The sequence below is a fragment of the Paraburkholderia sp. C35 genome, from assembly GCF_003121405.1.
Classification (GTDB): Bacteria; Pseudomonadota; Gammaproteobacteria; order Burkholderiales; family Burkholderiaceae; genus Paraburkholderia.
The window spans coordinates 1-43190 of record NZ_QBUY01000075.1 but is presented as its reverse complement, the minus strand read 5'-3'; the positions used below and the strand labels follow the sequence as shown (position 1 = coordinate 43190).

Here is a 43190-nt window from a genome sequence, read left to right as displayed (position 1 = left end):
GTTCAGCGGCTTTCTTTTGCCTACTTTTCTTTGCCGCGGCAAAGAAAAGTAGGTGCTGCCCCGCACAGGGGCGACGCATGAAGCACCAGCAAGAAATCGCGGATGCCAACGCCAACCTCAAGCCAAACCACAAACCAAACCACAAACCAAACCTCAACCAACCAACCGCAAAACAATAGGATAAAGCGTCGCAACCAGCAAAACCGCCATAGCGATATTGAAAGTCCGCAACCACACCGGCTTCGACAGAGCCCGCCGCATGGCGGTACCAAAAGCGGCCCACAGGCAAATGCACGGCAATCCGATCACATAAAACACGAACGCCATCAGCACCGCATTAACACCGAAATCGGCACTCAGATGAATCGTCGTCGCAGCGGTGAGCACCATCATCCACGCCTTCGGATTGACCCACTGAAACGCGATCGCTTCGTGAAACCGCATCGGGCGGCGCTCGCCCTTTTTGAGCTGCATCTCGCCCGACGTCCCGATCTTCCACGCGAGATACAGCAGATACACGACGCTCAGCACTTCGAGCACGGTGTACAGCACTTCAAAGCGCCGAAACGCCTCGCCAAGCCCGAACCCTACCGACAACATCAACAGCGCGACACCCGCGCTGATCCCAAGAATATGCGGCAGCGTGCGACGAAAACCGAAGTTGACGCCCGATGCCAGCAACATCGTATTGTTTGGCCCGGGTGTGATGGTCGTGACGAGCGCGAACAGGATGCCGGCAGGCAGGGCGCTGGCGCTCAGGGTGTCGAAGGTCATGGCGGCTCCGCAAGGTGACTCGAGGTTTACAAAGAGTTTAACGAGCGAAGCCGGTACAGTACCGGTACAGATTGCGAGATGATTTCCGGTACGGAGCGAAGATCGCGTTGTTCCTTGCCATAGCGCAAACATTCAGGGCAGGATGCATGGATGTCACATCATCGTCACTGAGTAACGCAACTGAGCAACGTCACTAAGCATGCACAACCCAAAGGACACATCCCCCGCACGTCTGAGCCTTCTCAAAGGCATTCTTCCGATCGACCGCGCGAAGGCCTGGCGCGACGTGTTCGCCGGCATCTCGCTCGCATCGATGGATATTCCGCAGGTGCTCGGCTACGCGCGCATCGCGGGCATGCCGGCCGTGACGGGGCTTTACACCGTGTTTCTGCCGCTGGTCGCGTTCGCGTTCTTCGGCGCGTCGCGCCATCTCGTCGTCGCCGCCGATTCGGCCACCGCAACGATCTTCGCCAGCCGCGCCTCGACCATCGCGCCGATGGGCAGTCCCGAGTACGTCGCGCTCGCAGGCATGGTCGCGTTGCTGACGGCCGCGCTGCTGCTGCTGGCCCGCGTCTTCAAGCTCGGCTTTCTCGCCGATTTCCTCTCGCGCACTGTGCTGGTCGGCTTTCTGACGGGCGTCGGCATACAGGTGTCGATTGCCATGCTCGGCGACATGTTCGGCATGACGGTGCCGTATCCGTCGTCACGCAGCCTTGCGCAACTGATCTACGTGATCGGCCATGCCGTGCATGCGCATCTGCCGACACTCGCGCTCACGCTGGCCGTGGTCGGCGCCATTCTGATCGGCAAGCGTTTCGTGCCGCGCGTGCCGATTCCGCTTGTCGCCGTGGTAGGCAGCATCGCGGCGAGCAAGACATTCGATTTCGCCGGCCATGGCATCACGGTGCTCGGTCCGATTCAGGGCGGTCTGCCGCCCATCGCGTTTCCATTCGTCACCTGGCAACAGTTTCTCGATCTCGTGCCCGTGGCGGCGTCGTGCTTCGTGATGATCATTGCGCAGAGCGCGGCGGCCGCCCGCGTGTTCGCGCAGCAGTACCACGAGGAAGTCGATACCAACGCGGACATTCTCGGGCTGGCGGCGGCCAATGCCGCAGCCGCATTCAGCGGCACCTTCGTCGTGAACGGCAGTCCGACGCAAACCGCCATGGCCGAACGGGCGGGTACGCGCAGCCAGATCGGACAGCTTGCGTTTGCCGTGGTCGTTGTCGTGGTGCTGCTGTTCCTCAGCGGCTATCTGCAATACCTGCCGCATTGCGTGCTCGCTGCGATCGTCTTCACGATCGCAGTGGGTCTCGTCAACGTGCCGAGCCTCTCGGCGATCCGCGCCGAAAGCCCCGGCGAATTCACGCTGGCGCTCATCACGGCGGCAGCGGTCGTGATGGTCGGCGTCGAGCATGGCATCCTGCTGGCGGTTGCCCTGTCGCTGTTGCGCCACGTACGGCACAGCTACCGGCCGCATACGATGGTGATGGAACCGTCGCCTGCCAACGGACGCTGGCAACCGGTGCCAGCGAAGCCCGGCATCATGACGGCGCCGGGACTCATCGTGTATCGCTTCGGTTCCGATCTGTTCTTCGCCAACGATCACGTCTTCACGTCAGAAGTGATCAAACTCGTCGATGCCGCCCCCGACGATCTGCATACGCTCGTCATCGATGCCGGCGCGATCACTGCGCTCGACTATTCAGCCGCCCGCACGTTGAGCGATCTGATTACGGATCTTCAGGAACGCAAGCTTGCCGTCATCTTCGGGCGCGTGAATCCTTATCTTCGCGCCGATATGGACCGGCATCGGATCACTGAAGTGGTCGGCAAGTCGAATGTATTCGACACGCTTCACGAAGCACTCGCCGCCGCCGGCATCAGCCCGCCGCGCGAAGTCAACGCAATGTAAAGGCTCCCGCGCAGCGACGCGCGTGGGCTTATCGCTTTCCCTGGATCGTTCGCCTGAACGCAGCATGACGCCATAGCGCATGCTGCGCCGCACTCCATCGTGCGGCGGCGCATCGCATCGTGTTCGCGTGCGAAGCGCTGTTTCGATTCCATTGCATACGCACGCATCTGCAGCATAGGGCAAGTCCCTAAGCGCATTTAGCCCTGCATTACCACCGCGCACATCGCCCTCCTACACTCAGCATCAAATAGAGGAGGGACGATATGGCCAAGCTGATTCACACGATGATCCGCGTGAAGGATCTCGACCGTTCGCTGAAGTTCTATCAAAGCGCATTCGGATTCGAACCGTCGCACCGGCTCGACTTCCCCGACTTCTCACTCGTCTATCTGCGCAACGCGGAAGCGGACAACGAGATCGAACTCACCTGGAACAAGGGACGCGAAGACGACTACTCGCATGGCGATGGCTATGGTCATGTCGCGTTCGTCGTCGATGACGTGAAGGGCGAGCGCGAACGTCTGATCCAGCTCGGCATGACACCCAACGACGTGCGCGAATTCAAGAACGACGACGGCGCATTGCTCGCGCGTTACTTCTTCATTCAGGACCCGGACGGCTACAAGGTCGAAGTGCTCGAACGGCACGGACATTATCAATAGACAAACATGACAACAAGCCGCGCGTGACGCGGTACCCCACAACACCACCCCAAGGAGACAGGCATGAGTCACAGAGTGATTCCCATCGAAGCGGAGCCTGCCGCGACGTCTGCGCATGCTCACGCCCACACGCACGCGCAACATGATGAAACCCACGCGTCCCACGCGCCGCGCTCGCTCAGCCGGCGCGAGTGGCTCAAGGGCACAGGCGTGCTGGTCGGCACGCTGGCGTTGTCGTCGGTGCTCGCGACACTCGCGCCCAGCCGCGTCTGGGCGCTCGAAATGCAGGCGCTCGATTCGCATCAGGGCGCCGTGCTGCTCGCGTTCGTCAAACAACAGTATCCGCACAAGACGCTCGACGATGCCGTCTACGCGCTGGTCGTGAAGGATCTCGATGGCAAGGCGCAAAAAGATCCCGCTACACGCCAGCAACTCGCCGACGGCATCAAGCAGCTCGACGCGCTCAACGGCTCCGACTGGACCAAACGTTCGCCCGCCGATCAGGCGCGCGACGTCGCCGCGATGGAGGGCACGCCGTTCTTCAAGACCGTGCGCACCACGGCCATCGTCTCGCTGTACAGCAACGACATGGCGTATGCGCACTTCGGCTATGGCGCGTCGCAGGGCGACGGCGGCTATCTGAACAAGGGCTTCAACGATCTCGCGTGGCTGCCGAACCCGCCCGCCGGCGCGAGCGGCCCGATTCCCACCGATAGCTGAGCAAAGGGAGACCTGACATGGACGACAACAACAAGGTGCATTTCTCGCACAACGATTCGCGCGCCGTAGTCATCATCGGCTCCGGCGCGGGTGGCGGCACGCTCGCGAACGAACTGGCGCAAAAGGGCATCGACGTGATCGTGCTCGAAGCGGGCAAGCTGCATACGCAAGGCGATTTCACGACTGACGAATGGGGCGCGTTCTCGATGCTGTCGTGGCTCGACAAGCGCACCACATCGGGCACGTGGCGCGTCGCGACGGACTTTCCGAACCTGCCCGCGTGGATCTGCAAGACGGTCGGCGGCACGACGACGCACTGGGCCGGCGCGAGCCTGCGCTTTCAGCCGCATGAATTCAAGGCCAAAACGCATTACGGCCAGATCAAGGATGCAAACCTGCTCGACTGGCCCGTGACAAGCGAGGAAATGGCGCCGTGGTACGACCGCGCCGAAAAGAAAATGGGCGTGACGCGCACCAACGGCTTGCCTGGTTTGCCCGGCAACAACAACTTCAAGGTGATGTACAACGGCGCGACCAAAGTCGGCTACAAGGAATGCAACACGGGCCACATGGCGACCAACAGCATCGTGCGCGACGACCGCGCGCATTGCTTCCAGCGCGGCTTCTGCTTCCAGGGTTGCCGCACAGGCGCGAAATGGTCGACGCTTTACACGGAAATTCCGCGCGCACAGGCGACAGGTCACATGGAGCTGCGCACCCAGGCGCAAGTCGTGAAGATTGAAACCGATGCGAAGGGCAAAGCGAGCGCAGTCGTCTATTACGATGCCGACGGCAAGCTGCAACGCCAGAAGGCACGCATCGTCGCGGTGGCGGGCAATTCGATCGAAACGCCGCGGCTGCTGCTGAACTCGCATTCGAGCCACTTCCCGGACGGGCTCGCCAATTCGTCAGGTCAGGTAGGGCGCAACTACATGCGTCACACCACGGGTTCCGTCTATGCCGTGTTCAACGACAAGGTGGACATGTACAAGGGCACGACGATGGCGGGCATCATCGAAGACGAAGCACGTTTCGATACGTCGCGCGGCTTCGCGGGCGGCTATCACATGGAAACGGTGTCGCTCGGCTTGCCGTTCTATGCGGCGTTTCTGAACCCGGGCGCATGGGGCCCGGATTTCACGGCGGCGATGGACGCGTATCCGTACACGGCGGGCATGTGGATCGTCGGCGAAGATATGCCGCGCGAAACCAACCGCATCACGCTGAACAACGACGTGAAGGATCAGTACGGCCTGCCCGTGCCGAACGTGCACTTCGACGATCATCCAAACGACGAGGCGATGCGCAATCACGGCTTCAAGCAGGGCGCAGCCGTGTATCAGGCGGCGGGCGCGAAGACGGTGTACAACGTGCCGCCGTATCCGTCGACGCATAACCTTGGCACCGCGCGCATGAGCGCGAGGCCGCAGGACGGTGTGTGCAACCGCTTCGGCCAGACCCATGACGTGCCGAATCTGTTCATCTCCGACGGCAGCCAGTTCACGACGGGCGCAGCGGAAAACCCGACGCTGACTATCGTGACGCTCGCAATCCGTCAGGCCGACCACATCGCAAACCAGATGAACAGGCGCACAATCTGATCGACACGCGAGAAAGAAACGGATGCGGCAGGCGGGCACGATGCGCGCCGCCGCATTCGACCAACCATGGAGGCACACCATGTGCAACGTGTACGTCAACGCGGACCCGATCCTGTACGAATCGCGCACGCGGTCGCTGCGCATTCACGGCGTGATCACGACCGTGCGCCTGGAGAATCTCTTCTGGGACGTGCTGCACGAAATCGCCTCGCGCGAAAACATGACGACCACGCAGTTCGCCGTGAAGCTTTACGACGAACTCATCACGCTGCGCGGCGAGGTGCCCAGCAATTTCGCTTCGTTCCTGCGCGTGTGCTGCCTGAGGTATCTGTCGATCGTCGCGGGCAAAAGCGACTTGAGCAGCTTTCCCGTACCCGTTCCTGTGCCTGAGCCGAAACCGCGAGTACTGAAGACGGTGTGATTGCAGGCGCGCGACCTCGAACTCAGCGCGAGTGCGTGCGAAACGCCTCGCCGCCATGTCCCGCGCGATCGACGGCGACGATGCGGTTGCGGCCGTTATCCTTGGCCTGATACAGCTGCGCGTCGATCAGATTGATGAAGGCGGTTGTGTCCATCGCACCGTTCGGAACGATCGTGCCGACGCCATAGCTCGCCGTCACGCGCTGCTGATGCGGCGAGCGCAGATGCGCAATGGCCGCGTCGTCGAGCAGTTCGCGGCAGCGTTCGGCGACGTTCACGGCGGTATCGGCATCCGTGTCCGGCAGCACCATCACGAATTCCTCGCCGCCGAAGCGGCCCAGAAAATCGCCGTCGCGCGTGGCTTGCGCGAGCACGCCTGCGACGCGCTTCAGGCATTCGTCGCCCTGAATGTGGCCGTAGTAATCGTTGTAGGCCTTGAAGAAATCGATGTCGATCATGATCAGCGACAGTGCCTTGCCGCTGGCCAGGCCGTCAGCCCCCGCCTTCTGCATCACATTGTCGAACATGCGGCGATTGCCCGCGCCCGTGAGGCCGTCCTTGAACGCCAGGTCTTCGAGTTCCTTCTGCAGACGCGCGAGCTTTTCTTCCGTGCGCTTGCGTTCGCTGATGTCGAACATGAAGCCGATCAGCGAATCGACGCCGCCTTCCGGCGTGCGCACCACGTGCACCACGTCGCGCAGCCACACGTAGCCGCCATCTTTGGTGAGCGCCCGATAGTCCGCTTCGTGATCGGTGCCGGCCTGCGATTGCGCGACGCAAAATTCGACCACTTTCTGGCGGTCTTCGGGATGCATGCGCTCGGCCCAGTCGTTGACTGTCTGCCACGACGACGGCGCCCAGCCGAGCAGGGCTTCGATCTGCGGGCCGATATAGGTGAACGCCATGGTCGCCCAGTCGATCTTCCAGGGAATCGCTTTGGTCGATTCGAGCAGCGTCCGATAAACGGCCGTGTCGTGTTCGAGCCGCTCGCCTTCGGCGCGCATGCTGTCGTTCGAATCGTCATGGCGCAGGAAAGCCGCGCCGAGCATGTCTTGCGTGTCGTCGATTTTCTTCATGTTCGCTTCGTATGAGTCGATTGCGCGCAACGGCGCGCTTCGCCATGTCAACGGCACGGCGGCGCGGCTTCTTGATCGGCTGAAACCCGGACGGACAATTCTACCGGCGCGGCCACCGCATGCGACGCACGCCAAAAATCCCGTGCTCATGCATCGCGTGCGAGACAGCTGCGGAACATCTCGATCAGTGCGCGAACCTTGGGCGGCGTGTGCTGCGTGGGCGGAAACACGGCCTGGATGCCCGCCGGTTCGGTCGACCATTCCGGCAGCAGGCGCACGAGGCGGCCCGCCGCGACGTCGCCGCCCACGGAGAAATCAGTCAGCAGACCACTGCCGCCGCCTGCCAGCGGCGCCGCGCGCGCGGCTTCCGCCGTGTTGACGAGAAACGCGATCTCGCAGCGCACGCTTTCCGCGGCGCCGTTTGCGTGGCGCAGGTCGAGCGTCTGCGGGCGCTGCAACACCGTCAGCGCGACGAAAGGCATGGCGGCGAGTTCGGCGGGCGTATCCGGCTCGCCCCAGCTGTCGACGACCTCCGGGCTGGCGACCACCCAGTTCTCGAAGCGCCCAAGCGTGACCGCGCGATAGTTCGAATCGGGCAGCCGCCCGAGCCGGATCGCGACATCGATGCCGTCTGCAATCAGATCGACGAGATGGTCGCTGCACAGCAGTTCGATATCGAGCCGGGGATGCGCGCGGCGCAGCGCGACCAGCGCGGGCGCGACGGCGAGCGTGCCGTAATCGATCGGGCAACTCACGCGCAGCGTGCCGCGCACGGGCGCCTCCTCGCCGCCGATTTCAGCCAGCGCTTCTTCCGCCGCGCGCAGGATCTTCACGCTGGCGTCGTAAAACGCGCGCCCCGCTTCCGTGATGCCGAGCCGGCGCGTGGTGCGCACCAGCAGGCTCGCGCCCACTTCGGCCTCGAGACGCTGCATGTGCGTGCTGACCATCGTCTTGGCCAGCCCGAGCCGCGCGGCGGCCGCCGTCAGCGAGCCGGCATCGACCACCGCGACGAAGACGGCCAGCCGGTTCAGGTTCACGTCGCGCACATCAGGCATGGCGATTGTCCACTTTAAGAGGATTGTGTTTATAAGGTTAGCAGGCTTCTGCGGGCAGGCGGCGCGCATTACTCTGGCATTGTCCAACATGATCGAACCCGGAGTCCCGAATGCCCGCAGCCAAGCCCGCCCAGCCTATCCGCCTGTACACGACCCTGCTCTCGGGCCACGGACATCGCGTGAAGCTGTTTCTGACTTTGCTCGATCTGCCGTTCGAGGTGATCGAACTGAACATGCGCGAAGGCGACAACCGCAAGCCCGAGTATCTGGCGCTGAACCCGTTCGGCCAGGTGCCGACCATTCAGGACGGCGACCTCACACTGTTCGATTCGAACGCGATTCTGGTCTATCTGGCCAAGCGCTACGGCGACGCTTCGTGGCTGCCGGACGATCCGCTCGGCGCGGCGGCTGTGCAGCGCTGGCTGTCGCTGGCGGCGGGGCAGATCGCCTTCGGTCCGTGTTCGGCGCGGCTCGTCACGGTGTTCGGCGCGCCGCTGAACCACGAGACGGCTAAGGGCATCGCGGTGAAGCTGTTCGACGTGATCGAGCGCGAACTCGGCACGAAGCCGTTCGCCGCCGGCGATCACGTGACGATCGCCGACATCGCCGCGCACACGTATATCGCGCACGCGCCGGAAGGCGGCGTGTCGCTGGAGCCGTATCCGAACATTCGCGCGTGGCTGCGCCGTGTCGAAGCGCTGCCGCGTTTCGTCGCGATGCCGGCCACGAAAGCGGGGCTGCTCGCGGAGTAACTGGCGAGCGGTTCCACGTAGCGCATCACGCTGACGTATTGCTGCCTGCAGGAGCCTGACATGTCCGATTTCATTCCTTTGAACGGCTGGGGTCTCGACACCTCGCCGTTTCACGCCGACGAAGTGGCCGCGCAGCGGCTGGCCGGCGTGGACAGTCAGGCGGATTCGGCGGGCCGCCGCGGCATTCGCCGCTACATGCCGGATCAGCACCGCGAGTTCTACGCGCAGCAGCCGTTCATGATCTTCGGCGGCGTCGATGCGGGCGGGCAGCCGTGGGCGACGATCCGCACGGGTGCGCCAGGCTTCGTGTCGTCGCCGGATGCGAACACGTTGCGCATCGACAGCCGCGCGCTGCCAGGCGATCCGCTCGGCACGAACTGGCAGGCGGGCGCGATGATCGGTGGACTCGGCATCCAGCCGCATACGCGGCGGCGCAACCGCATCAACGGCGTGGTGAAAGCGGTGGACGGCGATACCGTCACGCTCCAGGTGACGCAAAGCTTCGGCAATTGCGCGAAGTACATTCAGGGCCGCGTGCCGACGTTTATTGACCGTGCCTCGGGCGAAGCGCCCGCATCACAGGAAACGTCGGCGTATCTGAGCGACGCCGACCGCGCACTGCTGGCGCGTGCCGACACGTTCTTCATCGCGAGCGCCAACACGGCCGACGAAGCGGGCCTGGCGCGCGGCGTGGACGTGTCGCATCGCGGCGGTACGCCCGGTTTCGTACGTATCGACGATGCCGCCACGCTGACCACGCCCGATTTCACCGGCAACAAGTTCTTCAACACGATCGGCAATCTGCTGCACGATCCGCGCGCGGGTTTGCTGTTCGTCGATTTTGCAAACGGCGACTTGCTCTATATCGCCGTGCGTGCCGAGATCATCTGGCAAGGGCCGGAACTGGCCGCGTTTGAAGGCGCCGAGCGGCTGATGCGCTTTCACGTGCAGGAAGTGCGGCGCAGCAAGGGCGTGCTGCCGTTTCGCTGGTCCGAGGTCGAATACGCGCCGCAGTTCGCCGCAGCGATGCGCAAAGCGGCGGCTGCATCGCCGTGGCGCAAGCTGAAGGTGGCGGCGGTTGTCGACGAAACGCCTTTTGTGCGCTCGTTCTACTTCGAGGCGACGGATGGTGCGCCATTGGCTGCGTATCAGCCAGGTCAGTATCTGCCGATTCGCGTGCCAGTCGAAGGACGCGACGCGCCGTTGACGCGCACGTACACGCTGTCTGACGCGCACGATCCGCGCCACTACCGGATCAGCGTGAAGCGCGAAGGCATCGCGTCGAACTGGCTGCACGACCATCTCGCGGCGGGCGTGGAAATCGAAGCGATGGCGCCGCGCGGCGCATTCGTCTACGACGCGCAAAGCACGCGGCCGGTGGTGCTCATCTCGGCGGGCATCGGCATTACGCCGATGATCGCGATGCTGCATCACGAGTTGAACGCGCGGGCCGAATCGAATCTGCACGCAAAGCGTGTGTTCTTTTTCCACGGCGCGCGCAGCGATCGGGAGCGTCCGTTTAGCGCGCATTTGAAGGATGTGGCGGCGCGCTATGCGTCGGTGTCGATGCATCTGTTCGATAGCGTTTCGAGCGAACCCGCTGACGGCATCCATTCAGGCCGCGTCGATATCGCGGCGCTCAAGCGCACGCTGCCGTTCGACGACTACGATTTCTACCTGTGCGGCCCCGAGCAGTTCATGCGCGATCTGTACGAAGGACTGCGCGCGCTGAACGTCGCCGACGAGCGCATCCGTTTCGAAGCGTTTGGCCCTGCCAGCGTGAAGCGCACGCCGACGCATGCTGCCGTGGCGGAAGAGAAGCTTGAAGCCGGCGGAGTACAGGTGACGTTCGCTCGCTCGCAGCAAACGGTGCAATGGCTGCCGAAGCACGGCAATCTGCTCGATTTCGCCGAGAAGCACGGCATCGAAACGCAATCGAGTTGCCGTTCCGGCATGTGCGGCACGTGCTCGACGAAAGTGCTGTCCGGGAAAACCGCTTACGACGGCGACATCGAAGCGGAAGTCGCCGACGGATGCGCGTTGATCTGCATGGCGCATCCTGTCGTCGAAGAAGGGCAGAGCGCGAGCCTGACGCTGGATCTCTGAGCTTACTTGCCGGCGCCTGTCGAAGGCACGCAGGTCAGGACGAGCGCGCTGCCGTTGCCTGCTTCGCCGCTGAGCATCGCGCGATGAAACTCACGATGGTCGCATGACCATTCCGCGGTGAAATCGCGTGCACACGATGCATGCTGCGTCGCATCGAAGCGCGCTGGCACGACGTAGCTGCATGTCGTGCGGTCGTTGCAGTGCGTGGCCAGATCCTGAGTGGAATTTCCGGCTGTTGCGCCACAATTCGCGCCGTAGGTTGCCGATTGAATGCGGATACGTTGCGCCTGATCGGCCATGCTGGAGATGGAAACAATCGAGCCCGCAATCGCCATGCAGATAAACAGGCCAGGTCTGCGTTTCATGATGTTTCTCCCGCTGTCGGGCGCGTCGTCGCGCTGACGGATTCGCGTCGCTACAGTGTCGCTCCAAAATGACCACAATGCAAAAAGGCCCGCATTTTGCGGGCCTTTTTGTGTCGGGAGAGCGTTTCAGCCGTGCGTGTTGCGCACGGGCGGAAAATGCTTTTTACTCGCAGCGAAACTCAGGCGCCGGAAGCGCTCGCGTGTGTGTTCCTCTTCGAAATGCGCGATGGAAGGCTTCACCAGATCGCTGCGTGACACGATGCCAAGCAGTTGCATCGAGTGATGGTCGGCAACCACGGGCAAGCGTTCGAGGCCATGTACGGCAAGACGCGTTGCGACGAGGCGGCAGGTTTCGTCGGGCAGCGCGACTGTCAGCTTATGGTCTTTCAATACATCGGCGAGCGGCGTGTCGAGCGTATGCGGCGTCGCGCCGTCGCGCACGGCGTCGCGCACGGCGTCGAGCATTGCGCGATCGATGATGCCGATCACGCCGGGCATGCCGGGCACGCCACCGTCCGCGCGCACGACGGGATACGCACGCCGTTTCTGCGTTGCGCCGAAATATCCGGCAAGCGCATCACGCACGCAGAGCGCGCCATCGATCGTATCGACGTGTTGCGTCATCACTTCATCCACGTAATGCCGTTCGAGCGGATCGACGCCGTACTCGCGATAGATGTGATAGCCGCGCCGCGCGATCTTTTCCGTCATGATCGAACGCTTCATGACGACGGTCGCGAAGCCATGCGCGACCAGCGTCGCGGCGAGCAGCGGCAGCAGCGCGTTGCTGTCGTGCGTGAGGCCGAAGGCGAACACGATGGCCGTCAGCGGCGCACCGAGCGTGGCGCCGAGCGTCGCCGCCATGCACACGAGCGGCCACAGCGCGGGATCGTTGCCGGGCAGCACATGGCCGAGCACGGTGCCGAGTCCCGCGCCGAGCATCAGCAGCGGCGCGAGCACGCCGCCCGACGTGCCGGAGCCGAGCGCGATCACCCAGATCACGGCCTTGACGGCGAGAATCGCCACGGCCACCTGCAGCGCGATATGTTGATGCAGCAGATCGCCGATCACGTCGTAGCCCACGCCGAGCGCGCGCGGCTCGATGAATCCGCCGATGCCGACTGCAAGCCCGCCGATAGCCGGCCACCACATCCAGTGCAGCGGCAGCTTGTGAAACAGGTCTTCCGTCTTGTACAGACCGGCCGATAAACCCGATGCCAACGCACCCGACAACAGCCCGGCAATCACGCACGAAAACAGCGAAATAGCCGTAGGCGGCGCAGTTTGCAACGCGAAGAGCGGCTCGGTGCCGAAGAACATCGCCCGTGCAACGCCGGCGACGGCGCATGCCAAGGCGACGGGCAGAAAGCTGCGCGGCCGCCATTCGAACAGCAGCAATTCGACGGCGAGCAGCACGGCGGCGACGGGCGTGCCGAACACGGCCGTCATGCCGGCCGTCGCACCCGCGACGAGCAGGGTCTTGCGTTCCGCCGACGTCACCTTCACGCACTGCGCGATCAGCGAGCCGAGCGCGCCGCCCGTCATGATGATCGGGCCTTCCGCGCCGAACGGCCCGCCGCTGCCGATCACGACACCCGACGACAGCGGCTTGAGCACGGCGACTTTCGGCGACATGCGACTCTTGCCGAACAGAATCGCTTCGATCGCTTCAGGAATGCCGTGGCCGCGAATTTTCTCCGAACCAAACCGCGCCATCATGCCGACGATCAGTCCGCCCACGACGGGAATGGCGATCACCCCCGCACCGAGCGTGTTGGTCGCGGGCGAGCGGTCCGCAAACGAGAAGGCGCCGAAGAAGAACAGGTTGGTGAACAGATGGATCAGACTCAGCAGCACGAATGCGGCGAGCGTGCTGAGCAGGCCAATGCCCGCCGCCAGCGCGGAAATGCCGGGCAGGCGCGCGTTGCTGGCGAAGTCGCGCTTGTGGGAGTTGTTGCTCATGAAGGCTGTACCACGGTGATGTTCCAGTTCCGTGCTGCCACGCTGGAATCAAAGATCGATTTGCGGAATCGTGAATGCGCCCTTGAGCGAGCGCAGTTCCGCGCGATGCAGTTCCGCGAGTCGCGCCAGTACTTTCTCGCCCGCCTTTAGCAGATGCACTTCCACCTGGCGGCGATCGGTCTCGCTGATCTTGCGCTTGACGAGTTCGAGCGCTTCGCAGCGCGATACCAGCGCGACCACGCCGTGATGCTGCGCCTGCAGCCGGTCGGCGAGTTCGCCGATGGTGGCCCATTCGCGATCCGGGTAGCCCTTGATATGCAGCAGCAACAGGTATTGCAGCGGCGTGATGCCTTCGCCTTGCGCAGCCTGTTCGGAGAACCGCTCGAAGCGCCGCATCTGATAGCGAAACTCCGAAAGTTGTTCGTAGTCCGCCTTGTTCAATGTGCGTGTGAGAACTTTCATAGCGATGGCCGTGCGAGGGAAAGTAAAAAATGTATCACAAAATGATATAAGTGGCGATGCCTGGGGCATCGCCATGTGAAACATCCAATGTGGATTCGAAGTTCTTGAGCCGCGTTCAGGCGGCGGGACGCTGCTGTTGTGCTTGAGCTTGAGCCTGCATCTGCGTCTGACGGTACAGGCCCGCAATCAGATCGGACTGCGTGATGATGCCGACCAGCCTGTCGTGCGAATCGATCACGGGGATGTGATGATGGCCGTCGTCGGCGAAGAGCGGCACCAGTTCGACGATCGGCGTGCTGGTGGCGACAGTGCGCACGTGCGTCGTCATGACCGTGCTGACGAGGCGCCCACGCGTGGCATCGCGTTTGAAGAGACGCGCGGCGATGGCTTCCATCAGGCGCAGATCGGCGCTCTTCGGTTTGTTCGCGAGATCGGCGCGCGTGACGATGCCCACTACATGCTGACGCCTGTCGATTACAGGCAGCGCCTTGATCGCGTGGCGCTGCAGCAGATCGGCGGCGGCGCGCAGCGTGGTGTCGGGCGCGATGCTCACGACAGGCGCCGACATCACGTCGCGGCACGCCAGTTCGCTGAAGGTGCGTGCGTAGGCTTGCAACTGGGTTTCGCGGAACAGCGTTTCGAGGTCTTCCGGGTCGATGTCGAGCAGTTCGCCGCGCCGGTTCAGCACGGCTTCCAGATCGGCGCGCGTGATGTTGTGGCCGGACGCCGCCGCCGCGGCGGCTTGCGGCGCGGCGGGCGCGATGCGCAGTGCATGCGGATAGCGGTGGCCCGTCACCGCGTGATAGACGAGCGCCGCGCCGAGCAGCGCCGCCGACTGGATCAGCACCGGCTCCAGCACGAAACCGTAGCCGAGCGCATGAATAGCCGGCCCGCCGACCACGGCTGTCAGCGCCACCGCGCCTGATGGCGGGTGCACACAGCGCAGCGCGAACATCAGGGCAATCGACACGCCCACGGCCAGCGCCGCTGCCGCGACAGGATCGCTGATCAGCATCGCGCAGGTCACGCCGACCGTCGCCGATACCAGATTCCCGCCAATGATCGACCACGGCTGCGCGAGCGGACTGGCGGGGACGGCGAACAGCAGCACGGCGGACGCGCCCATGGGCGCGATCAGCATGGGGATGCTCGCGTCCGGGCCGAGCAGCAGATGCATGCTGCCGCCCGTGAAGGCAATGCCGATCAGCGCGCCGAGCGCCGAGCGCATGCGCTCGGGCCATTTGACGTTCATCGCGGCGGGATAGAAGCGCGCCAGCCACTGGAAAAAGAGGGAGCGGGTCAAAATGTTGTTCGAGGAAGTCGACGGGGAAGCAGGCAGGCGTACGGTAAGGGAAAAGGCATCTGAAAGCCAACAACTTGTCGTCATAGATATATGCCAACGTGATATAAATCCGCCGCAATGCCCGTCTGGTGGACCTCCGCAGGGTCTGGAAATGCAGGGAAAACCCGCACGAAAGGTCAGGTTGCAGTGCATCATGATGTGATATGAATCGGGATGCGACCGCCGCTCGCGGCAGCGCAGCCAGAATGCCGCTGGCTGGCGCATTGCCGCATTAACGGGCATGATCGTGCCGTGTGCCTGCCTCAACCTTCCCGGCACATACCTAACCCACCGACGCGCCTTGAGGAGATCGAGCATGGAACCCTTTGACGCCGCCAATCCGTTTGCGGAGTTCAACAAGTTGTTCGAACAGTTCAAGCTCCCCGGATTCGACGTACCCGCTGTGATGGAAGCGCGCCGTAAGGATGTCGAGGCCCTGATCGCCGCCAATCAGACGGCCGTGCAGGGCATGCAGGCGCTCGCGCAGAAACAGGCCGAGATGCTGCGCACGACGCTGACCGAACTGCAGGATGTCGCGCAGAAGCAGGCCGCTGCAGGCGGCGTGCCGTCGGCGCAGACGGCCGAACTGGTCCAGCAGACGCTGCACAAGGCGCTTGCCGACATACAGCAGCTCACGCAGGCGGCCTATCGCACGCAAGCCGATTCGTATGCGGTGATCGCAAAACGCGTCGAAGAAAACGTCGAAGAGCTGAAGACGCTGCTGCAGAAGAAATAAGGCGCTTCAAAGCACCCTGCGCAGCCGGAGCCACGCAGAGCACCCAGGCCGCGCGCAAGTAGCACGCCAACGCGTGCTACTTGCGCGCGGACGCCTGTGCAATCACGCGATGCACGAAGCGCAGCTTGTCGACCACGGGCGGCGCCAGCGTGAACGGATACCCGTCCGGCATGCCGAGACTGCGGTTCAGGCTGTTCAGCGCGTCCGTCAGCGGATACCAGCGCTTGATCAGGCTATCGAAGCTGGCTTCCTCGACGGGCGTCTGATCGGTGAGGCGCGGCTCGCTCGGCTCGCTCGGCAGCAGCGCGAGGCCGTAAGCCGTCGACGTATCCAGCACATCGACGATCAGCAGGTAATGCGCCCACGTTTCCGCCCAGTCTTCCCACGGATGCATCGTCGCGTAGGCGCTGATGTAGCTGTTTTCCCAGTCGGCGGGCGCGCCGTCGCGATAGTAGTTCTCCAGCGCCACGCCATAGTCGGCCTGTTCGTCGCCGAAAAGGGCGCGGTACGGTTCGAGCCATTGCGTGCCCGTAATCAGCTTTTCGAAGTAGTAGTGGCCCGACTCGTGCCGGAAATGCCCGAGCAGCGTCCGGTACGGCTCGCGCATGTCGGTGCGGACTTTCTCGCGATGCGCGTCGTCGGCTTCGGCGATGTTCAGCGTGATGCGGCCGTTGTCGTGGCCTGTCATCACCGGCTCGCCGTCGCCGGTGTTTTCGAGGAACTCGAATTCCAGCCCGTTCTCGGGATCGGCCTGACGCGATTCGATGGGCAGACCGAGCCCGTCCAGCGTGTAGAGCAGGCGGCGCTTCGCGATCTCCAGCCGATACCAGTAGAGTCGATTGTTGTTCGCTTCCGTCAGGTTCGGGATGGTGTGCGTGAGGCGGCAGGAGCGGCACAAGGTTTCGGAATCGTCGGCGGGCAGCATCCAGTTGCACACGTTCTCGACCGCGTAGTTGTGGCACTGGCGGTACAGCTTGCCTTGCGCGTCGGGATGCAGGCTGCGCCACTGGCCGTCGCCCGCGTCTTCGAACGCGCTGATTTCGTGCAGTTCCGGCACGTAGCCGAGCAGCGCTTCGCAGCGCTCGCACAGCACGTTCTCGAAGAACACGCGCTGGTCGCATCGGTTGCAATGGAAGGCTTTCATCGCTTCAATCCGTTTCTGTCGTCTTGCAGTGGATGAGGTGTGAACTTCAGGTGTGGCGTGCGCCAGAAACCGGGCCGTTTGAAACGCGGCGGCGCGCGTGGCTTCCCGCAATCTTCATGCCGCGCGGGTATAACGTCGCTGGTCTTGCGCACATTGCGTGCGCGGACGGCTCGCAGCATGCGCCGCTTTGGTGCGTGCGCCGCATGAACGAACAGGATGCGGCGTGCGCGCTTCGGCATTCGCAGCATGAAGCCAAGACGTGACAATGCGGTAGATGCCCACGCAGCGCCCGCAGCACGTTCACCCTCAACGGCATAAAGCTTGCTTTTCGCGTCTGCCCCTTTATCGGCCTTTTCCGCCCCAGGAGTCCGTAGTGTCCATCCGTGTCGCGCTGAACCATGTCACGCATTACCGCTATGACCGTCTCGTCGGATTGTCGCCGCAGGTCGTGCGGCTGCGCCCGGCGCCGCATTGCCGTACGCCGATCCTGTCGTATTCGATGCGCGTCGAACCGGAGCAGCACTTCATCAACTGGCAGCAGGACGCCTTCGCGAACTATCAGGCGCGGCTCGTGTTTCCCGAGCGCACGCCCGAGTTCAAGATCACGATCGATCTGGTCGCGGAGATGGCCGTCTACAACCCGTTCGATTTCTTTCTCGAACCGGCCGCCGAGCAGTTTCCGTTCGACTACGCGCCCGAACTGGCCGCCGAACTGGCGCCCTATATGGTGAAGCGCGAGATGACGCCGCGTTTCGCGGAGTTCGTCGCGAGCATCGACCGCACGCCGGAAAAGACGATCGATTTCCTCGTCGCGTTGAACCAGCGCTTGCAGCGCGACATCCGCTACCTGATCCGCATGGAGCCGGGCGTGCAGACGCCGGAAGAGACGCTGGTCAATGCGTCGGGTTCGTGCCGCGATTCCGGCTGGCTGCTGGTCGAGACGCTGCGTCAGCTCGGGCTGGCGGCGCGTTTCGTGTCCGGCTATCTGCTGCAGCTGGCGCCCGATACCAAGTCGCTCGATGGCCCCAGCGGCACCGAATACGATTTCACCGACCTGCATGCGTGGTGCGAAGTGTTCCTGCCGGGTGCGGGCTGGATTGGCTTCGATCCGACCTCGGGCCTGCTGGCGGGCGAAGGGCACATTCCCGTCGCCTGCACGCCGGAGCCGGGCAGCGCTGCGCCGATCTCAGGCGCGGTCGACGCATCCGAAGTCGAGTTCGACCATGCGATGTCGATCACACGCGTGCTCGAAACGCCGCGCGTGACCAAGCCCTACACGGAAGAGGCATGGCAACGCGTGCTGACGATGGGCGCGCAGGTGGACAGCCAGCTCGACGCGATGGACGTGCGCCTGACGATGGGCGGCGAGCCGACCTTCGTGTCGGTACGCGACCGCGACGCCGCCGAGTGGAACACCGACGCGCTCGGCCCGACCAAGCGCGGCTACGCCGTCGGCCTGATGGACAAGCTCCGTGCCGAATATGGCGCGAACGGCTTCCTGCATGTTGGCCAGGGCAAGTGGTATCCGGGCGAGCAGTTGCCGCGCTGGGCACTGTCGCTGTACTGGCGCGCCGACGGCGAGCCGTGCTGGAACAATCCCGCGCTATTCGCCGACGAGCGCTTCCCGGGCAACTACACCTCCGACGATGCGCAGCGCTTCATCACGCGGCTGGCCGAGAAGCTTGCTGTCGACAGCAACCATGCGCTGCCGGGCTACGAAGACACGTGGTATTACCTGTGGCGCGAGCGCCGTTTGCCCGTCAACGTCGATCCGTTCGATTCGCGTCTCGACGATGAAATGGAGCGCGTGCGGTTGCGCCGCGTGTTCGACGCGGGGCTGTCGGGCGTGACAGGCTATGTCCTGCCGCTGGCACGCGCCACGAGCGGGCCGGGCTGGACAAGCGGCACATGGTTTTTCCGCGACGAACGCATGTACCTGATTCCCGGCGATTCGCCGATGGGCCTGCGTCTGCCGCTCGATTCGCTGCCGTGGGTCGCACGCGGCGATTATCCGTATCAGCATGCGCACGATCCGTTTGCCGAGCCGGTGCCGCTGCGCACGGCGGCGGAATTGAGGATGCAGTACGAAGGCGTGTCGTATGATGCGCGCGGCGGCGCAGATGTCGGCAATGGACGCATCGGCTTTGGCGCGGGCGGCATCGGTGGCACAGGCAAGGGCGAAGGGGCAGCCACGCTGCCGCAAAACCGCTTCCCTGAACGCGGCGAATCGGCGTCGTCGGTGATCCGCACGGCGGTGTGCGTCGAGGCGCGCAATCCGGCACGCGCCGCCGGTCCCAAAGTGGAAGCCGACGCGCTCGGCAACGGACGCGCGCAGCTGCATGTGTTCATGCCGCCGCTGACCGCGCTCGACGACTATCTCGATCTGCTGGCCGCCGTCGAAGCCACAGCCGCCGATCTGAAGGTGCAGGTCGTGATCGAAGGCTATCCGCCGCCGCGCGATCCGCGTCTGCACGTGCTGCAGGTGACGCCCGATCCGGGCGTGATCGAAGTCAACATACATCCGGCGAAGAACTGGAACCAGCTGGTCGATCACACCGAGTTCCTCTACAACGCCGCGCACGAAACGTATCTGAGCACCGAGAAGTTCATGCTCGATGGCCGCCACGCAGGCACGGGCGGCGGCAACCACTTCGTGCTCGGCGGCGCGACGCCCGCCGACAGCCCGTTCCTGCGCCGCCCCGATCTGCTGGCGAGCCTGATTGCGTACTGGATCAACCATCCGTCGCTGTCGTACCTGTTTTCCGGGTTGTTTATCGGGCCGACCAGTCAGGCGCCACGCGTCGACGAAGCCCGCAACGACCAGGTCTACGAACTCGAACTGGCGTTCGCCGAACTGCAACGGCAGGTCGATCTGCTCGGCGGTCGCGATAGCGCGGCCGTCCCGCCGTGGCTGGTCGACCGCGTGCTGCGCAACATCCTGATCGACGTGACGGGCAACACGCACCGCGCCGAGTTCTGCATCGACAAGCTCTATTCGCCCGATGGTCCGACGGGCCGCCTCGGCCTGCTCGAACTGCGCGGCTTCGAAATGCCGCCGCACGCGCGCATGAGTCTCGTGCAGCAACTGCTGTTGCGCGCGCTGGTCGCGAAGTTCTGGCACACGCCGTATACGACGCGCCTCACGCGCTGGGGCACCGAACTGCACGACCGTTTCCTGCTCGGCACCTTCGTGCAGATGGATTTCGACGACGTGCTCGCCGATCTGCGCAACGCGGGCTACGCATTCGAGAGCGAGTGGTTCGCGCCGCATTTCGCGTTCCGCTTCCCGGCGATCGGCGAGACGCACGCGAATGGCCTGTCGCTGACCATCAGCGGCGCGCTGGAACCGTGGCACGTGATGGGCGAAGAAGGCTCGGCGGGCGGCACGGTGCGCTATGTCGATTCCTCCGTCGAACGGCTCGAAGTGAAGGTGCTGGGACTGAACGACAACCGTCATGTGGTGAGCGTCAACGGCGTGCCGCTGCCGCTGCAGTCGACGGGCCGCATCAGCGAGTTCGTCGCGGGCGTGAGCTTCCGCGCATGGGAGCAATCGTCGGCGCTGCATCCTACGATAGGCGTGCACGCGCCGCTGACTTTCGATGTGGTCGATACGTGGACGGGACGCTCGATCGGCGGATGCCAGTATCATGTCGCTCATCCGGGCGGGCGCAACTATCAGACCTTCCCGGTGAACGCGTACGAAGCGGAAAGCCGGCGGCGCGCGCGTTTCTTCACGACGGGCCATACGCCTGGGCCGCTCGTGGTGGAAACGGCGCCGCGCAGCCTGGAGTTTCCGTTCACGCTGGATTTGCGGCACTGGTGATACTGGTTAGCCGCCGCTGAAACCGTAAAGCCCACAACAACAGACTCGCGACGACATCTTGGCCTTTCAATCCACCTTCCCGTTCGAAGCGGCAGCAGGCCATCCCGATGCGATGGCCCTGCTGCGCACGTTGCCGCTGCTGGACGTGCGCGAAGGCCACTGGGATGAACTGCGCGATGCGTCGGGTCTGTTGCGCGCGCCGTGGCGGCGCTTTTTCGAGCTGCTCGGCGAAGAAGGCATTGCGGGGCTGGAGCCGGGGCGGGCGTCGATCGCGCAGCAGGTGCGCGACAACGACATCACGTACAACGTGTATGCCGACAAGGGCGAGCCGCGTCCGTGGGCGCTCGATCTGCTGCCGTTCATCATCGATGAAGACGAATGGGCGGTGATCGAGCGTGGCGTGCAGCAGCGCGCGAAGCTGCTCAACGCGATTCTCGCCGACGTGTATGGCCCGCAGAAGCTGTTGATGCAAAGCAAGCTGCCGCCCGCGCTGGTGTTCGGGCATCCCGGCTATCTGCGCTCGGTGAAGGGCTTCGTGCCGCCGGGCGGACAGTTTCTGCAGGTGGTCGGCGTCGATCTGGCGCGTGCGCCGAACGGCGAGTGGACGGTGGTGTCGCATCGCACCGAGGTGCCGTCCGGCTCCGGTTACGCGCTCGAAAACCGCATGATCGTGTCGAGCGTATTCGCCGATGCGTTCCGCGAGTTGCGCGTCAGCCGCCTCGCGCCCACCTTCTCGACGATGATCGCGACGCTCGCCGAATGGGCGCGCGAAACCATGCGCGACGGCAAGACGGACAGTGCACCGCATATCGCGCTGCTCACGCCGGGGCCGTTCGCGGAAACCTATTTCGAGCATGCGTTTCTGGCCCGTTATCTTGGCGTGACGCTCGCTGAGGGCAAGGATCTGACGGTCCGCAACGACATGCTGTATCTGAAGACGCTGACGGGTCTGGAGCGCGTGCACGTGGTGCTGCGGCGTCTCGACGACGCGTTCTGCGATCCCGTCGAATTGCGCGCCGATTCCACCATCGGCGTGCCGGGGCTGTTGCAGGTGATGCGCGCGGGCAATGTGATCGTGTCGAATGTGCCGGGTTCGGGCTTTCTCGAATCGCCGGCGATGCACGGCTTTTTGCCCGGCATCTCGCAGACCCTGCTCAACGAACCCTTGCTGCTGAACGGCGTACCGACCTGGTGGTGCGGCGAAGAAGCCGCGCGCGAGCACGCCTTCGCGAACATGGAAGACGCGTTCCTGCAGCCGACATGGCCCACGCGCACGCCGGCCGGCCCGCCCGGCATTGCAGGCGGCATGCAGCGGCTCGACGCGTGGAAAAGCCGCATCGCGCGCTCGCCCGATGCGTTCACGATCCAGCAGCCGCTGCCGTATTCATGCACGCCGCGCTACGACGACGGCACGATCGGCAACCGGCCCAGCGTGCTGCGCGCGATTGCCGTCGCCGATGCGAACGGTGACTGGCATGTGCTGCCCGGCGGCTTCACGCGACTCGCGGCGGAGCGGCAGTCGTCGGTGTCGATGCAGTTCGGCGGCAGCAGTGTCGACACGTGGGTGTTGTCGAGCCAGCCGAATTCGACCTTCACGTCGCTGTTGCCTTCGCCGCTGAAACCCGCCGACCTCGCGCGCAAACATCGCACGGTATCGAGCCGCGCGGCGGAAAACCTGTTCTGGAGCGGCCGCTACGGCGAGCGCGCGGAAAACAACGTGCGGCTGTTGCGGCTGATTCTCGGCTCGCTGGAAAGCAACGGCGCCGACACGATGTTCGCGACTCTCGCCGAACTCGCGCTGCAATTTGGCCTCGTGCAAGCGGGCGATATCGTCGCGGGGCAATCGCTGCAGGCGTTCGAGCGCACGCTGGTGGCGAATCTGCACGAAAACAACGGCGCTTACAGCATCGGTCAGAATCTCGCGAGCCAGGCGCGCGCGAGCGGTGAAATACGCGGGCGGCTATCGAACGATCACTGGCGCGTGATTCTCGCCGCGCGTAACGATTTCCGCGACGCGCTGCATGAACTGACGCCGGCGGCCGCTGTGTCGTCGAAGGCGTCATCGCGTGGCAAGGCGCGCTACAACCGCGTGTCGCTGATGAACGCGCTCGAACATCTCGCCACGCAGCTCGCGGCGATCAGCGGCGCGCAAGGCGACCGCATGACGCGCGACGAAGCGTGGCGGCTGATGTTTGCCGGCCGTCATATCGAACGCGTATGGGCGATGACGTCGATCCTGCGCGTGGTCGCGACGCAGCGCCAGCTGGCGACGCCCGCTGCGTTCGATCTGCTGCTGCAACTGTTCGACAGCACGCTGACGTATCGCTCGCTGTATCCGGGCCGGCTCGAAGTGCCCGCGCTGATCGATCTGCTCGTGATCGAGCCGACCAATCCGCGCGGTCTGTACGGCGTGTATGCGCGGCTGCGGTCGAAGCTCGACGATATTTCGATGGCGGCGGGTGGCACGCGTCATCGCCGCTTCGCCGATATGCTGCCGGCCGCGAGCGCGCTGCCGTCGCTCGAACAGCTGTGCACGACGGACGACGACGGCCTGTACACGGAACTGATCGCGTTGTGCGACCGCCTCGCGATGTGCGTGACGGCTGCCGCGAATGAAATCAGTGCGCGCTATTTCAGCCACGCGAACACGCTTGCCGCGCAGGTGCAGTCATGAAGGATGCCCAGACGCTGCTGTCCGTGTCGCATCGCACCACGTATCACTACTCGACGCTGGTCGAGACGGCGCAACATCTCGCGACGATCCGCCCACTCGCGTGCTCGTGGCAGCGCGTGGTTGCGCATACCGAGCGTATCGAGCCATCGCCTTCGTATCTGCATAGCCGTATCGATGCGTTCGGCAACGACGTGCTGTATTTCGCACTCGATGCGCCGCATGAGCGTTTGCAAATGGTCAGTGAAACGACGGTGCAACTGACGCCGCGCTGGCGCGATCTCGACCCCGAGGCCACGCCGGTATGGGAGGAAGTCGCCGATTCGCTGCACTTTCGCGCAGGCGGCGTGTGTCATCCACAGGTCGAGTTCTGCTTTGCGTCGCCCAATATCGCTTTGAAGCCGTCGTTACGCGACTACGCGCTGCGCAGCTTCAAACCCGGCACGCCCATCGTCGCGGGCGCGATCGATCTGATGCACCGCATTCACGCGGATTTCGATTACAAGCCGTCGGCGACGATGTTCGATACACCTGCCGAACGTGCGTTCGATATGAAAAGCGGCGTCTGCCAGGATTTCGCGCAGGTGATGATTGGGTGCCTGCGAGCGCTTGGCCTGCCCGCGCGCTATGTCAGCGGCTACCTGCGCAATGATCCGCCGCCGGGTCAGCCGCGCCTGATCGGCGCCGATGCGTCGCATGCGTGGGTGTCGGTGCATTGCCCGCAAAGCGGCTGGATCGATCTGGACCCCACCAACGACGTGCTCGCCGACATGGACCACGTGACGCTCGCCATCGGCCGCGATTACAGCGACGTCTCGCTGCTGCGCGGCATGATTCTTGGCGGCGGTGCGCATCGGGTCGAGGTCGCCGTCAGCGTGCTGGCGCTATAAGCAACAGTGAATTTCAATCGGCGCATCGCTGCCAGATTTGACAGCGTGCATACGCACATATAGACTTCCTTCCATGAGCAAGCTTCCTTCCCATGACGATTGCAACTGTTTCGCGCTGCGCCAGGCGGCGCGGTACGTCACGCAGATCTACGAACGCCATCTCGGCGAGGTCGGCCTGACGGCGGCGCAGTTTACGATCGTCGCGAAGCTGGCGCGCAGGCCTGGTCTGACCATGATGGAACTGGCCGAGACCATGGTGATGGAACGCACCACGCTCGTGCGAGCGTTGAAGCCTTTGCAGCGCGACGGGCTTGTCGTCAGCGAGTCGTCGGAGCACGATGGCCGCACCTATCAGTTCAGCCTGTCGAAAGCCGGCAAGGAAACCTTCGAACAGGCCGCTATCGCATGGCGCGCCGCGCAGGACGAGTTTGAAACCAAGTTCGGACGCAGCCGCGCGAAGGCCTTGCGCGCCGAGTTGTTCAATCTGACGGCCGAATAATCCCGTTGTGTTTTTCGCGCGCCGCAAGGCGCATCCGACACAAACGATTTCATGGTGTGCATATGCACGTAGAGTTAAACGCTGAAGAGATGCAGGTTTCGCCCGAAGACGATTGCTTTGCGATCCGTCAGGCGGCGCGTTTCGTGACCCAGCTTTACGACCGTCATCTCGGCCAGGTTGGCCTGAAGACGACGCAGTTCTCGATCATGGGCCGGCTGATGCGCCGCAAGTGGATGACGATGAAGGAACTCGCCGACTCGATGGTGATGGAGCGCACCACGCTGGTCCGTGCGATCCAGCCGTTGCAGCGTGACGGACTGGTGTTCACGGAAGCGTCGCGCAGCAACCGCCGTGTGTTGACGGTGATGCTGACGACGGCGGGCGAAGAACGCCTGAAAGCGGCGCGCGAGCATTGGCACGCGGCGCAGAAAGAATTCGAAGAACGCTTCGGGACGCAACGCGCGGCGGATCTGCGCGACGAACTGTTCGATATGACGCGGCGCTAACGCCACAGGTATCACGCAATCAGGCAGGCGCAGTAACGCGCTTTTTTTCAACGACTTCCAGTGCATACGCACATAGAGCCATGTCTACCACTCCTTCCATTGCTCCGCCCGCCGTCGCCGGTGTAGCGAAACAGACGCGCAGTATTCCGTGGATGCTGCTGGCGGTGATCACCGTGATCGTCGTGGTTGCGGCCGCCGGTTCGTACTGGTTCTTTGTGGGCCGCTACATCGAAACCACCGACGACGCCTATGTGGGCGGCGATGTCACCGTGCTTGCGCCGAAGGTGAGCGGCTTCGTCGAAGACGTGCTGGTGCAGGACAACCAGTTCGTCAAAGCCGGGCAAGTGCTGATCCGCCTCGATTCGCGCGATTACGATGCGCGTCTCGCGCAGGCCAATGCGGAAGTCGCGAGTGCGGAAGCCTCCGTGACGGAACTGGAAGCGAAGAAATCGCTGCAGCTTGCGACCATCAACGAGCAGTCCGCCGAAGTGCGCGCATCAGGCGCTGAGTTGACGCGTAGCGCGTCGGATTCGGTGCGCTATCGCCAGCTCGTGAAGGACGACGCCGTGTCGAATCAGGTCGTCGAACGCGCCGATGCCGACCTCGCGAAAGCACATGCCGCAGTGGATCGCAGCAGTGCCGCGCTGACGGCGGCGCAGCGCCAGTTGACCGTGCTCGATGCGCAGATCAACGATGCTCACGCCCGCGTCGCGACGGCAGTGGCATCGCAGCGCGTGGCCGCATTGAACGTGGAGTACACCACGATTCGCGCACCGATCGATGGATATGTCGGCAATCGCACGGCGCGCGTCGGCGTGCTGGCGAATGTGGGCGTGTCGCTGCTGACGGTGGTGCCCGCGAACGGTCTGTGGATCGACGCGAACTTCAAGGAAGACCAATTGAAGAAGATGCAGGTCGGCGATGTCGTCGATGTCGATCTGGACGCGTCGAGCCATCGCATCGAAGGCGTGGTCGAGAGTCTCGCGCCTGCCACGGGTGCTACCTTCAGCGTGCTGCCCGCAGAGAACGCGACGGGCAACTTCACGAAGATCGTGCAGCGCGTGCCGGTGCGCGTGCGCCTGTCGGTGCCGAAGCAGATGCAAGGCGTGCTGCGCCCCGGTCTGTCGGCGACGGTGAAGGTGCATCTGCGCGACGAAGCGGACACGAGCCGTGCCGCAGGCCGTTCGGCTTCGTAACGCACGGACGCCGCGACCATCATGAGCAAGACGACATCCGCTCCCGCGAATCCGGCCGATCTGCCGACCGCTACCAAAGTCTTCGCATTCTCGCTGCTGTGCCTCGGTTTCTTCATGGCGACGCTCGATATCCAGATCGTCGCGTCGTCGCTGAAGGATATCGGCGGCGGGCTGTCGGCGAGCCAGGATGAACTGTCGTGGGTGCAGACCGCGTATCTGATCGCCGAAATCATGGTGATTCCGATGTCGGGCTGGCTCACGCGCGTGTTCTCTACACGCTGGGTGTTTGCGGCGTCGGCGCTGGGCTTCACCATCACGAGCATGCTGTGCGGCCTCGCCTGGGACATCAACTCGATGATCCTGTTTCGCGGCCTGCAAGGCGCTGCGGGCGCGGCGATGATTCCGACCGTGTTCACGACAGCGTTCATGCTGTTTCCCGGCAAGCAGCGGATCATCGCCGCGACGACGATCGGCGCGCTCGCCTCGCTGGCACCGACCATCGGCCCGGTGATCGGCGGCTGGATCACGGATCAATGGTCGTGGCACTGGCTGTTCTATCTGAACCTCGTGCCCGGCATCCTCGTGACCGTACTCGTGCCGCGCTATGTCAACGTCGATCACGCGGATATATCGCTGCTCAAGACAGGCGACTATCTGGGCATTCTGCTGATGTCGGGCTTTCTCGGCTGCCTCGAATATGTGCTCGAAGAAGGGCCGCGCAAGAACTGGTTCGGCGATAACGTGATCCTGTTCTGCGCGTGGATCTGCGCGATCTGCGGTTTCCTGTTTCTCGTGCATGCGTTCACTGCGAAAGAACCGATTGTCGATCTGCGAGCGCTGGCGATCCGCAACTTCGGCATCGGCAGTCTGCTGTCGTTTATTACGGGCATTGGTCTGTTCTGCACGGTGTTTCTGACGCCGGTGTTTCTGTCGCGTGTGCGGGGTTTCGATTCGCTGCAGATCGGCGTTGCGTTGTTGTCGGTGGGTTGCGCGCAACTCGTCGCGCTGACCGCCTATTCGTTTCTCGCGCGACGCGTCGATATGCGTCTGCTGATGGTGTTCGGCCTGATCTGCTTCGGCGTGGGCTGTTACCTGTATGTGCCGCTGACAAACCAGTGGGGCTGGCAGGAGTTGCTGATTCCGCAGGTGTTGCGCGGCGTTGGCCAGCAGTTCTGCGTGCCGCCCATCGTGACGATGGCGCTGGGTTCGCTGCCGCCGTCGCGGCTCAAGTCGGCCAGTGGACTGTTCAACCTGATGCGGAACCTGGGCGGCGCAATCGGCATTGCCGTGTGCAGCACGATGCTCAACGATCGCCTGAACCTGCATTACGAACGTCTCGACGAGCATGTAACGGCGGGCCGTCCGGTGATCGAAGCGATGCTGCAGAACCAGAGCGCACATTTCGCGGCGGTGGGTGGCGACATGCTCAACGGCGCGTCGGCGGGACTCGCTTCGCTGCATGCATTGCTGATGCGCGAAGCGCTCGTGCTGACCTTCTCCGACACCTTCCTCGCCGTCTCGCTGTGCTTTGCGGTGGGCCTGATCAGCGTGCTGTTCTCGCGGCCTTTTGGTTTGACCGCGCCGCCGCCCGACGCGCACTAAAACGCCCGCATGCCATCACTCTTTCCGCTGACTGGAAAACCCGATATGAAACAGATCGTAGCCAAAGCGCTTGCCGTTGCCGCCGTCATGACGCTTGCGGCCTGCGCGGTGCAGCCCGAGACGCACGCGGACTTGCCGCAGACAGTGAAAACGGTCGCGCCCGACGCGTGGAGCGTCGATGCACCGAAGGACACGGTGGACGCGGATGAATGGTGGTCGCAGTTCGGCGATCCGACCATGCACCAGCTGGTCGATATCGTGCTCAACGATAACCTCGACGTGAAAGCCGCCGTCGAGCGCGTGAAGCAGGCGCAGGAAGTGACGAAGCAGCAGCGCGCCGCGCTGGCGCCGCAACTCGATGCGGGCGCGACGGCATCGTATGAACGGATCAACACGCCGCCGCCGCTCGGCTATGTGAAGCAGGCTGGCGCCGGTTTGACGGCCTCGTGGCAGCCCGACGTGTTCGGCGGCGAACGTCTGGCTGTGCTCGCCGCACAGGCGCAGACAACGGGGCGGCAATCGGCGCTGAACGAACTGCGGCTCGCAATCGCGGCGAACACGGCTGCCGCGTATATCGACTTGCGCTGGGCGCAATCGCAATTGCAGATCGTCAACGACAACGAGGAGATTCGCGCCCGCGCGCTGAACCTCACGCAAAAGCGCCTGAAATACGGGCTGTCGACGCAACTCGACGTCGCCCGCGCGCAGAACCAGTTACAGGATTTGCAGGCACAACTGCCGAAGATCAAATCGGACATCCAGCACGACATGAGCCTGATCGCAGTGCTGTCGGGACGCACGCCGGAAAGCATCGACAGTTTGCTGCTGAGCGAGGCGCGTCCGATTCCCGCACCTGCGCAAAGCGTGCCGCAGACGTTGCCGTCGGAAGCGCTGCTGCGCCGTCCTGATGTGCGCACCGCCTACGCAACCGTCGAACAGCGTGCCGCCGAGGTTGGCGTGGCGCGCGCGGACCGTTATCCGAAGTTCAACCTGAGCCTGAGCGACGGCATTCTCGCATCGTCGTATCTCGGCATGCCGACACTGACGGACAACCTCTTCAGCGCGGCCTTGAATGCCACCAGCCCGATCTTCAACGCGGGCCGCATCACCGCGCATATCGAGCAGAACGAGAGCCGCATGCGCGAATCGCAATTGAACCTGCAACAGACGATGCTCAACGCGCTGAAGGAAATCGAGGATACGCGCAGCGATCTCGTCAACGACGACGCGCAGGTCGCGAAGCTCGGCGGCGCACTCGATGCGTCGGGTCAGGCGCTGCATCTGTCGACGGAACTGTACAAGGGCGGCGCGTCGAGCTTCCTCGATGTGCTCGATGCACAAGAGGCGTATCTGCGCGACTCGGAAGCGCTGAACCAGGCGAAGCGCGAGCATGCGCAGGCTGTCGTTGCGTTGTATCGCTCGCTCGGTGGTGGCTGGGATGTGCCTGCGGCTGGCAACAGCGATGTCGCAAAGGCGAAAGCTGCGGCAGATGTCGCGGCGAACTGAACGCGAATGTGGCGCCTCGCTCGCGCGAGGCCGTAATGGTGTCCTTCAACTTGAGGAATTGCGATGAATGCACGCGAGATTGTGATTGCGCATCCCGTCCGTACGCCTATCGGCGCATTCGGTGGGTCGTTGAAAGATGTGCCTGCCGTGCAGCTTGGCGCGGCGGCGGTGCGCGAAACGTTGCGGCGCAGCGGCGTCGATGCAGCGACGTTGTCGTCGGTGGTGATGGGCAATGTCGTGCAGGCCGGCAACAAGATGAATCCCGCGCGCCAGGCGGCGATTGGCGGCGGCGCGCCCGTGTCGGTGCCGGCGTTGACCGTGAACCGCGTGGGCGGCTCCGGCGCGCAGGCGATCGTGACGGCGGCGCAGGAGATCGCGCTCGGATACGGCGATGTGGCGATCGCGGGCGGCATGGAGAACATGGACCGTGCGCCGTATCTGCTCGACAGCGGCCGCTGGGGCAGCCGCATGGGCAATGCGCAGGTGCATGACAGCATGTTGCGCGACGGTCTTGTCGATGCGTTTTCCGACGAGCACTCCGGCTGGCATACGGAAGATCTGGTGAGCAAGGCCGAACTGACGCGCGCCGCGCAGGACGAATGGGCGGCGCGTTCGCAACAGCGCTTTGCCGCGGCGCAGGAGCGTGGTCTGTTCGATGCCGAACTGGTCGCCGTCGAAATCGCCGGGCGCAAGGGCACGGTGCAATTCGCGCGCGACGAGCAGCCGCGCCCCGATACGACCATCGAAACGCTCGCGAAGCTGCGCCCTGCGTTCCGTGCCGACGGCACGATCACGGCGGGCAATGCGCCGGGTCTGAACAGCGGCGCGGCGGCAATGATCGTCGCGGGACGCGACTATGCGGATGCCCACGACATCGAACCGTTCGCGCGTCTCGTGTCGTTCGGTGTCGCGGCAATCGAGCCGGGCATGTTCGGCCTCGGCCCCGTGCCTGCCGTGCAGATCGCGCTGGAACGCGCGGGCTGGAAACTCGGCGATGTCGAACGCGTCGAGATCAACGAGGCGTTCGCCGCCGTGCCGCTTGCCGTTGCGCAGAAACTCAGTCTCGCGCACGACATCATCAACGTGGAAGGCGGCGCGATTGCGCATGGCCATCCTATCGGCGCAACGGGCGCGATCCTGACCACGCGCCTGATTCATTCGATGCGCCGCGATGGTCTCAAGCGTGGCATCGTGACCTTGTGCATCGGCGGCGGGCAGGGCATTGCGCTGGCGCTGGAAACCGTCTGACGCGTTTCGATCCGATTGCATGGACACCGTCCGCAGCGGCGCACGCAAGCTCGCTGCGGGCGGTGTCGTTTTACGACATACTGCCTATCCACGCGCACGGCGCAGGCGATGCGAGCAGACAACGGAGGAGCAATGCGAATTCTCGTAGTAGGGGCAGGGGCAACGGGTGGCTACTTTGGCGGGCGCCTTGCGCAGGCGGGCCGCGACGTGACGTTTCTGGTGCGCGAAAAGCGGGCTGAAGAACTGCGGCGCTCGGGGCTGGTCATCAAAAGTCCGCGCGGCGATCTCACCTTGCGCGACGTCAAGACCACGCTCGCCTCGCAGATCACGCAGCCTTACGATCTCGTGCTGCTGAGCTGCAAGGCCTACAACCTCGACGATGCGATCGAATCGTTTGCGCCTGCTGTCGGCGACACGACGATGATCCTGCCCGTGCTGAACGGCATGCGCCATATCGACGTGCTCAAGCAGCGCTTCGGTGCGGCGAACGTGCTGGGCGGCCAGTGCGTGATCGCGGCAACGCTCAATCGCGAGCGCGAGATCGTGCATCTGAACGACATGCATTCGATTGGCTTCGGCGAACTGGATGGCGGCATCAGCGAGCGCGTGCGCAACGTGGCTGCGGCATTCGATGGCGCGGGTTTCGATTCCGCCGCATCCGACAATATCCTGCAGCAGATGTGGGAGAAGTGGGTGTTCCTCGCCACGCTGGCGACCAGCACCTGTCTGCATCGCGCCGCTATCGGCGACATTGTGAAGACGGCGGACGGGCGTCGTGTGATCGAAGGCATTCTCGGCGAATGCAAGGGCGTGGCGGCAGCGAACGGTTATCCGCTCGGCGATGCTTCCAATGCACGGGCGCAGACCATCCTGTTTGCGGAAGGCTCGCCGCTGACGGCTTCCATGTTGCGCGACATCGAAATGCAATCGCGGATCGAAGCGGATCATGTCGTTGGCGATCTGATCGCGCGCGGCGGCGAGGCGCAGAAGGATGGTGCGCTGTCGCTGCTGCGTGTCGCGTACAGCCATCTGAAAGCTTATGAAGCGAGGCTGGCGCGGCAGTCCGTCTGATGATTCCAATGTGAGGGGCTGACCGGGCAGTAATGCGGGAGGCTGAAGTAGAATCGACCGCACTGACTCACACGAGGTTGACCATGCCCATGCCTCAGGGTTCGGTGCCGGCGCTCTGCACGGCCTCCGCGACGATGTTCTCACTTGGGATTATCTTCCTCGGCTATTGGGGCTTGCAGGAAGGCGGCAGCTGGACGACGACTGATCGGCTTGTTGCCGGGTTTGCGATTGTTGGGTTTGCGTTTCTCGGGCTGGTGCCGTTTGTTGTGACCTCGCCTGTTGTGTCGGAGTCGGATGACTCGAAGATACGGTTTGGTAGGGGGATGTTTTTGATTGGGGTGATGGCGGTTTGGTTGTCGATTGCTGTTTCTGTGGTTTTTCGGCGGCCCTGAAGGGGCCTCAATCTGTGCTGCGGTGCGGGGTGGGTTATTTGCTGGCATCCGCTTTTTGGTAGTGGTCTGCAGGTGTTGCCCCTGTGCGGGGCGGCACTTACTTTCTTTGCCGCCGCAAAGAAAGTAAGCAAAGAAAGCGGGCTAACACCGCTAATCCTTGTTATTGCCTGCGGGCCCCCGACCGGTCCTATCCCTCACACGACATCTCCCTTCTTCATCCTCGTTGCTCACGCTTCGAACAAGCGCCTCCCCCGCTTCAATCACCCGTAGTACAGCCAGCGGCAGCGACTCGCATTTGCCGCCCAGGTGGCAAACGGTGTGTAGGTTGTCGCGCCCCATGCGTCGGCGATCCTACAAGAGACACCGCCTTTGCTTTTCAGTCCGGAGTGGTGCGTGTACGGCGCGAAAGCCGACACACCGTTTGCCACCTGGGGAACCTGGGCAGGTTGATCGCGCAAGTTGTGACGCGGGCGTGTGAAGCGGGGGATGCGCTCTTTAGAGCGTTGGCAGCGGGCATCGAGAAGTGCGTTGCCATGAACAGGACAGGGCCGTAGGGGGCCCGCAGGCAAGAAGAAGTGTTGGCGGTGTTAGCCCGCTTTCTTTTGCCTACTTTTCTTTGCGGCGGCAAAGAAAAGTAGGTGCCGCCCCGCACAGGGGCGACGCATGAAGAACCAGGAGCAAACCGCGGATGCCAGCAAAAAACCAAACCTGCGCCAGCCCCACACCAAAAATCAACTCTTCTTCTGAATAAACTCGATCTTGTACCCGTCAGGGTCCGTGACAAATGCAATAACAGTCGTACCGTGCTTCATAGGCCCAGCCTCGCGCACGACAGTCCCGCCCTGCTCCTTGATCTTCGCACACGCGGCATACGCATCATCCACCTCAACAGCGAGGTGTCCAAACGCGTTCCCCATGTCATAAGACTCGGTATCCCAGTTGTGCGTCAACTCGAGAACCGTGCCATCTTTCTCATCTTCATAACCAACGAAGGCTAGCGTGAACTTGCCCTCCGGATAATCATTCCGACGCAGCACTTTCATGCCGAGCAACTCAGTGTAGAACTTGATCGAGCGGTCGAGATTGCCGACTCGAAGCATAGTGTGGAGAAGGCGCATTATGTACTCCCATGTGGCCTGTCAATGTCGAGGACGACACTGTAACGAAAAAGCCGCTCTCTCGCTAAGCGCGACCCAGCGCAACAGTCATCGTCCACGCGCCAACGGCATCGAGCAAACGGCTAGAAGAGGTGCCGTAGTCCCGCCATCAGACCGATCTGCGTTCCCTTCTGCGAGAGTCCAACACTATTGACGCCCTGCAATTGTGCGCCAATCAGATCACCGCGATACAGCGAGTAATCGCCTTCCACATACACATCCGTACGCTTCGACAAACTGTAGTCGGCGACCAGTTGATACTGCCACGCCGAGCCGTCCTGCGCGGATGTCTTGCCATCCTGCAAAGTCCGCCACACGTTCGCCGCGAAATGCCACGCGGCGCCGACCTGCTGCGTGATGCCGCCCAGTATCATGCGACGCCGTGAAAAATCCGTGTACTTGAGCGCAGCAAGCACAGGCGCCGTGAACGGACCGTTCGCGAAGTTCGAAAAGCCCGCATCGTTCTGATTGACGATATAACCGAGCGCAAAGCGCGTCTGGTCCCATGTGTACGACGCGCCGAACGTCCACGCCTTCGCGGCGCTGCCGTTCACGGAATCGCGTGACTCTTCATATGCGCCGCCCAGATTAACCGGGCCGCCACTCGGCGCGTAGGCAACGGCCGCGCCATACTGCGAGCCATACGACGTGTGCCCCGCCACGCCGCCGAACGCATACGCCATCGACAAGATCACGTCATGCGCGCGCGCCTGATACTGCACCTGATTGCTCGTCCAGATGCCACCCGACATCGTCACTTCCGGCTGAAAGCTGAAGTCGTACGGAATCCACGGGTTGCTGCCGTAGCCGCCAATCGTGATGCCCTCGATCAGCACGTTCGGCATGCGCCCAAAAATCAGCTTGCCATACGTTGACGATTGCACGCCCACCTGCGCTTCGTTGAAAAACGGCAGCGTCGGATCGCTTTGTCCGCTGTTGATATAGATGCGGTTTTCGAGCTTGAAGAAAGTCGACCAGCCGCCGCCCAGGTCTTCGACGCCGCGCAAGCCCCAACGGCTCTCCGACATGCCGCCGTTGCCGAGACCGACGCTCGAATCGCCGTTTTTGTTCACGTGCGTCATATAGCGCACGCTTTCATCGACGATGCCGTACAAGGTGACGCTCGATTGCGCGTGCGCCGTCGCGCACATCACAGCAGGCGACAGCGCAGCCCATGCGCAGACCTTCAGCCTCTTGCTCACCTTCGTCATACCGTCTCCTGATCCATCCTGCATGCGTTCGCGTGGGAATGTCTTAAAGCGGTGCGGCGTCGCTGGCGCGCAATGAGGCCTGCGCAAGCAAGCGTAAGATTAATCTGTATGAAGAGTCAGAAAGATAAAAGAAAGCCCGCGTGTTGCGGGCTGTCTACAGTGATCTTTGAGAATGCAACGAATCGTAGTTGGGATTCTGTCGTTGCGTTCGCAGAGACGAAAGCGGAAATCCGGGCGGCTATTGAGGCGCAGCAGCCGACACGGCCTGCGCCACGGCCACATATTCCGCGACGGGCACATCTTCGGCGCGGCGCTGCAGATCGAAGCCGAGCGCGTCGAAATCGATCACATCGCGATACGCGGACAGCGTATTGCGCAACATCTTGCGACGCTGCGAGAACGCGGCCGTGACGACTTCACCGAGCGTGGTTTCATCGACGACGGGCAGTTCATGCTTCTCGTACGGAATCATGCGCACGATCGCCGAATCGACCTTCGGCGGCGGCTGGAACGACTCGGGCGGCACGTCGAGCAGCTTGTCGATCACGTAGCGGTACTGCAGCATCACCGAGAGACGGCTGAACGCCTTGCTGCCCGGCTCCGCGACCATCCGTTCGACCACTTCGTTCTGCAGCATGAAATGCTGATCGATCACGCGCTCGGCAAAGGTGGCGAGGTGGAACAGCAGCGGACTCGAAATGTTGTACGGCAGATTGCCGACGATACGCAGCGTCCGCTTGTCGCCGTCCGCTGCCAGCGAACCGAAGTCGAACGCGAGCGCGTCGCCTTCATGAAGTTCGAGCAGCTCGCCGAATTTCTTCTTCACGCGCCCGATCAGATCGCGATCCAGTTCGACGGCGTGCAGCGGGCTCTCAGGCGTCGCGAGTCGCGCGATCAGCGGTGCCGTCAGCGCGCCCAGCCCCGGCCCGATTTCGACCATGCGCTCGCCGCGTTGCGGACGGATCACGTCGACAATCGAATCGATGATGCCCAGGTCGACCAGAAAATTCTGTCCGAAGCGCTTGCGCGCGAAATGGCCCTGGTGCTGTCTGCTTGAACTGTTGGACATCGAAAGAAGCTACAAAATAAGTCAGGAGGCGCGACGGCTGCGCGCCATGGAAACTGCCGTGTCGATCGCGGCAATCAGGCTGCCCGCGTCCGCGCGGCCCGTGCCGGCGAGATCGAGTGCCGTGCCGTGATCGACGGACGTGCGGATGATCGGCAAGCCCAGCGTCACGTTGATACCTTCGCCGAAGGTCGCATACTTCAGCACCGGCAAGCCCTGATCGTGGAACATCGCGAGCACGCAATCGGCTTCGTTCAGATAACGCGGCTGGAACAGGGTATCGGCGGGATATGGGCCGCGTGCATCGATGCCCAGCCCGTCCGCCAGTTTCAGCGCGGGCGAAATCACATCGATTTCTTCGCGGCCGAGATAGCCGTTTTCACCTGCATGCGGATTCAGGCCAGTGACGAGAATACGCGGCGCAGGCAGGCCGAAATGATGGCGCAAGTCGTGATCGATGATACGCAGTGTGTCGACGAGACCTTCGACCGTCAACGCCGCCGACACATCCTTCAGCGGCAGATGCGTGGTGGCCAGTGCAACGCGCAGCGGCCTTGCACCCGTACCCGCCAGCATCATCACGACGCGCGGCGTATGCGTGCGTTCAGCGAGATATTCGGTGTGGCCGGTGAACGGCACGCCGGCATCGTTGATCGTGCTCTTTTGCAGCGGCGCGGTGACGATCGCGTCGAACGTGCCGGCGAGCGCGCCGTCGATAGCGGCGTCGAGCAGCCCAAGCACATACGGGCCGTTCTTCGCGTCGAGCTTGCCCGCCTGCGCGGGCGCGCCGAGCGCGTGATGCTGCGTGGCGATGCGGCGGCCCTGCTGCGCCGCCCAGTCGACGCCGACGGCGTTCGCGCGTTCGGCCATCAGGCCGCTGTCGGCGAGCACCGTGAAGTGCGCGTCGGGCCAATGCGCGCCCGCTGCCGCGAGCGCCTGCGCCGTGAGTTCAGGACCGACGCCAGCCGGCTCGCCCGTGGTGATCGCGATGTTCAGCGGTGCATTCGAGGGCTGGGCTGACGTCATGACGATTCCTGTTTATTGCGCGGAAGTACCCGTGATCGGGCCTACCTTGTAATCGACATACGCGGTGTCGCGCAGTTCACGCAGCCAGTCGGCATAAGCCTGTTCGGCCTTGCGCTGACCGATCGCCTGACGCGCGAGGTCCATCTGCTGCGACACTGAGCCTTCCGCTTCGCGGCGGCCGAGCACCTGGATCAGGTGGTAGCCGTATTCGCTTCGCACCGGCTGGCTGATCTGGTTGTCCTGCAGCGCATTCATCGCGCGCTCGAACTCGGGCACCGTTTCACCCGGGCTGATCCAGCCCAGATCGCCGCCTTGCGACGCCGAACCGTCCTGCGAATAAGTACGCGCGAACTTGTCGAAATCGCCCTGACCCGATTCGATTTCCTGGCGGATTTCCAGCAGCTTCTGGCGTGCCTGCGGCTCCGACAGACCGTCGCCGACGCGCAGCAGGATGTGGCGCACGTGTGTCTGCGTGAGCTTGGTCGAATCGGCGGAAGTCGAACCCTGACCCGAACGGCGCTCGACGAGACGCACGATCTCGAAGCCGTCGTTGGTGCGGATCACGGTCGGATTGACCTGGCCCGGACGCAGCGTCGAAGCGGCCGTCACGAATTCAGCCGGCAGTTTCGACGGCGGCTGGAAGCCCAGATCGCCGCCCTTGGAGGCATCGGGTGCCTGCGAATTGGACTTCGCGAGCTTCTCGAAGTTATCGCCCTTCATGGCTTCCTGCAGCAGCGCATTCGCCTTGGCCTGAGCCGCCTCGATATCCGTCTGCGACGCGTTGAGCGGCGCCTTCAGGAGGATGTGCTCGAGGTGCAGATCGCTCGTCAGACCCGCCGTCGGGCCGCGCTGGCTGGCGATGTAGTTCGCCACTTCCGCGTCCGAAACCGTGACCTTGCTGTCCACTTCCTTCTCGCGCAGACGCGACAGCAGCAGTTCCGTCTTCGCGTCGCCCGTGAAGGTCGACCAGGGCACGCCTTGCGCCTCGATGCGCGAGCGGTACATGTCGAGCGACATGTTGTTGGCCTGCGCGAGGCGCTCGAGCGTGCGCTGCACGGTCGGTTCGTCGACGGTGATGCCGTCTTCACGCGCCTTCTGCAGCTGGATGCGCTCCAGCACCATCTGGTTGAGCACCTGCTGGCGCAGCTGGTCGGCAGGCGGAATCGGCGCGTGCTGCTGGTTCAGCCGCTTCGTGATGAGGCCGACGCGCATGTCCAGCTCGCGCTGCGTGATGACGCCGTTGTTGACGACAGCCGCGATGGTGTCGACCGTCTGGGCATTGCTGTCGCCGCCCAGTGCCTGTGCGTGCGCCGATGCGGCCAGAAGAATGGATGCGGCCGCAGCGAAGCCGGTCGCGAACGTTGCCAGGCGAAGCTTTTTCATGATTGCCACAGATACTCCAGTGATGTCGGGCACGCTCGGCCCGTCTTTTCCGTCCTGCGAACGACGCGGCATCGGTCCATGATGCGTGACACCATCATTCGTAGTTGTTGAACTGCGATTCGGGCGGCGGCGGCGGCGCTGGCGGCTGGTAGCCCGCCACGCTTGCGCGGAACGCGGACATCAGCCCGTTGTCGACGCTCGACAGCCCCTTGAAGGTCAACTGCGCGAGCACCCGCGTGCCGGACGACGTGCTGCCCGTCGAGGTGACCCCGTTTGCATAGCGCTGGAAACCGACGCCGAGCGTCCAGCAATCCGCGTCGTATTGCACGCCGAGTAGCGCGTCGACGACGCGTTGCCGCTTCAGGTCGTAATTGACCCGTCCGACGCCGTTGACACGGTGCATCAGCGGCCATTGGCCCGAGATCAGCAGCTGGTTGATCGGCTGGTCGTCGAGCGTGGTGTTGGCGCGCGTGTAACGATAGCCGAGGTTGATGACCTTGCCCGATTCCGGGCTGTACCCGAAACCGATGCTGGTTTTCACCAGCTGATTGTTGTCGGCATTATATTGGAACGCCGTTTCCGACGCGAAACCAGCCCCGAGCTTCAGCGACGCGCCGAGAATCAGGTCCGAATGCGTTGCCTGTTCCGACGCTTGCGGCGTCTGGTCCAGCGTGACGCGCTGATCGCGGAAATAGTACTGCTGCGCGATCACGAAGCGCGCGCGCTCGTCCCCCGTTGCCGGGTTCAGGAAACGCGTGGTGAGCGCGGCCGTGATCCGGTTCGCATCGGCGATACGGTCGTTACCGACGAACGTATTCGGCGTGAAGATTTCTGCCAGACCGAAGTCCGATTCAGCCGTGTCGAACAGCGGCGCGAAGCTCTGGTTGCGATACGGCGTGTAGACGTAGTACAGACGCGGTTCCAGCGTCTGGATATAGTCCTGGCCGAACACGCGCACCGAGCGGTCGAAGATCAGGCCGGTGTCGAACGAGAACGTCGGCACCGACTCCGTGAAGTTCTTCGGCTGGTTTGCAGGCGAACCCGTGCCGATATTGCTCAGATCGTACGACGCGAAGTGCCATTGCACCTTCGGCGTGACGAAATAGCCCGGCCCGACCACCGAATACGCGATGTACGGATTGAAGACGACGCGATCGCCTTCCGTCGCATCCGCCGTGGTGATACGAAAACGCGTGTAGTCGGCTTCTGCGCCGAAGTCGAAGCCGCCGATGTTGTACTTCGCGTACTTCACGTTCAACTGCGGCTCGCGGCCGTACGGCGCGGTGGACGGCGTCAGCGTCTGCCAGTGCTGCTCGCGCGCGAGCACCGACCACGGACCGTTGTTGTACGTGAGGCCGGCTTCCTGCTGGTACAGCAGCTGCGTGCCGTTCAGGAACTGGTTCGTCGACGACGACAGGTCTTCCGGATAGGTGTTGTCCGAGACCTTGTTGTAGTAGATGTACCCACCGAAGCCCGAACCGAAGTTCTGGTTGTGCTGGATATACAGCGCGTAGCGGTTCGTGTGGGTGATCTTGTCGTCGGGCAGATACTCGCCCGTGATCGACCCGCTATACGTTGGCGACAGATAGCGGAAGTTCGCCTGCAACTGCACGCCGCGCTTGGCCAGAATCCGCGGCGTGACCGTCAGATCGCGGTTCGGCGCGATGTTGAAGTAGTACGGCAGCGACAGCTCGAAACCGTTGGTCGAACTGAGCGACGCCGTGGGCGGCAACAGGCCGCTGCGCCGCGCGCCCGACAGCGGGAACGACAGCCACGGACTCGCGAACACGGGCACGCCCTGGAAGAACAGCACGCCGTTGTGCGCGACGCCGTCGTCGGCGCCCGTGTCGAAATCGAACTCGCTGCCCTTGATGTACCACGCCGGGTTTTCCGAGCACTGACACGCCGTGTACGTGCCGCTCGTGAACACCGAGCGCTCGTTGTCGAGCAGATCGACCCGCTCCGCGCTACCCGACCCGCCCGTCACCGTGAAGTGATACTTCGGCGTGGTCATGTAGCCTTCGCTCGACTCGATCTTCATGTGCGCTTCGGGGCCCGCGAACGTGGCGCCGTTGCCGGACAGATGGACATTGCCGTATGCATCGGCCATGTCCGTATCCTGATCGTAATGAAGCGCGTCGGCCTTCAGGGCCGAGGTGCCGCGACGGACTTCCGCCGAACCCTTGGCGGCGATGTCCTGATCGGCGGTGCCCGTGGTCGAGTCGCCCAGCACGAAGGTGGCGGGACTCGCGCCGTCGGGCGTGGTGTGTTCTTCGAGTTGTGGAGCCAGCCGCAGGCCCCACGGCGCGTCTATCGGCTGCGCCTGCGCCGCCTCTCCCGCCAGCTGTGCATGCGACAGCGCGGGCAGCAGACCCGGCACGGCGACCAGCGCCGCTGCGAGCCGCCTTCTGCGCGGCAGGCCGCCAGAGGAGGGAGTGGTTGGGAAAAGCTGTCTGGGCGGCATGTATCGTTTGGCGTATCGGCCCTGCTGTCAGTTCATCCGCCCTGTTCGGTCGCGCGTAGCCGCCTGTGCAATCGGGTATCGAATGCACAACTATTGACGATTCATGCAGCGGTGAGGCGGGCGATCCTGCGAGATGCGCGAGAACTGACGCGAGTCGCGTCAAAAAAGTCGTGGGGTATTATATGGCAAGACGTTGCCCACCCCGATTTTGTCGCCTGTATTTCATGACGCATTCCCCTGCTTCTTCCCTTACATCCGCTTCTTCGACAGCGGACAGCCGTCTCGAACTTCTCGACGGCTGGCTGAAAACCCATGCGGACCGCTACGGTCTGGACCTGGCCACCCTGAAACCCGCTTCCGCCGACGCGAGCTTCCGCCGCTATTTCCGCCTCGCGGGCAGCGGCGTGGAGCTTGCAGCGGGCGGCGGCACAGTGATCGCCGTCGATGCGCCGCCGCCCGAAAAATGCCGCGAATTCGTCCAGGTGGCGGGTTTGCTGGCCGACGCGGGCGTGCATGTGCCGCGCGTGCTCGAAGTGGATCTCGACGCGGGCTTCATGCTCGTGACGGATCTCGGCACCCAGTCGTATTTGTCAACGCTCAGGGAAAGCAGCCCCGCCGAGGCCCGCGCGCTGATGCGCGACGCGCTCGATGCGCTGATCCGCTGGCAGCTGGCGTCGCGCGAGGACGTGCTGCCGCCGTTCGACGAAGCGTTCCTGCGCCGCGAGATGGAACTGATGCCGGAATGGTTCATCGGTCGGCACTTGGGCCGCGAGGTGGACGAGACTACGCGCGGCGTGCTCGACCGGACCTTTGCGCTGCTGGTCGCGAGCGCGCGGGCGCAGCCGCAGGTGTTCATGCTGCGCGATTTCATGCCGCGCAATCTGATGATCGCCAGCCCGAATCCGGGTGTGCTCGACTTTCAGGACGCGGTGTACGGCCCGATCACCTACGACGTGGCCTCGCTGCTGCGCGACGCGTTCATCAGCTGGGACGAGGAGTTCGAGATTGACTGCTTCGTGTACTACTGGGAACGCGCGAAAAAGGCGGGCTTGCCCGTCGATGCCGACTTCGGCGAGTTTTACCGGCAGATCGAGTGGATGGGATTGCAGCGGCACATCAAGGTGCTCGGCCTGTTCTGCCGGATCAACTATCGCGACAGCAAACCGCATTACATGGCGGATCTGCCGCGTTTCATGGGCTACGCGCGCAAGGTGTGCGAACGCTACCGGCCGCTCGTGCCGTTCGCGAAACTGCTCGATGACCTCGAAGGCCGCGCTGTCGATGTCGGCTATACGTTCTGACGGTGAAGACCTTGAATAAAGCGATGATCTTCGCCGCCGGGCGCGGCGACCGGATGCGACCGTTGACGGACACCTGTCCGAAGCCATTGCTGAAGGTGGGCGGCAAGGCGCTGATCGAATGGCAGATCGAGCGGCTCGCGAGTGCGGGATTCACGACGATCGTGATCAATCATGCGTGGCTGGGTTCGATGATCGAAGAGGCGCTGGGCGATGGCTCGCGGTTTGGGGTGTCGTTGCGTTATTCGGCCGAGGGCGAAGCGCTCGAGACTGCGGGTGGGATTGCCCAGGCGTTGCCGTTGCTCGAGGATGGCGGCGAGCCTGAGGTGTTTGTCGCCGTTGCAGGTGATGTTTATTCGGACTTTGACTATGGGTTATTGCGTGGGCATGCTGCGCGACTGGCCGGTCTCGACAAGCCGGGGATGCATCTGGTGATGGTGCCGAATCCCTCGTTTCATCCCAATGGGGATTTCGTTCTCACGAGTGATGGTTCGCTGGCGCTCGACGGTGCGCCGCGGCTTACGTTCGGCAGTATCGGGATGTATGACACGCGGATGTTTCGCGATGTTGTGCCGGGGAGCCGGCAGGCTTTGACGCCTTACTATCGCGAGACCATTGCGCACGGGCGTGCGACAGGCGAGCTTTACGATGGGCTTTGGGAGAATGTTGGCACGCCTGATCAGTTGGAAACGCTTGATAGGGTGCTGCTGGCGCAGCGGGGTTAGTGTTGGGTTTGCTGGGTTTGTCTGTTCGCTGGCGTCCGCGTTTTGTTAGTGGTTCTTCACGCGTTGCCCCTGTGCGGGGCGGCACCTACTTTTCTTTGCCGCCGCAAAGAAAAGTAGGCAAAAGAAAGCGGGCTAACACCGCCCACTCCGGTCATTGCCTGCGGGTCCCCCTCTGTTCCTATCCTTCACACGGCAACCTTTCAGTCACCGCCCGTTGCTATCGCTTCAAATATTCGCCTACCCCATTTCAATCACCCGTAGCGCCCCGAGCGGCAGCGAATCGTATCTGCAGCCCAGGTGGCAAACGGTGTGTAGGTTGTCGCGCCTGATGCGTCGGCGATCCTACAAGACACACCGCCTTTGC

The 43190-nt window shown here is 63.3% G+C and carries 35 protein-coding genes; 21 read left to right on the top strand and 14 right to left on the bottom strand.

Annotation, left to right across the window (positions count from 1 at the left end):
• Positions 1-153: 153 nt before the first annotated feature.
• Complete coding sequence (locus DK391_RS31295; RefSeq protein ID WP_109481877.1) at positions 154-774, bottom strand: LysE family translocator; 621 nt, start codon at positions 772-774, stop codon at positions 154-156.
• Positions 775-973: 199 nt separating this feature from the next.
• On the opposite strand from DK391_RS31295, the gene DK391_RS31290 reads away from it, so the two are divergent.
• From DK391_RS31290 to DK391_RS31265, 5 genes are all read left to right on the top strand, one after another.
• On the top strand, positions 974-2689 hold the full coding sequence (locus tag DK391_RS31290) for a SulP family inorganic anion transporter (RefSeq protein ID WP_109481876.1): 1716 nt from the start codon (positions 974-976) through the stop codon (positions 2687-2689).
• Positions 2690-2952: 263 nt separating this feature from the next.
• Positions 2953-3351: a VOC family protein gene (locus DK391_RS31280; protein WP_109481874.1), complete on the top strand. Its 399-nt coding sequence runs from the start codon at positions 2953-2955 to the stop codon at positions 3349-3351.
• A 63-nt stretch (positions 3352-3414) separates the two neighbouring features.
• The gene (locus DK391_RS31275; protein WP_109481873.1) at positions 3415-4071 is read left to right on the top strand and encodes a twin-arginine translocation signal domain-containing protein; all 657 of its coding nucleotides are present in this window, start codon (positions 3415-3417) and stop codon (positions 4069-4071) included.
• Between the two features lie 17 nt (positions 4072-4088).
• Complete coding sequence (locus tag DK391_RS31270; RefSeq protein ID WP_109481872.1) at positions 4089-5672, top strand: GMC family oxidoreductase; 1584 nt, start codon at positions 4089-4091, stop codon at positions 5670-5672.
• A gap of 79 nt (positions 5673-5751) precedes the next feature.
• Positions 5752-6093: a ribbon-helix-helix domain-containing protein gene (locus tag DK391_RS31265; RefSeq protein WP_109481880.1), complete on the top strand. Its 342-nt coding sequence runs from the start codon at positions 5752-5754 to the stop codon at positions 6091-6093.
• A 22-nt stretch (positions 6094-6115) separates the two neighbouring features.
• Here the strand turns inward: DK391_RS31265 and DK391_RS31260 are convergent, their stop codons facing one another.
• Both DK391_RS31260 and DK391_RS31255 read right to left on the bottom strand, forming a co-directional pair.
• A complete protein-coding gene (locus DK391_RS31260; protein ID WP_109481879.1) occupies positions 6116-7168 on the bottom strand; it encodes a sensor domain-containing diguanylate cyclase in 1053 nt (350 codons plus the stop codon).
• A gap of 146 nt (positions 7169-7314) precedes the next feature.
• Positions 7315-8223, bottom strand: coding sequence for a LysR family transcriptional regulator (locus tag DK391_RS31255; protein ID WP_109481871.1), 909 nt, complete (start codon positions 8221-8223; stop codon positions 7315-7317).
• A 110-nt stretch (positions 8224-8333) separates the two neighbouring features.
• Here DK391_RS31255 and DK391_RS31250 point away from each other — a divergent pair, with 110 nt between their 5' ends.
• Positions 8334-8975: a glutathione S-transferase gene (locus DK391_RS31250; protein ID WP_109481870.1), complete on the top strand. Its 642-nt coding sequence runs from the start codon at positions 8334-8336 to the stop codon at positions 8973-8975.
• Positions 8976-9035: 60 nt separating this feature from the next.
• Positions 9036-11081 carry a pyridoxamine 5'-phosphate oxidase family protein gene (locus tag DK391_RS31245; RefSeq protein ID WP_109481869.1) on the top strand — a complete coding sequence of 682 codons (2046 nt, stop codon included), beginning with the start codon at positions 9036-9038 and terminating at the stop codon, positions 11079-11081.
• Between the two features lie 2 nt (positions 11082-11083).
• Here DK391_RS31245 and DK391_RS31240 read toward each other — a convergent pair whose 3' ends face one another.
• From DK391_RS31240 to DK391_RS31225, 4 genes are all read right to left on the bottom strand, one after another.
• A complete protein-coding gene (locus DK391_RS31240) occupies positions 11084-11446 on the bottom strand; it encodes a hypothetical protein (protein ID WP_109481868.1) in 363 nt (120 codons plus the stop codon).
• A gap of 126 nt (positions 11447-11572) precedes the next feature.
• Entirely contained in the window at positions 11573-13408 is a 1836-nt protein-coding gene (locus DK391_RS31235) for a chloride channel protein (RefSeq protein WP_109481867.1), read from the bottom strand.
• Positions 13409-13456: 48 nt separating this feature from the next.
• A complete protein-coding gene (locus tag DK391_RS31230; protein ID WP_109481866.1) occupies positions 13457-13870 on the bottom strand; it encodes a helix-turn-helix domain-containing protein in 414 nt (137 codons plus the stop codon).
• A 115-nt stretch (positions 13871-13985) separates the two neighbouring features.
• On the bottom strand, positions 13986-15122 hold the full coding sequence (locus tag DK391_RS31225; RefSeq protein WP_109481878.1) for an HPP family protein: 1137 nt from the start codon (positions 15120-15122) through the stop codon (positions 13986-13988).
• A 406-nt stretch (positions 15123-15528) separates the two neighbouring features.
• Here DK391_RS31225 and DK391_RS31220 point away from each other — a divergent pair, with 406 nt between their 5' ends.
• Entirely contained in the window at positions 15529-15948 is a 420-nt protein-coding gene (locus tag DK391_RS31220) for a phasin family protein (RefSeq protein ID WP_109481865.1), read from the top strand.
• Positions 15949-16024: 76 nt separating this feature from the next.
• On the opposite strand, the gene DK391_RS31215 is transcribed toward DK391_RS31220, so the two are convergent.
• Complete coding sequence (locus DK391_RS31215) at positions 16025-17092, bottom strand: putative zinc-binding metallopeptidase (RefSeq protein WP_109481864.1); 1068 nt, start codon at positions 17090-17092, stop codon at positions 16025-16027.
• Between the two features lie 373 nt (positions 17093-17465).
• Here DK391_RS31215 and DK391_RS31205 point away from each other — a divergent pair, with 373 nt between their 5' ends.
• The 11 genes from DK391_RS31205 to DK391_RS31155 all read left to right on the top strand — a co-directional run bounded on the left by DK391_RS31205 (position 17466) and on the right by DK391_RS31155 (position 32496).
• Positions 17466-20915, top strand: coding sequence for a transglutaminase family protein (locus DK391_RS31205; RefSeq protein ID WP_109481862.1), 3450 nt, complete (start codon positions 17466-17468; stop codon positions 20913-20915).
• Positions 20916-20973: 58 nt separating this feature from the next.
• Entirely contained in the window at positions 20974-23589 is a 2616-nt protein-coding gene (locus DK391_RS31200) for a circularly permuted type 2 ATP-grasp protein (protein ID WP_109481861.1), read from the top strand.
• A complete protein-coding gene (locus DK391_RS31195) occupies positions 23586-24476 on the top strand; it encodes a transglutaminase family protein (RefSeq protein WP_109481860.1) in 891 nt (296 codons plus the stop codon). Before DK391_RS31200 ends, DK391_RS31195 begins: the two co-directional genes overlap by 4 nt.
• 73 nt (positions 24477-24549) lie before the next feature.
• On the top strand, positions 24550-24975 hold the full coding sequence (locus DK391_RS31190; RefSeq protein WP_109481859.1) for a MarR family transcriptional regulator: 426 nt from the start codon (positions 24550-24552) through the stop codon (positions 24973-24975).
• A 62-nt stretch (positions 24976-25037) separates the two neighbouring features.
• Positions 25038-25481, top strand: coding sequence for a MarR family winged helix-turn-helix transcriptional regulator (locus DK391_RS31185; protein WP_109481858.1), 444 nt, complete (start codon positions 25038-25040; stop codon positions 25479-25481).
• 80 nt (positions 25482-25561) lie between these two features.
• Entirely contained in the window at positions 25562-26677 is a 1116-nt protein-coding gene (locus tag DK391_RS31180) for an HlyD family secretion protein (RefSeq protein ID WP_109481857.1), read from the top strand.
• Positions 26678-26698: 21 nt separating this feature from the next.
• Positions 26699-28279: a DHA2 family efflux MFS transporter permease subunit gene (locus DK391_RS31175; RefSeq protein ID WP_109481856.1), complete on the top strand. Its 1581-nt coding sequence runs from the start codon at positions 26699-26701 to the stop codon at positions 28277-28279.
• 45 nt (positions 28280-28324) lie between these two features.
• Entirely contained in the window at positions 28325-29785 is a 1461-nt protein-coding gene (locus tag DK391_RS31170; protein ID WP_109481855.1) for an efflux transporter outer membrane subunit, read from the top strand.
• Between the two features lie 63 nt (positions 29786-29848).
• Positions 29849-31033 carry a thiolase family protein gene (locus DK391_RS31165; protein WP_109481854.1) on the top strand — a complete coding sequence of 395 codons (1185 nt, stop codon included), beginning with the start codon at positions 29849-29851 and terminating at the stop codon, positions 31031-31033.
• Between the two features lie 132 nt (positions 31034-31165).
• On the top strand, positions 31166-32104 hold the full coding sequence (gene panE, locus DK391_RS31160; protein ID WP_109481853.1) for a 2-dehydropantoate 2-reductase: 939 nt from the start codon (positions 31166-31168) through the stop codon (positions 32102-32104).
• Positions 32105-32187: 83 nt separating this feature from the next.
• Positions 32188-32496 carry a hypothetical protein gene (locus DK391_RS31155; protein ID WP_109481852.1) on the top strand — a complete coding sequence of 103 codons (309 nt, stop codon included), beginning with the start codon at positions 32188-32190 and terminating at the stop codon, positions 32494-32496.
• Between the two features lie 731 nt (positions 32497-33227).
• Here the strand turns inward: DK391_RS31155 and gloA are convergent.
• The 6 genes from gloA to DK391_RS31125 all read right to left on the bottom strand — a co-directional run bounded on the left by gloA (position 33228) and on the right by DK391_RS31125 (position 40803).
• Positions 33228-33614, bottom strand: a complete 387-nt coding sequence (gloA, locus tag DK391_RS31150; protein ID WP_109481851.1) for a lactoylglutathione lyase — start codon at positions 33612-33614, stop codon at positions 33228-33230.
• Positions 33615-33736: 122 nt separating this feature from the next.
• Complete coding sequence (locus DK391_RS31145) at positions 33737-34864, bottom strand: porin (protein ID WP_109481850.1); 1128 nt, start codon at positions 34862-34864, stop codon at positions 33737-33739.
• A gap of 238 nt (positions 34865-35102) precedes the next feature.
• On the bottom strand, positions 35103-35933 hold the full coding sequence (rsmA, locus tag DK391_RS31140; protein ID WP_109481849.1) for a 16S rRNA (adenine(1518)-N(6)/adenine(1519)-N(6))-dimethyltransferase RsmA: 831 nt from the start codon (positions 35931-35933) through the stop codon (positions 35103-35105).
• 21 nt (positions 35934-35954) lie between these two features.
• Entirely contained in the window at positions 35955-36956 is a 1002-nt protein-coding gene (gene pdxA, locus DK391_RS31135) for a 4-hydroxythreonine-4-phosphate dehydrogenase PdxA (protein WP_109481848.1), read from the bottom strand.
• 12 nt (positions 36957-36968) lie between these two features.
• Positions 36969-38348, bottom strand: coding sequence for a peptidylprolyl isomerase (locus DK391_RS31130; RefSeq protein WP_109481847.1), 1380 nt, complete (start codon positions 38346-38348; stop codon positions 36969-36971).
• Between the two features lie 85 nt (positions 38349-38433).
• Positions 38434-40803, bottom strand: a complete 2370-nt coding sequence (locus tag DK391_RS31125; RefSeq protein ID WP_109481846.1) for an LPS-assembly protein LptD — start codon at positions 40801-40803, stop codon at positions 38434-38436.
• A 224-nt stretch (positions 40804-41027) separates the two neighbouring features.
• Here DK391_RS31125 and DK391_RS31120 point away from each other — a divergent pair, with 224 nt between their 5' ends.
• Positions 41028-42104 (top strand): phosphotransferase, encoded by a 1077-nt coding sequence (locus DK391_RS31120; protein ID WP_109481845.1) that lies wholly within the window; start codon positions 41028-41030, stop codon positions 42102-42104.
• A 23-nt stretch (positions 42105-42127) separates the two neighbouring features.
• On the top strand, positions 42128-42826 hold the full coding sequence (gene murU, locus DK391_RS31115; protein WP_109481844.1) for an N-acetylmuramate alpha-1-phosphate uridylyltransferase MurU: 699 nt from the start codon (positions 42128-42130) through the stop codon (positions 42824-42826).
• Positions 42827-43190 lie beyond the last annotated feature (364 nt).

What these genes read in the sequence shown, in the direction of transcription:
- DK391_RS31260 (WP_109481879.1), bottom strand. Translation starts at nt 7,168, where the DNA reads ATGAAGAAAATCGACGACACGCAAGACATGCTCGGCGCGGCTTTCCTG.
- DK391_RS31250 (WP_109481870.1), top strand. Translation starts at nt 8,334, where the DNA reads ATGCCCGCAGCCAAGCCCGCCCAGCCTATCCGCCTGTACACGACCCTG.
- DK391_RS31180 (WP_109481857.1), top strand. Translation starts at nt 25,562, where the DNA reads ATGTCTACCACTCCTTCCATTGCTCCGCCCGCCGTCGCCGGTGTAGCG.
- pdxA (WP_109481848.1), bottom strand. Translation starts at nt 36,956, where the DNA reads ATGACGTCAGCCCAGCCCTCGAATGCACCGCTGAACATCGCGATCACC.
- DK391_RS31195 (WP_109481860.1), top strand. Translation starts at nt 23,586, where the DNA reads ATGAAGGATGCCCAGACGCTGCTGTCCGTGTCGCATCGCACCACGTAT.
- DK391_RS31240 (WP_109481868.1), bottom strand. Translation starts at nt 11,446, where the DNA reads ATGAAACGCAGACCTGGCCTGTTTATCTGCATGGCGATTGCGGGCTCG.
- DK391_RS31170 (WP_109481855.1), top strand. Translation starts at nt 28,325, where the DNA reads ATGAAACAGATCGTAGCCAAAGCGCTTGCCGTTGCCGCCGTCATGACG.
- DK391_RS31120 (WP_109481845.1), top strand. Translation starts at nt 41,028, where the DNA reads ATGACGCATTCCCCTGCTTCTTCCCTTACATCCGCTTCTTCGACAGCG.
- gloA (WP_109481851.1), bottom strand. Translation starts at nt 33,614, where the DNA reads ATGCGCCTTCTCCACACTATGCTTCGAGTCGGCAATCTCGACCGCTCG.
- DK391_RS31255 (WP_109481871.1), bottom strand. Translation starts at nt 8,223, where the DNA reads ATGCCTGATGTGCGCGACGTGAACCTGAACCGGCTGGCCGTCTTCGTC.
- panE (WP_109481853.1), top strand. Translation starts at nt 31,166, where the DNA reads ATGCGAATTCTCGTAGTAGGGGCAGGGGCAACGGGTGGCTACTTTGGC.
- DK391_RS31270 (WP_109481872.1), top strand. Translation starts at nt 4,089, where the DNA reads ATGGACGACAACAACAAGGTGCATTTCTCGCACAACGATTCGCGCGCC.
- DK391_RS31220 (WP_109481865.1), top strand. Translation starts at nt 15,529, where the DNA reads ATGGAACCCTTTGACGCCGCCAATCCGTTTGCGGAGTTCAACAAGTTG.
- rsmA (WP_109481849.1), bottom strand. Translation starts at nt 35,933, where the DNA reads ATGTCCAACAGTTCAAGCAGACAGCACCAGGGCCATTTCGCGCGCAAG.
- DK391_RS31185 (WP_109481858.1), top strand. Translation starts at nt 25,038, where the DNA reads ATGCACGTAGAGTTAAACGCTGAAGAGATGCAGGTTTCGCCCGAAGAC.
- DK391_RS31275 (WP_109481873.1), top strand. Translation starts at nt 3,415, where the DNA reads ATGAGTCACAGAGTGATTCCCATCGAAGCGGAGCCTGCCGCGACGTCT.
- DK391_RS31155 (WP_109481852.1), top strand. Translation starts at nt 32,188, where the DNA reads ATGCCCATGCCTCAGGGTTCGGTGCCGGCGCTCTGCACGGCCTCCGCG.
- DK391_RS31165 (WP_109481854.1), top strand. Translation starts at nt 29,849, where the DNA reads ATGAATGCACGCGAGATTGTGATTGCGCATCCCGTCCGTACGCCTATC.
- DK391_RS31245 (WP_109481869.1), top strand. Translation starts at nt 9,036, where the DNA reads ATGTCCGATTTCATTCCTTTGAACGGCTGGGGTCTCGACACCTCGCCG.
- DK391_RS31265 (WP_109481880.1), top strand. Translation starts at nt 5,752, where the DNA reads ATGTGCAACGTGTACGTCAACGCGGACCCGATCCTGTACGAATCGCGC.
- DK391_RS31125 (WP_109481846.1), bottom strand. Translation starts at nt 40,803, where the DNA reads ATGCCGCCCAGACAGCTTTTCCCAACCACTCCCTCCTCTGGCGGCCTG.
- DK391_RS31215 (WP_109481864.1), bottom strand. Translation starts at nt 17,092, where the DNA reads ATGAAAGCCTTCCATTGCAACCGATGCGACCAGCGCGTGTTCTTCGAG.
- murU (WP_109481844.1), top strand. Translation starts at nt 42,128, where the DNA reads ATGATCTTCGCCGCCGGGCGCGGCGACCGGATGCGACCGTTGACGGAC.
- DK391_RS31295 (WP_109481877.1), bottom strand. Translation starts at nt 774, where the DNA reads ATGACCTTCGACACCCTGAGCGCCAGCGCCCTGCCTGCCGGCATCCTG.
- DK391_RS31145 (WP_109481850.1), bottom strand. Translation starts at nt 34,864, where the DNA reads ATGACGAAGGTGAGCAAGAGGCTGAAGGTCTGCGCATGGGCTGCGCTG.
- DK391_RS31290 (WP_109481876.1), top strand. Translation starts at nt 974, where the DNA reads ATGCACAACCCAAAGGACACATCCCCCGCACGTCTGAGCCTTCTCAAA.
- DK391_RS31280 (WP_109481874.1), top strand. Translation starts at nt 2,953, where the DNA reads ATGGCCAAGCTGATTCACACGATGATCCGCGTGAAGGATCTCGACCGT.
- DK391_RS31190 (WP_109481859.1), top strand. Translation starts at nt 24,550, where the DNA reads ATGAGCAAGCTTCCTTCCCATGACGATTGCAACTGTTTCGCGCTGCGC.
- DK391_RS31230 (WP_109481866.1), bottom strand. Translation starts at nt 13,870, where the DNA reads ATGAAAGTTCTCACACGCACATTGAACAAGGCGGACTACGAACAACTT.
- DK391_RS31235 (WP_109481867.1), bottom strand. Translation starts at nt 13,408, where the DNA reads ATGAGCAACAACTCCCACAAGCGCGACTTCGCCAGCAACGCGCGCCTG.
- DK391_RS31175 (WP_109481856.1), top strand. Translation starts at nt 26,699, where the DNA reads ATGAGCAAGACGACATCCGCTCCCGCGAATCCGGCCGATCTGCCGACC.
- DK391_RS31225 (WP_109481878.1), bottom strand. Translation starts at nt 15,122, where the DNA reads ATGAACGTCAAATGGCCCGAGCGCATGCGCTCGGCGCTCGGCGCGCTG.